The sequence below is a fragment of the Salinibacterium sp. NG253 genome, from assembly GCF_015864945.1.
Classification (GTDB): domain Bacteria; phylum Actinomycetota; class Actinomycetes; order Actinomycetales; family Microbacteriaceae; genus Rhodoglobus.
Window position 1 is genome coordinate 515320 of the sequence record NZ_JADYWF010000001.1, and the last position, 57333, is coordinate 572652.

The 57333-nt window shown below is 60.9% G+C and carries 54 protein-coding genes and 1 tRNA gene (2 of these 55 cut by a window edge); 16 read left to right on the forward strand and 39 right to left on the reverse strand.

Annotated features, from left to right (window positions below; genetic code table 11):
• On the reverse strand, positions 1-1105 hold the 5' portion of the coding sequence (locus tag I6E52_RS02465; protein WP_197154631.1) for an anthranilate synthase component I family protein. 368 nt of this gene lie to the left of the window's left edge; only the first 1105 of its 1473 coding nucleotides appear in the window; it begins with the start codon at positions 1103-1105; its stop codon lies off the left edge, out of view.
• Positions 1106-1116: 11 nt separating this feature from the next.
• On the opposite strand from I6E52_RS02465, the gene I6E52_RS02470 reads away from it, so the two are divergent.
• Both I6E52_RS02470 and I6E52_RS02475 read left to right on the forward strand, forming a co-directional pair.
• A complete protein-coding gene (locus tag I6E52_RS02470) occupies positions 1117-1881 on the forward strand; it encodes an aminotransferase class IV (RefSeq protein WP_197154633.1) in 765 nt (254 codons plus the stop codon).
• Positions 1882-1972: 91 nt separating this feature from the next.
• Positions 1973-2635 (forward strand): DedA family protein, encoded by a 663-nt coding sequence (locus I6E52_RS02475; RefSeq protein WP_307842481.1) that lies wholly within the window; start codon positions 1973-1975, stop codon positions 2633-2635.
• Positions 2636-2736: 101 nt separating this feature from the next.
• On the opposite strand, the gene I6E52_RS02480 is transcribed toward I6E52_RS02475, so the two are convergent.
• The 5 genes from I6E52_RS02480 to I6E52_RS14545 form a co-directional block, all read right to left on the reverse strand.
• Positions 2737-3648: an ABC transporter substrate-binding protein gene (locus tag I6E52_RS02480; protein WP_197154637.1), complete on the reverse strand. Its 912-nt coding sequence runs from the start codon at positions 3646-3648 to the stop codon at positions 2737-2739.
• Positions 3649-3650: 2 nt separating this feature from the next.
• Positions 3651-4403, reverse strand: coding sequence for an ABC transporter permease (locus I6E52_RS02485; protein ID WP_197154640.1), 753 nt, complete (start codon positions 4401-4403; stop codon positions 3651-3653).
• A complete protein-coding gene (locus I6E52_RS02490) occupies positions 4400-5086 on the reverse strand; it encodes an ABC transporter permease (protein ID WP_197154642.1) in 687 nt (228 codons plus the stop codon). Before I6E52_RS02490 ends, I6E52_RS02485 begins: the two co-directional genes overlap by 4 nt.
• Entirely contained in the window at positions 5083-5910 is an 828-nt protein-coding gene (locus tag I6E52_RS02495; protein WP_197154644.1) for an ABC transporter ATP-binding protein, read from the reverse strand. The genes I6E52_RS02490 and I6E52_RS02495 overlap by 4 nt, the downstream gene beginning before the upstream one ends.
• 129 nt (positions 5911-6039) lie before the next feature.
• A complete protein-coding gene (locus tag I6E52_RS14545) occupies positions 6040-6690 on the reverse strand; it encodes a TetR/AcrR family transcriptional regulator (protein ID WP_197154646.1) in 651 nt (216 codons plus the stop codon).
• A gap of 103 nt (positions 6691-6793) precedes the next feature.
• On the opposite strand from I6E52_RS14545, the gene I6E52_RS02505 reads away from it, so the two are divergent.
• The 4 genes from I6E52_RS02505 to I6E52_RS02520 all read left to right on the forward strand — a co-directional run bounded on the left by I6E52_RS02505 (position 6794) and on the right by I6E52_RS02520 (position 11505).
• Entirely contained in the window at positions 6794-7477 is a 684-nt protein-coding gene (locus I6E52_RS02505) for an SOS response-associated peptidase (protein ID WP_197154648.1), read from the forward strand.
• A 59-nt stretch (positions 7478-7536) separates the two neighbouring features.
• A complete protein-coding gene (locus tag I6E52_RS02510) occupies positions 7537-8589 on the forward strand; it encodes an App1 family protein (RefSeq protein ID WP_197154650.1) in 1053 nt (350 codons plus the stop codon).
• Between the two features lie 79 nt (positions 8590-8668).
• Positions 8669-10465 (forward strand): glycoside hydrolase family 15 protein, encoded by a 1797-nt coding sequence (locus I6E52_RS02515; protein ID WP_197154651.1) that lies wholly within the window; start codon positions 8669-8671, stop codon positions 10463-10465.
• Positions 10462-11505 (forward strand): FUSC family protein, encoded by a 1044-nt coding sequence (locus I6E52_RS02520; RefSeq protein ID WP_197154654.1) that lies wholly within the window; start codon positions 10462-10464, stop codon positions 11503-11505. Before I6E52_RS02515 ends, I6E52_RS02520 begins: the two co-directional genes overlap by 4 nt.
• A 25-nt stretch (positions 11506-11530) precedes the next feature.
• Here I6E52_RS02520 and I6E52_RS02525 read toward each other — a convergent pair whose 3' ends face one another.
• Positions 11531-12721 carry a glycoside hydrolase family 3 N-terminal domain-containing protein gene (locus I6E52_RS02525; RefSeq protein WP_197154656.1) on the reverse strand — a complete coding sequence of 397 codons (1191 nt, stop codon included), beginning with the start codon at positions 12719-12721 and terminating at the stop codon, positions 11531-11533.
• 33 nt (positions 12722-12754) lie between these two features.
• A complete protein-coding gene (locus I6E52_RS02530) occupies positions 12755-13225 on the reverse strand; it encodes a hypothetical protein (RefSeq protein ID WP_307784417.1) in 471 nt (156 codons plus the stop codon).
• 67 nt (positions 13226-13292) lie between these two features.
• On the opposite strand from I6E52_RS02530, the gene I6E52_RS02535 reads away from it, so the two are divergent.
• Positions 13293-14114 (forward strand): UbiA family prenyltransferase, encoded by an 822-nt coding sequence (locus I6E52_RS02535; protein WP_231601739.1) that lies wholly within the window; start codon positions 13293-13295, stop codon positions 14112-14114.
• A gap of 38 nt (positions 14115-14152) precedes the next feature.
• Here the strand turns inward: I6E52_RS02535 and I6E52_RS02540 are convergent, their stop codons facing one another.
• The 3 genes from I6E52_RS02540 to I6E52_RS02550 are packed head-to-tail and all read right to left on the reverse strand — an operon-like array spanning position 14153 to position 19065.
• The gene (locus tag I6E52_RS02540; RefSeq protein ID WP_197154659.1) at positions 14153-15538 is read right to left on the reverse strand and encodes an MFS transporter; all 1386 of its coding nucleotides are present in this window, start codon (positions 15536-15538) and stop codon (positions 14153-14155) included.
• 45 nt (positions 15539-15583) lie between these two features.
• Positions 15584-18133, reverse strand: a complete 2550-nt coding sequence (locus tag I6E52_RS02545) for an RNA helicase (RefSeq protein WP_197154661.1) — start codon at positions 18131-18133, stop codon at positions 15584-15586.
• A gap of 38 nt (positions 18134-18171) precedes the next feature.
• A complete protein-coding gene (locus tag I6E52_RS02550) occupies positions 18172-19065 on the reverse strand; it encodes an EamA family transporter (protein ID WP_197154663.1) in 894 nt (297 codons plus the stop codon).
• A gap of 69 nt (positions 19066-19134) precedes the next feature.
• Between I6E52_RS02550 and I6E52_RS02555 the strand changes: the two genes are divergently transcribed.
• The 4 genes from I6E52_RS02555 (at position 19135) to I6E52_RS02570 (ending at position 22623) form a co-directional block, all read left to right on the forward strand.
• Complete coding sequence (locus I6E52_RS02555; protein ID WP_197154666.1) at positions 19135-20613, forward strand: SDR family oxidoreductase; 1479 nt, start codon at positions 19135-19137, stop codon at positions 20611-20613.
• Positions 20607-20846 (forward strand): hypothetical protein, encoded by a 240-nt coding sequence (locus I6E52_RS02560; RefSeq protein ID WP_197154668.1) that lies wholly within the window; start codon positions 20607-20609, stop codon positions 20844-20846. Before I6E52_RS02555 ends, I6E52_RS02560 begins: the two co-directional genes overlap by 7 nt.
• Before the next feature lie 73 nt (positions 20847-20919).
• Positions 20920-21414 carry a cation:proton antiporter regulatory subunit gene (locus tag I6E52_RS14415; RefSeq protein ID WP_197154670.1) on the forward strand — a complete coding sequence of 165 codons (495 nt, stop codon included), beginning with the start codon at positions 20920-20922 and terminating at the stop codon, positions 21412-21414.
• Positions 21415-21423: 9 nt separating this feature from the next.
• Positions 21424-22623, forward strand: a complete 1200-nt coding sequence (locus I6E52_RS02570; RefSeq protein WP_197154673.1) for a cation:proton antiporter — start codon at positions 21424-21426, stop codon at positions 22621-22623.
• Positions 22624-22641: 18 nt separating this feature from the next.
• On the opposite strand, the gene I6E52_RS02575 is transcribed toward I6E52_RS02570, so the two are convergent.
• The 16 genes from I6E52_RS02575 to rplU form a co-directional block, all read right to left on the reverse strand.
• Positions 22642-24060 (reverse strand): DUF2130 domain-containing protein, encoded by a 1419-nt coding sequence (locus I6E52_RS02575; protein WP_255529264.1) that lies wholly within the window; start codon positions 24058-24060, stop codon positions 22642-22644.
• A gap of 186 nt (positions 24061-24246) precedes the next feature.
• Positions 24247-25320: a YHYH protein gene (locus tag I6E52_RS02580; RefSeq protein ID WP_197154674.1), complete on the reverse strand. Its 1074-nt coding sequence runs from the start codon at positions 25318-25320 to the stop codon at positions 24247-24249.
• Positions 25317-26225: a HoxN/HupN/NixA family nickel/cobalt transporter gene (locus I6E52_RS02585; RefSeq protein ID WP_197154675.1), complete on the reverse strand. Its 909-nt coding sequence runs from the start codon at positions 26223-26225 to the stop codon at positions 25317-25319. The genes I6E52_RS02580 and I6E52_RS02585 overlap by 4 nt, the downstream gene beginning before the upstream one ends.
• A gap of 308 nt (positions 26226-26533) precedes the next feature.
• Positions 26534-26610 (reverse strand) — tRNA-Ala (locus tag I6E52_RS02590).
• A gap of 197 nt (positions 26611-26807) precedes the next feature.
• Complete coding sequence (locus tag I6E52_RS02595) at positions 26808-27635, reverse strand: MetQ/NlpA family ABC transporter substrate-binding protein (protein ID WP_197154676.1); 828 nt, start codon at positions 27633-27635, stop codon at positions 26808-26810.
• Positions 27636-27707: 72 nt separating this feature from the next.
• The gene (locus I6E52_RS02600; protein WP_197154677.1) at positions 27708-28409 is read right to left on the reverse strand and encodes a methionine ABC transporter permease; all 702 of its coding nucleotides are present in this window, start codon (positions 28407-28409) and stop codon (positions 27708-27710) included.
• Positions 28406-29395 (reverse strand): methionine ABC transporter ATP-binding protein, encoded by a 990-nt coding sequence (locus I6E52_RS02605; protein WP_197105872.1) that lies wholly within the window; start codon positions 29393-29395, stop codon positions 28406-28408. Before I6E52_RS02605 ends, I6E52_RS02600 begins: the two co-directional genes overlap by 4 nt.
• Positions 29396-29514: 119 nt before the next feature.
• Complete coding sequence (gene rsfS, locus I6E52_RS02610; RefSeq protein ID WP_197154682.1) at positions 29515-29907, reverse strand: ribosome silencing factor; 393 nt, start codon at positions 29905-29907, stop codon at positions 29515-29517.
• Positions 29908-29949: 42 nt separating this feature from the next.
• Positions 29950-31806, reverse strand: coding sequence for a hypothetical protein (locus I6E52_RS02615; RefSeq protein ID WP_197154685.1), 1857 nt, complete (start codon positions 31804-31806; stop codon positions 29950-29952).
• Positions 31803-32408: a nicotinate-nucleotide adenylyltransferase gene (gene nadD, locus I6E52_RS02620; RefSeq protein WP_197124303.1), complete on the reverse strand. Its 606-nt coding sequence runs from the start codon at positions 32406-32408 to the stop codon at positions 31803-31805. The genes I6E52_RS02615 and nadD overlap by 4 nt, the downstream gene beginning before the upstream one ends.
• A 9-nt stretch (positions 32409-32417) precedes the next feature.
• On the reverse strand, positions 32418-32612 hold the full coding sequence (locus I6E52_RS02625; RefSeq protein ID WP_197154687.1) for a hypothetical protein: 195 nt from the start codon (positions 32610-32612) through the stop codon (positions 32418-32420).
• Positions 32613-32642: 30 nt separating this feature from the next.
• The gene (locus tag I6E52_RS02630) at positions 32643-33911 is read right to left on the reverse strand and encodes a glutamate-5-semialdehyde dehydrogenase (RefSeq protein WP_197154689.1); all 1269 of its coding nucleotides are present in this window, start codon (positions 33909-33911) and stop codon (positions 32643-32645) included.
• Between the two features lie 39 nt (positions 33912-33950).
• A complete protein-coding gene (gene proB, locus I6E52_RS02635; protein WP_307842332.1) occupies positions 33951-34748 on the reverse strand; it encodes a glutamate 5-kinase in 798 nt (265 codons plus the stop codon).
• Complete coding sequence (obgE, locus tag I6E52_RS02640) at positions 34741-36285, reverse strand: GTPase ObgE (protein WP_197154691.1); 1545 nt, start codon at positions 36283-36285, stop codon at positions 34741-34743. The genes proB and obgE overlap by 8 nt, the downstream gene beginning before the upstream one ends.
• Positions 36286-36416: 131 nt before the next feature.
• Positions 36417-36668 (reverse strand): 50S ribosomal protein L27, encoded by a 252-nt coding sequence (gene rpmA / locus I6E52_RS02645; protein WP_197105879.1) that lies wholly within the window; start codon positions 36666-36668, stop codon positions 36417-36419.
• Positions 36669-36699: 31 nt separating this feature from the next.
• Entirely contained in the window at positions 36700-37008 is a 309-nt protein-coding gene (gene rplU / locus I6E52_RS02650; protein ID WP_009772527.1) for a 50S ribosomal protein L21, read from the reverse strand.
• 315 nt (positions 37009-37323) lie between these two features.
• Between rplU and I6E52_RS02655 the strand changes: the two genes are divergently transcribed.
• Positions 37324-37596, forward strand: coding sequence for a DUF4031 domain-containing protein (locus tag I6E52_RS02655; RefSeq protein ID WP_197124297.1), 273 nt, complete (start codon positions 37324-37326; stop codon positions 37594-37596).
• Between the two features lie 43 nt (positions 37597-37639).
• On the opposite strand, the gene I6E52_RS02660 is transcribed toward I6E52_RS02655, so the two are convergent.
• Genes I6E52_RS02660 through I6E52_RS02680 form a run of 5 tightly spaced genes read right to left on the reverse strand, consistent with a single transcriptional unit; the run spans position 37640 to position 44101 of the window.
• Positions 37640-38041, reverse strand: a complete 402-nt coding sequence (locus tag I6E52_RS02660; protein WP_197154694.1) for an ACT domain-containing protein — start codon at positions 38039-38041, stop codon at positions 37640-37642.
• Between the two features lie 9 nt (positions 38042-38050).
• Positions 38051-39454, reverse strand: coding sequence for an Ig-like domain-containing protein (locus I6E52_RS02665; protein ID WP_307842333.1), 1404 nt, complete (start codon positions 39452-39454; stop codon positions 38051-38053).
• Positions 39435-40184 (reverse strand): TIGR03943 family protein, encoded by a 750-nt coding sequence (locus I6E52_RS02670; protein WP_197154695.1) that lies wholly within the window; start codon positions 40182-40184, stop codon positions 39435-39437. The genes I6E52_RS02665 and I6E52_RS02670 overlap by 20 nt, the downstream gene beginning before the upstream one ends.
• Positions 40174-41223, reverse strand: coding sequence for a permease (locus I6E52_RS02675; protein ID WP_307842334.1), 1050 nt, complete (start codon positions 41221-41223; stop codon positions 40174-40176). The genes I6E52_RS02670 and I6E52_RS02675 overlap by 11 nt, the downstream gene beginning before the upstream one ends.
• Before the next feature lie 49 nt (positions 41224-41272).
• Positions 41273-44101: an Rne/Rng family ribonuclease gene (locus tag I6E52_RS02680; RefSeq protein ID WP_197154696.1), complete on the reverse strand. Its 2829-nt coding sequence runs from the start codon at positions 44099-44101 to the stop codon at positions 41273-41275.
• A 329-nt stretch (positions 44102-44430) separates the two neighbouring features.
• Between I6E52_RS02680 and I6E52_RS02685 the strand changes: the two genes are divergently transcribed.
• On the forward strand, positions 44431-45030 hold the full coding sequence (locus I6E52_RS02685; RefSeq protein WP_197154697.1) for a vitamin K epoxide reductase family protein: 600 nt from the start codon (positions 44431-44433) through the stop codon (positions 45028-45030).
• A gap of 145 nt (positions 45031-45175) precedes the next feature.
• Here I6E52_RS02685 and ndk read toward each other — a convergent pair whose 3' ends face one another.
• From ndk to I6E52_RS02720, 7 genes are all read right to left on the reverse strand, one after another.
• Positions 45176-45592, reverse strand: coding sequence for a nucleoside-diphosphate kinase (ndk, locus tag I6E52_RS02690; RefSeq protein ID WP_197154698.1), 417 nt, complete (start codon positions 45590-45592; stop codon positions 45176-45178).
• Entirely contained in the window at positions 45589-45990 is a 402-nt protein-coding gene (locus I6E52_RS02695) for a DUF4233 domain-containing protein (RefSeq protein ID WP_197154699.1), read from the reverse strand. The genes ndk and I6E52_RS02695 overlap by 4 nt, the downstream gene beginning before the upstream one ends.
• Complete coding sequence (locus I6E52_RS02700) at positions 45987-47519, reverse strand: folylpolyglutamate synthase/dihydrofolate synthase family protein (RefSeq protein ID WP_197124283.1); 1533 nt, start codon at positions 47517-47519, stop codon at positions 45987-45989. The genes I6E52_RS02695 and I6E52_RS02700 overlap by 4 nt, the downstream gene beginning before the upstream one ends.
• Entirely contained in the window at positions 47512-50802 is a 3291-nt protein-coding gene (gene ileS / locus I6E52_RS02705; protein WP_197154700.1) for an isoleucine--tRNA ligase, read from the reverse strand. The genes I6E52_RS02700 and ileS overlap by 8 nt, the downstream gene beginning before the upstream one ends.
• 261 nt (positions 50803-51063) lie before the next feature.
• Positions 51064-52068 (reverse strand): DUF1648 domain-containing protein, encoded by a 1005-nt coding sequence (locus I6E52_RS02710; protein ID WP_197154702.1) that lies wholly within the window; start codon positions 52066-52068, stop codon positions 51064-51066.
• On the reverse strand, positions 52065-52415 hold the full coding sequence (locus I6E52_RS02715; RefSeq protein ID WP_197154704.1) for a GntR family transcriptional regulator: 351 nt from the start codon (positions 52413-52415) through the stop codon (positions 52065-52067). Before I6E52_RS02715 ends, I6E52_RS02710 begins: the two co-directional genes overlap by 4 nt.
• Positions 52416-52479: 64 nt before the next feature.
• Positions 52480-53733, reverse strand: coding sequence for a sodium:proton antiporter (locus I6E52_RS02720; RefSeq protein ID WP_197154706.1), 1254 nt, complete (start codon positions 53731-53733; stop codon positions 52480-52482).
• A gap of 160 nt (positions 53734-53893) precedes the next feature.
• Between I6E52_RS02720 and I6E52_RS02725 the strand changes: the two genes are divergently transcribed.
• The 3 genes from I6E52_RS02725 to I6E52_RS02735 all read left to right on the forward strand — a co-directional run.
• The gene (locus I6E52_RS02725) at positions 53894-55123 is read left to right on the forward strand and encodes a TDT family transporter (RefSeq protein ID WP_197154708.1); all 1230 of its coding nucleotides are present in this window, start codon (positions 53894-53896) and stop codon (positions 55121-55123) included.
• Between the two features lie 152 nt (positions 55124-55275).
• Positions 55276-55875 carry a biotin transporter BioY gene (locus I6E52_RS02730; protein WP_197105891.1) on the forward strand — a complete coding sequence of 200 codons (600 nt, stop codon included), beginning with the start codon at positions 55276-55278 and terminating at the stop codon, positions 55873-55875.
• A 103-nt stretch (positions 55876-55978) separates the two neighbouring features.
• Positions 55979-57333: the 5' portion of an ABC transporter substrate-binding protein gene (locus I6E52_RS02735; protein WP_231601740.1), read on the forward strand. 325 nt of this gene lie beyond the right edge of the window; only the first 1355 of its 1680 coding nucleotides appear in the window; it begins with the start codon at positions 55979-55981; the stop codon falls past the right edge of the window.

The following is a 57333-nucleotide window of genomic DNA, read 5'->3' on the forward strand; positions in this document are numbered from 1 at the left end:
CATAACTTTCTACGTCGAACAGCTTCGGCACCGTCACCGAGCCGACCTCGCAGACGCGTCCGAGGTCGTTGCGCATGAGATCAACAATCATGAGGTTTTCGGCGCGCTCTTTGTCACTCGCGAGTAGTTCGGCGGCGAGCCGGTCGTCGTCATTCTGGTCGGCGCCGCGGCCGCGCGTGCCCTTAATCGGCTTGGTCTCGATCAGTCCGCTCGGGTCGATGGAGAGAAACTGTTCGGGAGTGGAACTCAGCAGCGCGGTCTCTCCCACGCGCATGAATCCACCGTGATGGCTCGGGTTCGCGGCACGAAGTGCCAGATAGGTAGCGACAGGATCAGCGACCTCATCGACATGCACACTCGTCGTGAGGCACAACTGGTAGGCATCGCCCTCAGTTATTGCGCTCTGGCAGGCTGCGATCATGGCGAGATAGTCAGCGTCGGAATCGCGCCAGATGGCGCTCGGCGGCGGCGGTGTCGCGGAGCGTGGTGAGTGTGCCTGCGGTTGCGCTGCAGTTGCTGGCGGTGCTTGCGCTGCGGTTGCAGGCGGTGCTTGCGCGGCGGTTGCGGGCTGCGACTGCGGTTCCTGCGCCGCCGGCACCGCGGGATAGCGTGCTTCAACCGCCGCGGCAACAAGCGCCGCCATGTCATCGCGCCACTGCGCGAGCTCTGCCGTCCAGCTCTCGCCGAGAGCGAGCAGGCTGAGCGACTGAGAGGTGTGGTCGAATACCAGAGCGCGGTCTACCCACAGCCAGGCGGCATCCGGGGTCTCGGCCGGTTTAGTGATGGGAACCCCGAGCGATTCGCCCCGCAGTTCGTAGCCGAGCCAGCCAACCCAGCCGAGGCAGAAGCCCTCTGGCGCGCCGGACACATCGACGTCGGGCACGGCGAACTCGCGCCGCATCCAGTCGAAAACGGGTTCCGTGAGGTCAGTGCTGAGCACGGCGCGCTGCGAGAGCGCAAGGTAGCTGCGCCCGGTCGTCGCGCTCACTCCGCTGTCGAGCCAGATCGCGCCTGCCGCACTATCGGCACTGTTCAGGAGTTCGCTAAACACCGCCGCGGGGTCGACCCAGCGCGGCAGGTCAGCAATGAGAACGCGAGAGCGCATAACCTAAGCCTATGAGTGCGGACGCAATTTACCGGTGGCAGAACGACCAACTCCTCGAAGTTTCCCCCGACGACGTGCCCGAAACCCCCATGACAGTCGCCGATTCGTGGCTCGTCGACTCCGGCAAGGTGCTTGCCCTCAATCTTCACCAGCAACGATTCTTGGATGCCGTCCCCGCTGCCCAGCACGAAACTGCTGAAAAATTCTTCACGGCTGCGATCGCGGCCCTCCCCCGCGCTGGCGCCTGGTTTCCGCGCGTCGAGCTTCGCGGAGCCGAGTTCCTTCTGCGCTTGCGCGCCAACCCCGAGTTGCGCCGCTCAGCGAAGGTGATCAGCTTCACGGGGGAGGATCCTCGGAGCCAGCCCAGCGTCAAAGGGCCAGACATTGCCGCCCTCGGGGCTTTGCAGGTTGGCGCTCGCGCTCACGGCGCCGACGAAGCGATCATTCTCACCAACGAAGGCTTCGTCATCGAGGGCGCGTACAGTGCGATTCTGTGGTGGCGCGGCGAAATTCTCTGCGGTCCCCCGACGGAGTTCGCACGCGTTGACAGCGTGACCGCCCGCAGCGTGCTCACGCTGGCGCGGGCGCTCGGGCTCGACACCCACGAAGAAGCCGTGACCCCGGCCGAACTCGCCGAAACCGAAGTATGGGTAGTGAATGCTCTGCACGGCATCCGTATCGTCTCCGAGTGGGTTGAGGGGCCGGCTGTTGCGGAGAAACCGGGCCGTCTCACGCAGTGGCGCACCCGGCTCGGAGCACTCGCTCGCACCATATAGCCAGTCTGCTTTCGGCTTGGCTCGCTAGGCTGATTCTGTGGATCCCGCTGACCTTGCCCTCAATACCGCAGCCGCCGCTGCCGGCGTTGATATCGGCCAATGGGTCAACGATGCGCTGAGCTACATTCTTGACACCGTGCAGTCGGTTGATCCGGTACTGCGCACCATTTTGGCGGGCGTCGCGATCATGCTCGAGACCTCGATCTTGGTTGGGCTGCTCGTGCCAGGCGACACTGTGGTCTTAGTCGCCAGCTCAGCAGTGGGCAGCGTTCTCGAGGGTGGCATCCTCATCGCCGTCGTTATCGTTGGCGCCCTCATCGGTGAGAGCGTCGGGTTCGCGCTTGGGCGCTTCTTCGGCCCGAAGATCAGGCACTCGAAGCTCGGCAAGCGCATTGGCGAGCAGCACTGGGTTCAGGCCGAACGCTATCTTGGTCGCCGCGGCGGCATCGCGGTATTCATCTCCCGCTTTCTGCCCGTGCTGCACTCGTTGATTCCGGTAACGGTCGGTATGAGCACCATGCGTTACCGCACCTTCATGGCGTGGACCGTTCCCGCCACCAGCATCTGGTCAATCGGCTATGTCTCCGTCGGCGCGCTCACTGCGGGAAGCTTTCGTGAACTCCTCGATCAGTTGCATTACGCGGGCTACATCTTCGTCGCCGTAGTGGCGGCGCTTGCCATCATCGCGTTTGTTGCCAAGAAACTATTGCACCGCTCTCAGCAGCGCCATATGGAACATCACGACAGCGAATAAACGTTAACGGCTGAGGGGCGGATGCTCGTGCATCCGCCCCTCAGTGCTGGACTAGTCAGCAGTGCTGAACTACCCAGCCAGGTGTTGTTACTGAGCCAGTGTTAGCTGAGGCCGTTTTCGCTCAACCACACGCTGGCGATGTCGTCAGACGACATCTTGTCAACGGTGCTCTGAACGTTGAGGGCTACGAGGCCTTCGGGCGTGAGCTTGGCGCTCACAGCGTTGAGCACGTCAGCAACAGAGTCAGCGATATCTGCGTTTACCAGCGGAACAACGTTGGATGCCAAGAAGAGCCCCTCAGGGTCAGTCAGGCTCACGAGGTTCTCGGTCTGGATGCGCGGGTCGGCGCTGTAGACGTTCGCGATGTTGATTGTTCCCGCTACGAGAGCGTCAACGGTCGTGTCGCCGGTCGCGGTGAAGCTGACGGTTGCACCGTAAGTCTCTTCAAGACCGGCGGGGCCGTAGGGACGCTCTTCGAGTTCAGCGTTGCCGCCGAGCTTGAGGTCGCTCACGCCAGCCAGGTCCGCGAGCGTGACAAGCGAGTTCTCTGCGGCGAAGTCAGCAGTCACGTTGTAGGAGTCCTGATCGGTGGCAGATGCCTGATCGAGAACGGTGAGACCCTCAGGAAGTGCGTCAGCGAGCTCTGCATAGACCTCGTCTGAAGCGGTAGCCGTGGTGTCGGCGCTGTAGAACTGGAGAAGGTTTCCCGTGTACTCGGGCATGATGTCTACTTCGCCGCTTTCAAGAGCAGGAAGGTAGGCGTCGCGCTGACCGATCTGGAACTGACGCTCCACATCAAAGCCAGCGTTTTCGAGTGCCTGCGAGTAGATTTCCGCAATGATTTCGTTGGAGTAATAAGCCTGCGATCCTACGACGATGGTGTCGCTAGAGGCGTTGTCATCACTCGATCCAGTGTCCAGGGGATCACTAGTTGCACACCCTGACAGGGCAATTGCAACCCCGACCGCGGCGGCGCCAAGCGCGAGCCGGCCTTTGTTCTTAGCTGTGAACATTTCTATCCTCTTCTTTCTTGGGCAACTTTTGCTGCCACCGGACGTCGTCGAGGTGACGACGTTCGGACATCTTTAGCACGCCCAGCCGAAACTCCGCGGGGAACCGCGAATTGTTGCAGCAGAGCAAATATTCCATCGAGAGCGAGGGCGAGCGCCGCGATCAGCAGAGCGCTGCCGAGCATCTCGTCATAGCGCTGGAGGGGAAGGCCGCGGAAGATGTAAATTCCGAGACCACCAAGGCCGACGTAGGCCGCCAGAGTAGCGGTGGCGACGACTTGCAGCGTGGCCGCCCGCAACCCACCGATTAGCAGCGGAAGCCCCAGTGGCACTTCCACTTTCCACAGGATCTGCCACTCAGTCATACCGATTGCGCGGGCCGAATCGATTACTCGACGGTCGACAGCCTCGATGCCCGCATAGGCACCAGCCAGAATCGACGGGATGGCGAGCAACACGAACGCGGTGACGGCGGCAATCTGCAGTTGAGTCTGGGCCACTCCGAAGAGGAGAACCAGCAGCAGGATGAGGCCGAACGACGGCAGGGCGCGAGCCGCACCAGAAAGTCCGACAGCAAATTCGCGTCCCTTTCCGGTGTGCCCGATGTAGAACCCCAACGGCACTGCGATCAAGGCGGCGATCACTACCGAGAGGAAGGTGTAGAACAAGTGCTCTTCGACGCGCACGGGGATGGGATTATTACCGCCAAGACGTTCCGGCGAGAAGAGCCACTGAACTGCTTCTATGAGGAGGTTCATACAAGCTCACCTTCCCTCACGGGTTCAGCGACAGGTTTCTGCTTTTTCTTAGCAACCGTCGCCCACGGCATGAGAAAACGCCCGAGGAGGACGAGGGCTCGGTCGATAAGCAGAGCAACCACCACAGTCATGACAACGCCGGAGAAAATCTCCTCGGTGATGCGACGCTGAAAACCGTTGGTGAAGAGATAACCGAGGCTCTCTACTCCGATCAGAATCCCGACCGTCACAAGGCTGACGGTGGAGACCGCTGCCACGCGCAATCCGGCGAGCACGACGGGCCCAGCGAGCGGAAAGTCGACCGTCCAGAATCTGCGCCAGCCGCCAAAACCGACGGCGGTGGCAGATTGACGAATTGCGGGATCAACGGAGGCGAGAGCATCCGCTACTGACCGCGCCATGATGGCCACCGCGTAGAGCGTGAGCGCAATCATGATGTTGTATTCGCTCAAGAAAGGAATTCCTAGCAGCGGTGGCAAAATCACGAAGAGCGCGAGCGAGGGAATCGTGTAGAGCAGCCCGGCAAGAGTCAGCAGGATGCCCCGAGTGAGCTTGAAGCGATATGCCAGCCACCCGAGGGGGATCGAAATGAGGAACCCAAGAACGATCGGCGGAATACTCAACCGAATGTGTTCAAGCGTGAGGCCCCAGATCAGATCAAGATTATTGATGATCCAGGTCACGCTAGTTCTGACCCTCCTACAAGAACGCCGGCGCCGCGGCCTTCACTGTCGACGAGAATTGTTCCGTTAGCGGTCTTTTTGAGCGTGAGCGCTCGCTTGCCACGGTCAGTCCCGATGAAATTGGCGACGAAGTCGCTGGCCGGTGCTGCCATGATCTCGGTCGGGCTGCCGACCTGCGCGATCTTGGCACCTTTTTCGAGAATGACGACCTGATCGCCGAGCAAGAATGCTTCGTCGATGTCGTGGGTCACGAACACGATCGTCTTGTCGAGCTCATGCTGCAACCGAATGGTTTCTTGCTGCAACTCAGCGCGCACGATCGGGTCAACCGCACCGAAGGGCTCATCCATCAGCAGAATGTTGGGGTTGGCCGCAAGACCGCGCGCCACACCGACGCGTTGTTGCTGCCCGCCCGAAAGCTGGCTGGGGTAACGGTCGGCCAAAGAGCGGCTCAAACCGACAGTGTCGAGGAGCTCGAGCGCCTGCTCTCGTGCCTTCTTCTTGGGCACTCCGTTGAGCATCGGCACCGTGGTGACGTTGTCGATCACCTTGAAGTGCGGTAAGAGCCCGGAGTTCTGCATGACGTAGCCAATGCTGCGCCGGAGAGCGACCGGTTCTTTGCTCATGATGCTAACGCCATCGATTTCGATGTCGCCATCCGTGGGATCAACCATGCGGTTGATCATTCTCAACAGCGTTGTTTTGCCGCTGCCGGACGAGCCGACGAAGACCGTAATCTTGCGTGATGGAATCACGAGATTAAAGTCTTCTACGGCCACGGTCCCGTCGGGGAAACGCTTGGTTACTGCTCGAAATTCAATCATAATTTCGGCTCATTCCTCGCGCCTCTACGCGGATCGACACTTGCCAGCACTATTAGCTAAACAGTATTCGAAGCCGCTGTCATTCCCGATTGGGCATAACTAAGGCAAATTCGCATAAAGCGAACGCAACTACCAGCCGATGTTCTCCGCGATGAAGCCGCGAACATACGACGTGCTCACCGTGATGAACTCATCATCGCCCTGCGGGTTCATCAAGAATGCGCGCGCTACGAGGGCGTCGCTCATCTCGAGAGCCGCTTCAAGCGTGAAGCGCGTTGCCGCGGAGTTCTCGACGCCAAAACGAGCAGACAATGCTTCAACGATGCGCTCAGCAACCAGCGACTTGTGCGTGCGGCCGTTCGGCAGCGGGCGCAGGTCGAGCTGGTCTCCTACGCGCAATCCGCGGAAACCTGGTTCGGTGCGGTACGTGTAAATAACGGATTCGAACGCCGTGCCCAGCGCTGCACGCCAATCAGCGTGTGCCGGGTCGTTGATCGCATCCGTAATTCGAGTCATCACGCGCTCAAAGTTGCGCGATCCCAAAGCCTGCAGCAATACGATGCGGTCGGGGAAGTAGCGGTAAACAGTGCCGATCGACGCTCCCGCGCGCTCGGCAACCATAGCGGTGGTGAGTCGCTCAATGCCGACCTCGTCGACGATGGATGCTGCTGCATCAAGTAGTGCGGTTAGTCGAGCTGTGCTGCGTGCTTGCACTGGCTCGTTGCGTAGCGAGACTGCTGGTTCAGTCACGATCTCAATGGTGGTTGTTTGTGCGGACACAATGGCCCCCTTCTCGGTGTCTGATCAATCCTAACCTTTAGAACGATTGTTCTACGTGGGGTAGAAGCTCACTTTTTCTGGCAAAGAGCCGTAAAATCCATATATGTGCGGTCGATTTGCTATGGACGACACGGTGAACCAGATGATCACCGAATTTGTTTCGGCGACCGGTAGACCACCTGAAGAATGGCAGGCTGACTGGCTGGCCACCCCGATTGTGCGACCGACCGATCCGGTTCCCATCCTCCTCAAGACGGCGAGCGACCGTGACGACCCGGAGTCAGAAGTGATTGCCCGTGCAGCGCTCGCGCAGTGGTGGCTCACTCCCCCGTTCTCCCCCGTGCTGCGCGGAAAGTATCCGACCTTCAACGCTCGCAGCGAAACAGTGACCGAGAAACCCACTTTTCGCTCGGCGGTGATCAGCCAGCGTGCCGTGCTGCCGGCGATCGGATACTTCGAAACCCAGAAGAGCGGGGCGAAGCCCGTTCCCTATTACATTGCGCCCCGCGAAGGACTCCTGTTTTTCGCGGGCCTTTACTCATGGTGGAAAGATCCCGCTGCTGACCCGAGCGACCCCGCGCGCTGGCACCTGACGACCACCATGTTGACCCAGGCTGCAACCGGCGCGTTGGCCGACATCCATGATCGGATGCCGGTCATCGTCGCCAAGGACGCCATCGACGAATGGATCGACCCCCACACCCGCGGCGACCGCTTATTGGTCGACGCGGTGGTTACCGCATCCGCAACGTTGAGTGAACAATTGCACGCTGAGCCGCAGCATTAGGCACCGCGCGAGAACTCGGGTGCACTCCGGATCCTCACGAGTGACCCTAGGCTGGACTAATGGCTCGTACCAGCACGTCCAGCGCTCGCTCGAACAAGGCGGGCGAGATTCTCCATCGAGCCGCCCGCATCGAGGATGCGTTTCACCGGTGGCGTGAACGTCGTGGCCGCAAGCGCGGGCTAACCACCACGATCATCCCGTACAGCAGCTATGGTGCTCCCGGTTGGGCCCGGGTGCTTTGCCGCGTTGTATTGACTCGGGGCACGGAGACGTCGAAGAAGCGTGCCGAGAAGGTGCGTGGCTGGCGCAGTTTCTTCAGCATCCCTGTTGATGACGAAGTAGTTACTGTGACCATCGGCGGCACCAAGATAGAGGTCACGCCCAGTCGCGGCGGCGTCATCGATGTGCAAATAGAGGCAACGCTCAGCCCTGGCTGGCAGACAGCCACCCTCGATTCGTCCGGAGCGGAACAAGCAACCGCCCACATTTTTATCGTCGACCCGAAGTCGACATTCGGCGTGATCTCCGACGTTGATGACACCGTCATGGTGACTGCGCTCCCCCGACCGCTGCTTGCTGCATGGAACACTTTTGTGCTCGATGAGCATGCCCGACGCCCCGTTGCCGGGATGGCTGTGCTCTATGACCGGATTGCTCGGGCGAATCCGATTGCTCCCGTGATCTATCTGTCGACGGGCGCATGGAACGTAGCTCCAACACTGACCCGTTTCTTGCGTCGTAATCTTTACCCGCGGGGAGCAATGCTGCTCACCGACTGGGGCCCTACCCACGATCGATGGTTCCGCAGCGGCGCTGAGCACAAACGTGCCGAGCTGCGACGGCTCGCCGCTGAGTTTCCGAACGTGAAGTGGCTACTTGTAGGCGACGACGGCCAACATGACGAAGAGATCTATGGCGAATTCGCTCGCAGTCATCCCGACAACGTTTCCGCCGTCGCTATCCGCCAGCTCTCGGCCGGTGAAGCAGTTCTCGCCGGTGGACGTAGCCGGTCAGCCGAAGACGAAGAAACTTCCTCGATCCCGTGGCGTTTTGCGCCAGACGGTGCACGCCTCGCTATTGAGCTGCGCGAACTTGGTCTCATCAACGATTAGCGTCAGATTCTTTGTTAATTTTGACGCACGATGCGTGGATCTGCAGGAACAGGACGCCCTACGCTGCAATGATTGACTAATGGCGTTACCAATCGAAGACTATGCCCTCATCGGCGACTGTCAGACTGCTGCCCTTATCGGAAAAGACGGCAGCATTGACTGGCTGTGCTTTCCGCGATTCGACTCTGCGTCGATGTTTGGCGCCTTGCTCGGCAACGAAGACCATGGCCGTTGGCTCGTCGCTCCCCGAGCGAGTGTGGATGCCCCCGCCACCGTCACAACGACGCGCAGGTACCAAGACAACACCTTCATCCTCGTCACCAACTGGGTGACAGAAGACGGCGAAGTTGAGGTCACCGACTTCATGCCCCATGGCAACCGGCGGGCCGACGTGATTCGCCGTGTGCGGGGAATCAGCGGCAGCGTAGAAATGTACGCCGAACTCTTGATTCGTTTTGGCTATGCCACCGCTTTGCCGTGGTTGCATCAGGCACCCGAATCTGGCGGGCACGCCATCATCGGCGTTGCCGGCCCCGATGCCATTGTTGCTCGCGGCGTTGAGATGCACTCCGCAGACCACACTCACCGCGGTGAATTCACCGTGAGTGCTGGCGAAGTTCGCGACCTGACGATGACGTGGTACCCCGCGCACCGCAATCCACCGGCAGACGTCGACGTGGATTCTGTGCTTGAGACCACACGCCAGTGGTGGATCAACTGGTCTGCCCACTGCGAACCAACTGAGCAGTATCGCGAGATCGTCAAACGATCGCTTCTCGTTCTGCGGGTCCTCACGCACGAAGACACCGGAGGGATCGTTGCTGCGGCCACGACCAGCCTTCCCGAATGGTTCGGCGGCACTCGCAACTGGGATTACCGCTACGTCTGGCTGCGCGACGCGGCGCTCACCCTCCACGTGTTGCTTGACCACGGCTATGTTTCCGAAGCCGAGGCCTGGCGCCGGTGGTTGCTCCGCGCCATCGCGGGTGACCCCGCCGATGTTCAAATCATGTACGGCCTCTCTGGCGAGCGCTGGTTGGAGGAGCGCGAGCTCACTTCCCTGCCCGGCTACGAGGGTGCTTCCCCCGTGCGCGTCGGCAACGGCGCCTTCGACCAGTTTCAAGGCGATGTCTTTGGTGAAGTCATGGTGGCCCTCCAAGCCGCTCGACGCTCAGGCGTCCACGAGAATGACTTCTCTTGGCCCCTGCAGCGCGCGCTCATGTCGCACGTTGAAGACAACTGGCAACGCCCCGATAACGGCATCTGGGAGATCCGCGGGCCAGAGCGCCACTTCACGCACTCTCGGGTGATGCTCTGGGCGGCGATGGACTGTGCGATTACCGCTGTCGAAGAGTTTGGACTCGATGGTCCCATCGAGACGTGGAAAGAGATCCGCGAAGAGATTCACCAAGAAATCGAGCGCGAAGGGTGGGATGCCGAGCGCGGCACCTACACGCAGTATTACGGTGGCACCGGCGTCGACGCATCACTTCTGCAACTCCCCCAGGTCGGCTACCTTGCCGCCGATGACCCCCGCATGCTGGGAACAGTCGCGGCGATTGAAGACGAACTCCTCTCCGACGGACTCGTGTTGAGATACCTCACCGAAAGTGGTGTCGACGGGTTACCTGATGGCGAGAACCCGTTCCTCACCTGTTCCTTCTGGTTGGTTGAGCAGTACGCCTCCTCCGGCCGGATGGATGACGCGACGACGCTCATGGATCGTCTCGTCGGCTTTGCGAACGATGTCGGACTCATCAGCGAGGAATACGACACCGTGAACAATCGCCAGGCGGGAAACACCCCTCAAGCACTCAGCCACTTGGCACTCGTGCGCGCCGCCGATGCGATTTCGGAAGCAAAGATGCCCCGGTGAAGTTCGTAACGACGCTTGTTATTGCACGTCGTTCTCCGCTGCTGCAAGTACTCAAAACATCTGTTGCCGCCGTAATCGCGTGGCTCGTCGCGGGTTTCGTCGTGCAACAACCGCTGCCCATTTTTGCGGCGATCGCAGCACTCCTCGTGGTGCAGCCGAGCGTTACACAGTCGATCGAGAAGGGCCTTGAGCGCAGTATTGGTGTTGTCGCGGGCGTAGTGATCGCTCTCGGCGCCGGGCAACTCTTCGGAGACTCAAGCTGGGTCATTCTGATGGTGATCGTGCTCGCGGTCGTCGTCGCTTGGGCATTGAAACTCAGCGCGGGGTCTGCCAACCAGATTCCCATCAGCGCCATGCTGGTGATCGCGCTCGGTGGCCAGAATGCTGAATATGCCGTTGACCGCATCATCGAGACGATCATCGGTGCCATGATCGGCCTCATCGTGAACCTCGCGATCGTTGCCCCCGTGATCGTGAGCCCCGCCCACACCGCGGTGTCGCTGCTGACCAAGCACACCGCTGCGGCCCTCGAATCCTTAGCCTCCGCCCTCCGCGTGCCCAAAACGGAAGCCGAACTCGAGGTGTTGTTGGCAGATTCGCGCCACCTCAAGGAGCTTCGCGACGCGGCCTCCGCAGCACTTCGCAAGGGAACAGACAGCCTGACGTTGAACCCCCGCCGCAGCAAACACCACCGCATGCTGCGGCGCGACCGCGACCTCTTTGCAATGCTCACCGTGATCGTCACTCGCACGCTCGGGATGGCGCGTGCCATTCACGACCGCTACGATTCCGACCTCGCAACCGACCCCGTTGCGCTGTCGATTGCGGGCGAACTCGAACGCGCCGCCCACGACTTGCGGCTACGAGGCCGCTCACCGAGCGAGCGAGAAGCAGCGCCGCCGACGCGGGAACTTCTCACGCTCACCGCTCCGCTCACGGTGTTGACGCCGCATCCGCAGCACTGGATCTTGATCGGTTCGCTGCTGGAGGATGTGCGTCGCGTTCACGAAGAAATCGTCGGCGACAAGCCAACCGGCTAGCAGCTGAGCAGGCGAGCGTCGCTCGTTAGCCTGCGATCGAGACGCAGTCGGCTAGACAGTGCACGAAGCGACCGGTCTCGCCGGAGAGGCCGCGGCGCATTTCGAGTAGCTTCAGTGCAGCCTTGTCAATGACGGCTTCATCGAGGTCGCCCTCGTCAATAGCGTGCGACACGGCGGTCACAATACCGGAGGCGTCAACAGCTCCGACGTAGAGCAGCATCGTGTTACCCGCCTCGATCGCGCGCACCGCGTTAGTGACCTGATTCGAATATTCTGCTACTCCTGAACGCTCAAGCATGCCCATGTCGTCGGTAATCGATACCCCATCAAACCCGAGATCATCGCGCAAGATTTCGTGCCAGCGAGCCGAGAATGTCGCCGGTTCTTGGTCGACCGCGGTGAACTCAAGATGCCCGAACATGACCAAGGGAGCGCCAGCGGCGATACCGTCCTCAAACGGCACCGCATGACTTGATTTCCAGTCGTCGAACGACAGCGCAGTCGTCGGGATGCTCGAGTGTGAGTCCCCCGCTGCTGCGCCGTGACCCGGAAAGTGTTTGAGAGTGGAAAGAATGGGAGATTCGCCCTCAACTGCCTCGGCGACCCGCGCCCCCGCATCCGCACCGGTGCCGCCAAACGAACGTTCGTAGATGAAACTCGATTGGTCGCTGGCAACGTCGGCGACGATTCCGAAATTGACCGATACCCCCACCGATTCGAGCAGGGCACCACGTTGAGCGAAGGCGTCGAAGGTGGCTTGCGGGTCACGATCGCGCAGTTCGAGGGCCGATGCCGCGTCATCCGTCGGAACGCGACGCACGATTCCGCCCTCCTGGTCGGTGGCCACCAAAACAGGCAAGCCTGACTCGTCACTGAGAGCAGCGGTATCCGCGGTGAGTTGGCTGAGCGTGCTTGGGATGTTGTCACCCATGAGGATAAAGCCGCCAACATCCGCAAAATCAGAGCTGATGCGATCGGCCGGAGAAACTCCGGGAATGTGGACCATGAGCATGCTCAACACTTTTTGTCGCAGTGACATCGTGGACAGTCGATCACTCGCGTATTGCGCGACTGGATCGACCTGCACTGGGGCTACGCGTGGCGTAAAAGTGGGTGCTGGCACCACAGCAGACGGTGACGTCGCCGTGCAGCCCACGAGAGTGAACGAAACAGCCAGTACAACCGCAAACGCGGGGACTCGGCGCGCACTCGTCATGCTGCGATGGTACCCGGGATCAGAAAATCGGGGTTAAGAAAGCCACGTGAGGGAGGCAAAGTCTTCGGCAGTCAGACCAAACTCTTCTGTGGCGTGCGCGACCGTCGTGCGCACGTCAGGAACTTCAACGTCTTTGCGCGTAATGATGTCGATTCCCGAAGGCGTGAGCCTGGAACGCGAGAACCGCAAGACAACCGTGTCGAAGGCATCATCAGCCCCCACAACCTGCCAGCGGCTTGTCAGCACTTTGAGCCAGCCCTGACCGCGCCACACAAACTCGTCTCCCTGGAGGCGGTCCGTGCCCACGATGGTCTTGGTTTCGCCCGCGCGAGTGGTGTAGCTCACCGTGTCGGCAAGCGTGAGCTCATCGCCCTCTGCAGGCTCATACGTGAACTCAGGATTGTGACGGGTGCCATCGAGCCACATCGGAAAATTGGTCGCGGCAATCGCCCACGTACCTGGCAGCTTGGCGGCAAGCACCGAAGCATCAAAAACATCACTCACAGAATCAACATAGGTCACAATGTCTGTGAGTAAGCATCACGACTCTGCCAAACGCTACTCTTGCCTCATGTTGCGTGCCCTTGCTCGGTCCACCCACCCGGGACCAACCGTTGCGGTGACGCTCATCGCGTGCGCGTTGGCGTGGGGTGCCGGCCTTGACGGATGGCGCGTGGCTGTAGTGACCGTCATGATCTTGTCTAACCAGCTCTCCGTTGGCCTCTCGAACGACTGGCTTGATGCGGCACGGGATCGCCGGACGGGACGCACCGATAAGCCGATCGCGAGCGGCGAAGTATCGTCACGACTCGTGGCGACCATCGCGATCATCGCGGCCGCAACATCCGTCGGGCTGTCGTTGACACTTGGCCCCCTTGCGGCTCTGGCTCATGCGGTGTTTCTCGCGAGCGGCTGGCTCTACAACCTCGGGCTCAAATCAACCATCACCTCCGTCGTGCCGTACATCACCGGTTTTGGCGCACTGCCCGCCATCGTGACTCTCGCTGGCCAGCCGCCGCAACTCGCCGCAGCGTGGGTAATTGTCGCCGGTGCCCTTCTCGGTGTTGCCGCTCACTTCAGCAATGTGCTGCCCGATCTTGACGACGACCGAGAGACCGGGGTGCGAGGGTTGCCGCACTATCTTGGTTCCGCTGCATCCGGAGTCGTAATTGCCGTCAGCCTTGTGGCAGCGTCGCTCGCGATCGTGTTCGGTCCGGGCACCCCACCCACAGTGGTCGGCCTCCTGGGCGCCGCCGCGATACTCGCGATTGCGATGGTGAGCCTGACGCTTATCGTCCGCAACGTTATGAAGCGGATGCTGTTTCGACTCAGCATCGTCGCCGCGCTGATCAGCGTGGTGCTTTTGCTGCTCTCAGCGCCGCAACTCCGCTAACACGCGCCTCGCGCTCCGTTCGGGTAGGCGACGCCAGCTCAAGCCAGCGGCGGAGAAGCATCCGGAACGGGAGTCTCCATTGGAGCAGGATTGCGAATGCCCAAGAACGACACCAGCGCACCGGCAAACAGCAACGATGCCATCACGACGACAACCTTGTGAAAGTTTTCGGGGGCAAGCGGCCCCACGACGATCACACCGACGAGGGCAACGGTGACGAGCCCGGCGATGCGGGACACGGCGTTGTTGACGGCAGAACCGATGCCCGCCTGTTCCGCGGAGATCGCCCCCAAGATCGCTGAAGTGAGCGGCGCAACGGTCATCGACATCCCCACGGCAAAGAGAATGACGCCGGGCAAGACCTCGGTGAAGTAGTTGACCGTCTCTCCCATACCAAGGAAGGTGATGTAGCCACTGGCGCCCAAGAGCGGCCCGAGCGTCATGAACCAGCGAGGCCCATACTGGCCACTCAACCGACCAAAGTACGAAGACAGCAGGATGATTCCGATCGACGACGGCAGAAACGCGAGCGCGGCAAAGGTCGCCGAATAGTTCGCCACCTCTTGCAGGTAGATCACGACGATGAAACCGCCAAGAGCGAGGCCGCCATAAATGAACATCGTGGCGATATTGCCCCAGCTGAAGTTGCGGTAGCGAAAGAGCTCGAGCGGCAACATAGGATGCGGAGCTTTACCCTGCCAGAACAGGAAAGCGACGAGGCTCAGGACACCGACCGTGAACGGCACAAAGACCACAGGGCTGTCCCAGCCGAAATTTCCTTGCTCGATGAGGGCGAAGACGGGCCCGCCGAGACCCACGATTCCCAAAGCAGCACCGAGAAAGTCAATGCGGGTGTTCACTTTACGTTCGTCTTTGTGGCCGAGTAGCACGATCATCCACAGCGTCACAGCAATCGGAATCACATTGATGGCGAAGACGAGGCGCCAGCTCAGAAGGTCAACAAAGAGCCCACCTAGAACGGGGCCAACAAGAAAGGCGGCACTCGTCCACGCTGTCCATTGGCCAATCGCGGCGGCTTGGGCTGCACCCCGGAATGACGACATGATGAGTGCCAACGAACTCGGAACCAGCAGAGCTCCCGCGATTCCCTGGACCCCGCGGAACGCAATCAAAAATTCTGCGGTAGGCGCCACGGCAATTAACAGCGATGCGACCCCGAAGCCAATAAGTCCGACGCGCAGAATCACAATGCGACCGAACACATCGGAGAGCGAACCAGCCAACAAAATCAGGGAACCGAGCGTAATGAGATACGCATCGACAACCCACTGCTGGGTGCTCAACCCACCGCCTAAATCGTCGCTGATCGCAGGAAGGGCAACGTTAATGACGGAGCCGTCGAGAAACGCGACAAAAGACGCGAGAATCGCGACCACGAGAACGAAACGCTGAGAGCGGAGCATAGAAGAATTCAACACCGAACTGGGCGCGATTATGCCGCGCCACCGCTAATCAAGACGGGTGAATCCCGTCACGCGAACCACCGCAATACCCTCAACGGCAGATTCGGCGAGGTCAACCGTCGCGGTAATCGCCCAGTCGTGGTTACCCGCGGGGTCTTCAATGATCTGACGCACATGCCACTGGCCTGGCTCCTCGGTGATGACGATCATGGCGGGGCCGCGCGCGTCGCCCGCCACCGAGAGGGTGTCGTGCTCATCGAAGTAGCGGTCGAGCGCCTCGCCCCACGCCTCCTCATCGAAGCCGGCGGCGGCATCCAGCTCGCCAAGAGCGACCGCATCATCGCGGGCGGCCAGCTGCACTCGGCGGAACATTTCGTTGCGCACGAGCACGCGGAAGGCCCGACCATTCGTGACAACGGATGCCGGAGTCGGCGGCAGAACCGGCTCACCGCTGGTGGCGGAGTCGACCCCCGCCGTCATGGCCTCCCACTCGTCGATGAGGCTCGAGTCAACCTGGCGCACCAGTTCGCCGAGCCACTCGATGAGGTCGAGAAGTTCGTCGGTTTTGGCGTCATCCGGAATCGTTTGACGGGTTGCCCGGTAGGCATCGGACAGGTAGCGCAGCACCAGACCTTCGCTGCGCGCAAGACCGTAGAAGCCAACAAAATCGGCGAAGGTCATGGCTCGTTCGTAGAGGTCGCGCACGACAGTCTTGGGGCTGAGTTCGAAATCGCCGATCCAGGGCTGGCTCGCGCTGTACATGTCGAACGCCGCCGTGAGCAACTCCTCGAGCGGCTTGGGCCACGTGACCTCTTCGAGCAGTTCCATGCGCTGGTCGTACTCGATGCCTTCGGCCTTCATCGCCGCAACGGCCTCACCCCGTGCCATGAACTGCTGCTGCGAGAGAATCGGTCGGGGGTTATCGAGCGTTGCTTCGAGCACCGAAATCATATCCAGCGCATACGTGGGTGATTCCTTGTCGAGCAGGTCGAAGGATGCCACGGCAAACGGCGAGAGGGGTTGGTTGAGAGCGAAGTTCGCCTGCAGGTCGACGGTCAGTCGAATCTCAATACGTTCGTCGAAGCTCTCGACCTCTTCGCCATCCACAATCATGGTGTCGGAGACGCGGTGTTCTTCGACAATCTCGGCGGTGCGCAGGGTGCGGTAGATCGCCAGCGCCTGCTTCGCCAGTTCACGTTGCTTGGTGCGGGGTTCGTGGTTGTCTTCTACAAGGGTGCGCACGTTGGTGAAGACGTCTCCCCCGCGGGCGATCACGTTGAGGATCATGGCGTGGTTCATGCGCATGTTGCTCGTGAGCTGCTCTGGCTCGGCGGCGATCATGCGGTTGAAGCTTGCCTCGCTCCAGGTAACAAACCCGTCGGGGGCCTTCTTGCGCACGAGCTTGCGCAGCTTCTTGGGGTCGTCCCCCGCTTTGGCCACCATCTTGGCGTTGTCAGATTCGTGTTCGGGGGCTTGGGCAACCACCGTTCCGGCGGTGTCGAAGCCGGCACGGCCTGCGCGGCCCGCGATCTGGTGGAATTCGCGAGCGGTGAGCTGGCGCATCCGCGTTCCGTCGTACTTCGTGAGCTGGGTGAGCAGAACGGTGCGGATGGGCACGTTAATGCCGACGCCCAAAGTGTCGGTTCCGCAAATGACGCGCAGCAGCCCGCGCTGGGCCAGTTGTTCAACGAGGCGACGGTACTTGGGCAGCATGCCGGCGTGGTGCACACCGATGCCCGAGCGGATGAGGCGTGACAGCGTCTTGCCGAACACTGTCGTGAAGCGGAAGTCGCCAATGGCATCAGCGATCTCGTCGCGTTGCTCGCGCGTCACAACCTTGAGACTCGTCATCGCTTGAGCACGCTCGAGCGCTGCCGCCTGCGAGAAATGCACGATGTAGATCGGAGCTTGACCCGTGGAGAGAAGATCTTCGACCGTCTCGTGAATTGGCGTGAGCGCCCACGAGTAGTGCAGGGGAACGGGGCGTTCCACACCCGTGATGAGGCTCGTCTCGCGGCCAGTGCGACGGCTGAGGTCATCCGCCAACGGCTGCATGTCGCCGAGCGTGGCCGACATCAACACGAATTGCACGTTCGGCAGAATGAGCAGCGGCACCTGCCACGCCCAGCCGCGATCGGGGTCGGCGTAAAAGTGGAACTCATCCATCACTACTTGGTCTACCCGGGCATCCGCCCCTTCGCGGAGGGCGAGGTTGGCGAGAATCTCTGCCGTGCAGCAAATGATGGGCGCATCGGCGTTGACGGACGAGTCGCCGGTAACCATCCCGACGTTTTCGGCACCAAATACCTCGACGAGCGCGAAGAATTTCTCGCTCACCAGCGCCTTGATCGGCGCTGTATAGAACGTGCGCTGGCCTTGGGCGAGGGCAATAGCGTGAGCGGCAATAGCCACGAGGGACTTGCCGGTGCCCGTGGGGGTCGAGAGGATCACGTTCGCGCCCGAGACGAGCTCGATGACGGCTTCATCCTGCGCGGGATAGAGAGTCAACCCGCGATCGGATGCCCACCCGACAAAAGCGTCATAGGTTGCGTCTGCGTCAAAGGGCGTCGGAAGCGCATCCAGAAGTGAGGCCATTGTTCCACCGTAGCCGGGTCAGCACCCCTCTGAGCACGCTAGCTGAGCGCGAGCATCACCGAAGCGACGAGGGCGAGCAGCATTCCGAGAAGCTGAATGCGGCTGACCTTCTCGTGCAGCGTGAAGCGTGCGAGCACAATCGTGGCGAGCGGATACAGGCTCACGAGCACCGAAACAACCGCCAAGCTTCCCGCCTGAAGAGCAAAAAGAATGAACGCATTGGATGCCCCAACGAGCACACCACCGGCGGCGGCAAGAATGCGTGCCCGGCTCACACTCACGACGGGTCCGCCCTCGGGCTGGTGATCGAACTGGGCGAAGAAGTCGTGCAGCGGAGCACTCAGCCGGGTGAAAGCAAGCAGCAGGAGCATCACGGCAAGGCCAACCACAATCTCGACGACCGCGGTAGCGAGCCCCGCGGATTCCGGGGCATGGTCGAGAGCAATGAGGGCACCACCGAGGCTGACACCGGACACAATGCTGACCACGACGGTGCGGGGGCGAACCCGCGCAGCAGAATCTGATCGAGTGACCGACACCAGCAGAGCGCTAACGAGCGCGAGCACGATGGCGATCCACGCTTGCGTCGGGAGTTGTTCGCCCGCAATAACCGCAAACGCGACCGGAACCACCGCGCCCACGACCGCAATCAATGGCGCGACCAAGCTCATCGGGCCATCCGCGAGGGCAGCGTAGAAGGTGAGCAACCCCACGATGGCGGCCACGCCGGAGACGCCGCCCCAGAGCAGGGCACCCGGTTCGAAACTCGCGGGAACGAAGAGCATCGCAATCAGGAGAGACACGGTGGCGAAGACGTGGATGATCGTGGTCGCGGGCACGACCCGCAAGCGTCGAGTGCTCAAGCCTCCGAAGAAGTCTGAGACACCGTAAAACACGGAGCCGGCGAGGGCGAGCACGACGCTGAGGATCATTCCGCCAGCATACGGCTCGTACGCTCCCGTACGAGCCAAACGGGGCTGCCAGCGCGGGTAGAATCGGGTGTGCCTAATTCCAGCGATCTCCCCGAACATGACCCCGCCGTTGTGGATCCCGGTGAGCTAGAAACCACTCTCAAGGTGCTCAGCCAGATGGCCGGCATGGACGAGGAGCACCCCGACTTCGTGACGGTGCGCCGCGCTACCGCCGCCATGTTCAAGGCCGTCAAGAAAGAGCGCCGCCTCGAGAAGCGCGCCGCCATCGCCGATGCCGACCGCGAAGTGATTGCGGCAACTGCCACGGGCGCTGCCGACCGCATCGATGACGAGACTCGCGGCATCCCGATTTCAACGAACACTGAAGCTCCGACGGCGGGCGAGCTGATCAAGGCGCGCCCCTGCTACATCTGCAAACAGCCCTATACGACTGTCGATTCGTTTTACCACCAGCTCTGCCCTAGCTGTGCAGCGTTCAACCACGCCAAGCGTGACGCCCGCACCGATCTCACTGGCAAGCGTGCGCTGCTCACGGGCGGGCGCGCCAAGATCGGCATGTACATCGCTCTGCGTTTGCTGCGGGATGGCGCGCACACCACTATCACGACCCGCTTTCCGCGGGATGCCGTTCGTCGCTTCTCGAGCTTGCCGGATTCGGCAGACTGGCTGCACCGTCTCCGCGTCGTCGGAATCGACCTCCGCGATCCCGCTCAAGTGATCGGGCTGGCCGAGTCCGTTGCGGCCCAGGGCCCGCTCGACATTCTGATCAACAATGCGACTCAGACGGTGCGCCGCTCCCCCGGCGCCTACCAGCCGTTGGTCGATGGCGAGCTAGCACCGCTGCCCGATGGCCCGTTGCCCGAGCTCACGACCTTTGGCCACACCAACGACCCGCACCCGCAGGCGCTCGCCCAGTCCGTATCCGCTCACCCGATTTTGGCTGCAGCAGCAACGCGGGCGGAAGAACTTACCGAGCAAGCGATGACGGCCGGCTCAAGTTCGCTCGAACGCCTTGCTGCGGGCACGGCGATTGATGCGGGCGGGCTCGTTCCCGACCTCGACTCGATCAATTCGTGGACCCAGCATGTCGACCAAGTTGACCCGCTCGAGATGCTCGAAGTGCAGCTCGCCAACACGACCGCTCCCTTCGTGCTGATCTCAATGCTGCGCCCTTCGATGGCAGCCTCGACAGCTCGACGCAAATACATTGTCAATGTGTCGGCAATGGAGGGCGTATTCGGTCGCGGTTACAAGGGCCCAGGGCATCCGCACACCAACATGGCCAAGGCCGCCGTGAACATGCTCACCCGCACGAGCTCCCGCGAAATGTTTGAGAGCGACGGCATTCTGATGACGAGCGTCGACACCGGTTGGATTACGGATGAGCGCCCCCACCCGACAAAGGTGCGGTTGGCAGAAGAAGGCTTTCATGCCCCGCTCGACCTCGTCGATGGTGCGGCCCGGGTCTATGACCCCATCGTGCGCGGCGAGGACGGCGAAGACCTGTTCGGCATCTTCTTGAAGGACTACGACAAGAGCTCATGGTGACCCCGGCAGAGTTTCTTCAGGCGACCGCGAGCGGCACGCGGGTTGTTGTGCGTCATCTGATCGAGGACGGCCGGGCCACTGACTCCCTCGGCTACTTTCACCTCGCCGACAATACGCATTGCGTTGTTGCGACAAACCGAGGGCTCGAGACGATTGAATTGGCGAAAGTAATCGCCGCCAAAGAGATCCCGCCACCGCCGGCACCCCGCCCCCGAGTGGGGTCTCCCGAATAGTAGGGGATCAGCGCAATGAGGCGTAAGCTTCTCGCTGGACTATTGGCCACTAGCGAATTAGTAAGTTGGAACCGTGGGCGTAAGAATCGAACGAATTGACCTTCCCGGTTTTGGTGTGCGTAACGACGTCATCACCAAGTCAGGATGCCGCGTCAGCGTGGTTTCGCTGCGATCAGGAGAACGCGATCTCGCTTTCTTCAACGCGGATGACCCCGACTCGAACGCTGCATCAATCTCGTTGAGCGATGATGAAGCCTCCGCCATCGCCGAAGTTCTCGGGTCATCGCTCACGCTTAGTCGCCTATCTGCACTCGGCGAAAAGGCCGAAGGTCTCTTCAACGAAGAGATCTCGCTGCCTAACGGCTCTGGCTTCGTCGGCCACCCCATGGGCGCCATGAAAGCTCGCACCCTCACGAGTGCCTCCATCGTTGCCATCGTGCGTGGCAACGATGTTGTCGCGTCTCCCGGCCCCGAGGTTGTTTTCGAGTCTGGTGACGTCATCGTTGCTGTCGGTACTCGCAAGGGTCTCGACGCACTCGGCAAGCTCATCAATAACGGTCCAAGCTAAGAGCTGCGTATGCATGAGACGACGCAGCTACTCATCGAGGTTGGCGCTCTCCTTCTCGTGCTCAGTGTGCTCGGCAGAGTTGCCGCACGCTTTGGGTTTTCGGCGATCCCTCTTTACTTGCTCGCCGGTCTCGCTGTCGGCGAGGGTGGGCTTCTCCCACTGCAGGCCAGCGAAGAGTTTTTCGAAGTGGGATCACAAATTGGTGTGATTCTGCTGCTCGCCATGCTCGGCCTCGAGTACTCGGCTGAAGAGCTCATGTCGAACCTCAAGACATCACGACTCTCCGGGATCTTGGATGGCGTCTTCAACGCTATCCCCGGGGCCCTGTTTGCAATTCTCTTGGGGTGGGAACCAGCCGCCGTTGTTGCTCTCGCCGGAGTGACCTGGGTGTCATCATCCGGAGTCATCGCAAAAGTAGTACGCGATCTTGGGCGACTGGGTAACCGCGAGACGCCGGTAATTCTGTCGATCTTGGTGATGGAAGACCTCGCCATGGCGTTCTACCTGCCGGTGCTTTCGGCTCTTGTCATTGGTGCTGGTCTCATGCAGGGTGCCATCACGGTGGCTATCGCTGTAGCTGTCGTTGTCACGATCCTTTACGTGGCGTTGCGTCACGGACGCTTCCTGTCGCGGCTGCTCCCCAACAAGAATGCTGAAGCACTATTGCTCGGGGTTGTGGGCCTGACGATGCTCGTTGCCGGCCTCGCGGAAGCCGTGAACGTTTCAGCGGCCGTTGGAGCATTCCTTGTGGGCATCGCAATCTCCGGGCCGGTAGCGCATCAGTCCGCCCAATTGATCACTCCTCTGCGCGACCTCTTCGCCGCCGTCTTTTTCGTGTTCTTTGGAATCTCAACGTCGCCGGCAGACATCATCCCGGTGCTGCTACCTGCCTTCGCCCTCGCCGTGCTCACTATCGGCACGAAAGCGTTCTCCGGCTACATGGCCGCGAAGCGCGCCGGCATTGCGGCGCCCGGTCGCTGGCGCACCGGATTGGCTCTCACGCCGCGTGGAGAGTTCTCCATCGTGATCGCGGGGCTCGCGGTCGGTGCCGGCATCGAACCGATGCTCGCGCCACTGGCCACCGCGTACGTACTCATGACGATCATCGCCGGTCCGCTGCTTGCGCGCGTGCCAGACACAGCGTGGTTCAAGGCCCGCGTGCGCAAGCCAGCGTCAGCGCCGCCGACGACGCCCGTCGCTACACGCTAGCCGCTGAGCGCCGCTCGCTCAAGCGCCGGCGTCGCCCTTGTTCAGGTCGGAGAACTTCTCAGCCATTGTCGGGTTGCCGCGCGTGAGCTTCTTGATGGTCACATCCTGCGCCTTGTCGTTCGCGAGGCGCAGGTTGCGGTTGGTCCCGAGCAACGCATCCTTGGTCTTTTGAAGGTGATCGATCGACTTATCGATCTCGTCGATCGCCGTCTGGAATTTGCGGGATGCCAGATCAAAGTTGCGAGCGAAGCCTGACTTGAACGAGTCCAGCTCTTCCTCGAAGTTCGTCACGTCGATGCTCTGTGCCTTCACCAGCGCAAGCTCGTTCTTGTACGTGAGTGAATTGAGCGCCGCGTTGCGAAGCACTGTGATGATCGGAATAAAGAATTGAGGCCGAACAACGTACATCTTGGGGTAGCGGTGCGAGACATCCACGATTCCGGAGTTGTAGAGCTCGCTCTCGGGCTCAAGCAACGAGACCAATACAGCGTATTCGCAGCCCTTTTCGTTGCGATCTTTGTCGAGCTCTTTCAAAAAGTCTTCGTTGCGCTTCTTGGTCGCCGTCGTGTCGGCTTCGTTCTTCATTTCGAACATGATCGACACGATTTCGGTGCCCGATTCATCCGCTTCTTTGAAGATGTAGTCGCCCTTGCTGCCGCTGCGCGCGTCGTTGTCTTTCTCGAAGTACGCGCGCGGAAAAGCGGTAGCCCGAATCTGGTTGAACGTCGTTTCACAGTGGATCTCGAGCGTCTCGCCGATCATCTTCGTCGAGAGCCGCGCTTTCATGTCGCGCAGGCGTTCGATCGCATCGTCGCGATCCTTGATCTGCGTCTCGTACTTGTCTTTCAGCGACGTCTCGGCGAGCTTCTTCTCCAACTCCACGCGCTCGAGAGTGCTCTTGAGTCCATCCCGCTCCTTCTCGACGGCGCCTACTGCCGCCGAGAGCGCCAATTGCTGCTCGGAACCTGCCGCTTGGAGCTTCGACTTCAGAGCCTGGATCTCAGCTTCTTTATCCGCCGTGGCCTTCTGCAATTCGTTGACCCGCTTGGCCTCGGCAAGATCGGCTGCTGCTTGACGCTCACGCTGAGTCTTCTCCAGCTCATTCGCCAGAGCGTCACGCTCGGCCTGCACGGCGCTCAGCGCCTCAGCCACCGCGAGCTTCTGGGAGACAGCGCCCGCATCCAGCTGCGCCTTCAGCTCTTGAATCGCGGCATCCTTCTTCGACGCCTCCGCCTGTAACTCACGCGCGACCTTCGCCTCGGCGAGCTCAATCTCGGCCTTCTTCGTTGCCTCGGCCGACTCGAGCCGTTCGTGCAGCTCACTCTCAAACTCGCGGTCACGGATCTGCTTCACGATGTCGGCATAGCCTGCTTCATCGATAGTGAACGCTTTGCCACAGTGCGGGCAGGTAACTTCGTGCATCGGCGCGTAATCCATTCGTCTCAACGTTCAGATGGATGCGCGCCGGCTGCGGTTACTTCACGCGACGCTCTCCAGATCGTTCTCGCTCAGGCTAACGGCTGCGCGGATGCCGTGGGAGTTGCCGCACGAGAAGCCTCCGAATAATCGGGGGCGTTCCTGTAACTGACGATCGACGCAAAGCCCGACGCAAACAACGAGAAGCTAGCGAGAGAAGGTTTCCGTACCGGAGTTCCCGATCGTCTCCGAGTAGTCGAAGGTGACCGTCGTGTCGGTGACCGTGTACGCGATAACGCTGGCCTCCCCATCCAACTCGAAAGTAAGCCTGTAGCTACCCGGTTCGACAGTTTCGAAATCGGTAATGACCGCCCCGCGAAGCGGTTCACCGGCAGGGCGCACCGGGGTTGTGTGCGGCTGTGGGTCCACGGCGTCATTCGTGACGGTCACCTCTCCCACCAGCCCGCCGTTAATATACGGATACGTATCGGTGCCGTGATAGTGATAACCCGCGCTCTCATCAGGATGTCCGTTGTAATCGTCGAGCGGTTGAAGAGCGGAACCGTCGGGCTCTAACGAGCCGTAGATCGCATAGCCGTCAAGCGCGTAGGCGATCGGCTTGGCGTACCCGACAGTGGCCTCAAGGTGGAGCGGAGCCACGTGGTAGTGGTAGTCGTCAGCCTTTCCACAGTGACCACCCCACTCGTCGAGCTCGCCGGCCAACAGCGCGTCATCCCCGCGGTTATTCAGTGCATTGAAGATAGGCACTCCATTGACCGCAAGCGCAATGGCCCCACTAAAGAGGCCTGTTCTTGCCGACACCGGTGTCTGCGCGAGCGACGGAGACACCGGGAGCCGAAACGCATTGTCACCGCTAAACGGCTGGGGAAAGGGGAATTGCTGTTGCCAACTCGTGATGCCCTCCATCATGTTGTGAGCGGGGAGGCCGTTGCTTTCGACCATCCAATAGTCACCGCTCACAAAGGTGTTCACCGTCGACGCAAACTCGTCGAATCCGGGCAAGCTAGCTCCGGCGCTTGTGGATGGCAGGGGCGTAGCACTAGCCTCTGCCGTTACCGCGATCTCCGCTGGTTGAGCAGCGCACGCGGCCAGAAGCAGTGCGCCGATGCTCAGTCCACCCGCGCCCAAGAGTGTTCGCCGAGAGAGCCCGGTGGTTCGGGGCTCGTGGGGGTGGACGTGTTCGTGCGGATGCGGATGCTCATGGGGATGAGCGTGTTCGTGCGGGTGAACGTGCTCATGGGGATGGACGTGATCGTTCATGGCGTTGCAGCTCCTGATCGTTCGTAGGTAACCGTGGGAGTCGATTCAGCTAGTTGCTGCCGACGATAGATTTCAGTCCGCTTGCCCCGACCTCGTGACGCCAGGAGTGCAACGGAGCCTGCGGCCGCGACGATTCCCAGCGCAACCATACCGATCACGCCCGCAGTGGCCAGGATGAGGCCGCCGACAACGAGCGCGGCGGCAGCAGACACTCCGGTGAGCAACAGGTCAACGACTTCGCGACGCCGCGTGTCGCTACTGGCCCAACGATAAGCCCGTGTCGCGAGATCTCCGCTTAAGGTATCCCCCAGGCTCATGCCTGCCAAGAAAAGAATGGGAAGGCACACGCTCAGCCCGACTACCCCGTAAAAGGTCGACGAGTAGCTCGCCACGATAAGCAGCGTCACCGATGCCGCTGTATCCAGACCGAGTCCGAACAATAGGCCCACCACATACATGCGACCGGGCCGAGGCGCCGTACCTACTAGGCGCGCGAGCACCGGCCAGAGTACGCCCTGTGCTCTCGGGCGTGGAGCGGGTCCGCGTGCGGATACGTGTCGCACGCGACGCCGGGAGCGGATGATCCTCACACAGATCGCCGCGTTCATGACGCCCACGAGCACGAGAAAAGAACCTGAAATCGTGCCAGCGATTCCGGTGCCGTCCGGCAACACGGCAAAGCTCGCCGACTCTGCTGACGTCGTCCCGGTGGCGCCAGAAAGAACGAGAACAACAATGGCGATAGCCGAAGCAACCAACACGATAGTGCCGTGTCCTAGCGAGAAAAAGAATCCCAGCATTGCGCTCGGCTTGCCGTGACCGACCGCAATACGCGCCGAGTTGTCGATGGCCAAGATGTGATCCGGGTCGAACGCATGTCGAAGTCCGAGAAGATACGCTGCCACGCCAATACCGACAGCTGCCGCACCCCCACTGCCCAGTCCCACCGGGACCAGAAGAGCGACTCCCAGAAAATGGAAGAGGGCTATCAGCGCCCACACCCGCTGGCGATGCGTGTGAACCCGGCCCGTTTGATGACCGAACGGGCGCCCCACCGATTCCGTGGCGGTGGCGCACAGCTCCCCCGTTGTATTCACCTGCTCCACGCTAGGAAGCGATTCTTGGAATCGCCAATGGGGAGGCCCAGAGTCTCCCTAGCGGCGATGCCTGAATAACGAAAAAGCCCCGCAATCTTTACGATTGCGGGGCTAGATGGTGGATCCAAGGGGATTCGAACCCCTGACCCCCTGCATGCCATGCAGGTGCGCTACCGGGCTGCGCCATGGACCCATCTGTTTTGTTTTCTTTCGAAAACGCAACTTGTCAAGATTACTACACGCTTGGCGCATCCAGAACCATCTGAGCGATTCCCAGCCAATTGTCTCCGAAAATTATGGGGAAAAGTAAAGGGCGGCCGACATCCCAATGGATGACGACCGCCCTTTCACAGCGACGTGCAGTTCAGGCGGAGCGCGACAGCTTCGCGACTAGGAAACGGGGATAACGAGTCCGTTGTAGAAGTCGTTGATGTACGCCTTCGTTTCGTCCGAGGTCAGCAGCTCGTAGAGCGTGGTGACGCGAGGGTCGCTCTTGAGCTCATCGCGGGTGGCGAGCACGTTGTAGTACACGCTCGAGGTGCCCTCGGTGACCAGCTGCAGGTCACCTGAGAGGCCAGCAGCGCCGGCGTAGTTGAAGTTCACGATCGCCGCGTCCTGGTCATCGAGAGCCGACGGCAGGCTCGCTGCGTCAATCTCGATGAAGTTGTAGTCGTTGGGGTTGGCGGTGATGTCCGACACGGTCGACGGGGCATCCGTGGTTTCGATGAGTCCGGCATCCGCAAGCAACAGAAGCGCACGGCCCTCGTTGCTGGCATCGTTCGGCAGGGCGATCTTGGCGCCATCCGGCAGATCAGCGAGCTCGTCAACGGTCTTCGAGTACAGCGCCAGCGGCGGGAGGTACACCTGGCCGACAACGGCGAGGGTGTCACCCGTGTTTTCGTTGTACAGGTCGAGGAACGGTGCGTGCTGGAACAGGTTGACGTCGAGGCTGCCCTCGCTGAGCGCGGGGTTAGGCGTCGTGTAGTCGGTGAACTCAACGATGTCGAGTTCAAGGCCAGCAGCTTCAGCCTGTCCGCTGTCGATAACGAACTGAACGATTTCGCCAGCTGGCGTTGCCGTGGCGCCGACGGTCAACGAACCGAGAGTGCCATCAGTCGGAGCGGCCTCTTCGGCGGGAGCCGAGCATCCGGCCAAGGTGAGAGCGAGCACGCCAGCGGCGGCAACGGTCGAGAGTGAGAAGAATTTGGAGCGTGACATTACTAATCCTTTGGTGAAGGGTGAAACAGATGGGATAAAAGAGAACTACGTGGGGGTAAGCCGCCGACCGCGTCAGCGGTGAGACATTCGGTTGGCCAGGCGCGCGCCGACCACTTGAACGATCTGCACAATCGCCACCAACACGATAATGACCGCCACGATGTGGATGACGCTGTAGCGCTGGTGACCGTAGCGAATAGCAACATCACCCAGACCTCCACCACCAATCGCGCCCACAATGGCGGAGTAGTTCACAATCGACACCACTGTCGTTGTAAAGCCCCGGATGAGGCCAGGAACAGCCTCGGGAATGATGACTTTCGACACGAGTTGCCAGCGAGTGGCACCAAGCGAATGACCGGCTTCAACGAGTCCTTCGTTTACTTCGCGCAACGAGATCTCGACGATGCGGGCGTAGAACGGGATCGCCGCCACCGTCAGCGGCACAATCGCGGCCGTGACACCAAACGCCGAGCCGAGAAGAAGCCGGGTGAAAGGAATGAGCGCGATCATCAAAATGATGAACGGGATCGAGCGGCCTAGGTTCACCACAGTTTGCGTAACCGCATTGATGATCCGGCCGGCAACAATGCTGCCGAACGGACGCTCGAGGATGCCGCCGCGGTCAGTGACGACCAGAAGCGTTCCGAGCGCCAGCCCGATCACGAGTGTGATGAGCATTGTGACGCCCACTTGGTACAGGGTCTCCCCCGTTGCTTTCAGGAGCGTTTCGAACAGCTGTGGCCAGAAGCCGGGAGCAGTGGAATCAATCATCGTCCGCTCCTCACAATCTCAACAACGAGGCCCTGAGCGCGCAGGTCATCAATCGCAGCAGTGTGCTGCTCGATGGTTCCTGGTAGTTCAAGGCGCGTACGACCAGACTGTGCGCCTCCGATAGTTTCCATCGCAGCGCCGAGCAGACCAACATCGAGGTGATGAGTTCTAGCCAGCTGGGCCACGACAGGGCGCTCAGAAGAAAGGCCCACGAACGTGACGTCGATAACGGTGGAGGTTCCTTCGGGCAATTCGCCAAGCGGAAAAAGCCCACGAGCCAGCTGCGAGCCCGGTTGGCTCAGCAAATCGACCAAACGGCCGTGTTCGAGAATGCGGCCACCGCTCATGAGTGCTGCAGAATCGCAGATGCTTTTGACAACATCCATCTCATGCGTGATGAGCAAAATGGTGAGCCCGAGCTCTTTGTTGAGGCTGCGCAGCAACTGCAGGATCGAGTCGGTGGTTTCGGGGTCGAGTGCGCTGGTCGCTTCATCGCTGAGCAACACCCGGGGGCGGGATGCCAACGCCCGGGCAATACCGACGCGCTGCTTCTGACCGCCCGAGAGCTGAGCCGGGTACTGCTGAGCTTTGTGCTCAAGGCCAACAAGTTCGAGGATCTCATTCGTGCGTGCGGTGCGCTGGCGACGCTCCACGCCCACAATTTCGAGAGCGAGCTCAACGTTTCCGCGAACGGTGCGGCTATCGAGCAGGTTGAACTGCTGGAAGACCATGCCGATCTCGCGACGGGCCTGAAGCAGTTCGCGGTCGCTGAGCGCGGTGAGTTCACGGTCAGCAACGGTGACCGTTCCCGAGTCGGGACGCTCAAGAAGATTGACCGTGCGGATGAGCGTGCTCTTGCCCGCACCGCTCTGGCCGATAACTCCGAAAATCTCGCCGCTGGCGACGGAGAGACTCACGTCATCGAGGGCGCGAACTGGATTCGCGGCATCACCAAAGGTCTTGGTGACGGAAGAAAGCGTAATCATGAAACCCCAGTGGGAGAAGGTGACTGGTGAGAGTCGCCCCGGGGTCGAACTGCCCGGCTAAAACAAGCAAACCAGCACGGCGCAACCCACACAAATTGGGTTACGAAGTGTGAAGTTTGTTACTCCGAATCAGACTCAACGTCTGTTGCCACAGGCGCGATGGTAATCGGGATGACGGGGCAGTCGCTCCAGAGACGCTCGAGCGAGTAGTAGAGGCGGTCTTCTTCGTGGAAGATGTGCGCAACGACGTGGCCGAAGTCGAGCAGGATCCAGCGACCCTCAGCACGACCTTCGCGACGCAATGGCTTAGCGCCAGCGGCAATCATCTTCTCTTCGATCTCGGAGGCGATCGACTGAACGTTACGTTCGTTGCGACCGGTCGCCAGGAAGAAGATATCGGCGTAAGGCATGGGACCGGTGACGTCGAGCGCAACCATGTCGGTCGCCTGCTTGGCGTCGGCGGCATTCGCGACGATGGAAAGTAGCTCGTTGGCACGAGGAGAAGCAGTCACAGGATCCTTAATCGGAAAAAAGCTGAAGGCAAAGAGTTAAACCTACAACATGTTGAAGGCGAAGGCTGCCACGAGCAGCCCAGCCACGACAACAGCCATCGACGCTGCTGAGATGAGCAGTACCGTCAAAGCACGCGTGCCCTTGGGTTTCTGCGTCTGCGTAACGGACTGGTTGGAGAAGGTGCTGACGGCCTTGACCGCGCGCACGGGCGCCGAATCAGTCGACACCATGTCGCTGTCGTTGAGATCCAGGAGAGAGTCAATGTCGCCCTTGTCGAAGCGGTCAGAAACACCGCTTGCCGAGAGAGTGCTCGGGAGGTCGATTGAACCGGTAAGCATCGCTTCGCCACTCGAGGTCAGCGGACCACGGATGTCGGTAGCAAACGGAATCGCTGGCAAGACAAGAGCGTTGGTTGCGGTGCTTCCGCTGCCAATGGTGCGCGTGACGATCGCGTTGTTCGTCTCGTCGTCAGTCTTTGTCTGGCTGGACCAGTGCCCGATCGAGATACCGGATGCCGCAACAACTGGTGTCGCAGCGGGAGCCGGCGACGCACTCGGTGCAGCGGGAGCCGGCGACGCACTCGGTGCAGCGGGAGCCTGCGCAGTGGGAGCCGGAGCAACGGGTGCCTGCGCAGTGGGTGCATTCGCAGGCTTCGCGACGGAAGCGGCAGCGACTTCGCCATCAAGGCGTTTGCGCGCGAGCTCATCAAACTCTGCTCGCGCATTGCTCAATGTGGTCTGAGTCGAAGCGGTGGGCGTCGACGACGCTTGCGGCTTCGTAGCCGCTGGCGCCGGGTCGAACCCGAGAAGGCCTTCAACGGTGGGGCGCGTCGACTGTTCAGGCTTTGTAGGCGCGGCAGTCGTATCAGACTTCGCACCTTGTTCGGGCTTGGCCGCTGGCATCACCTTGGTGACAGGGTCAGCCGTAGTGCGCGCGCTCGGCACGGCAGCAACGTTAGGTGCAGGCAGATCTGCGAGCGGTGACCGCGGAGCTGCCGGAGCAGGCGCACCCGTGACAGAACCGTCGGGGTTGGCCAACAGTGATTCAAAAGCGCTGAGGGCATCCGTGGGAGCGGCCGCAGTAGCGGCAGCTTCGGGAACGACAGCCAGAGGGTCGACTAGGGCTGGCGGCTCGATGTAGGCCTGGGCTGCTGGCGTGAACGACAGTTCTTCGGCCGTTCTCGCAGGCTTCACCTGAGCAGCAGCGGATGCCGCCGCAGCAAGGTCAGCCAAGCTCGGACGAGCGGCAGGCGCTGAAGCCGGTGCCTGTGCAGGCGCAGATGCTGGAGCCGGCGCCGAAGCAGCCGGAGCTACAGGAGCAGTGGATGCTGCAGGCTGAGCAGAAGCAGCTGGCGCGGATGCGGCTTGGGGCGGCGCAACTGGCGCGGGCGCCGCCGGAGCGGGCTGAGCAGGCGCTGGGTGAACGGGAGCGGCCTGAGCAGGCGCGGCCGGAGCGGGCGTGGCCGGAGCAGCAGTTGTTTGACTGGCTGCTTCTTCGCGAGCACGCAGTTCGCGCAGCTCACGGCGCGTCAACTGGCTCACGTCAGTGCCCGCATCCGATGCCGGAACGGCGGAAGCAGCAGGAACGACGGGTGCCGGCGGCGCAACAGCGGAATTGCTCTGACCGTTGACGTTGGGTGGCGGCGCAGTGAGATAGGCAGCGGCTGCGGTGGGCTGCGAAGCGGCAGGCGGCGCGACAGGAGCCTGAGCCGGGGTTGCCGGAGGCGTGGCGGGCGCACTGCGAGGTGCTTGGTTAACGTCAGAAGTGTGCGTGTCGTCGCTTTGCGACGGGAAGGTGGTGAATCCTTCTACTGTGGGCTGCTCGTCGGACGAGTGTGTGCGCTCACTCTGACGCGCCGCGCGTCGCGACTGCGGCGGCGGATCGTGAAAAGTGGTCATGAAATACTCCGATATAGGTGGTGCTTGGCGATGTACTGAACGACACCATCCGGAACCAGATACCAGACCGGGTAACCCCGACTGACCCTGTTTCGGCAATCGGTAGATGAGATCGCAAGCGCCGGCACTTCCAACGAGCTTACGCCTTGCTCAGGCAATCCACTAATGGTTAAGGCGTGTCCTGGCCGTGAAACTGCTATGAAATGGGCGAGTGTCCAGACCTCGTCAACGTCCTTCCATTCCATGATTTGAGCCACGGCATCCGCGCCCGTGATGAAGAAAAGGTCGGCGTCAGGATAGGTCTTGCGCATGTCGCGCAGGGTGTCGATTGTGTAGGTCGCCCCTTCACGCTCAAGGTCAGCTCTGCTGACATCGAACCCGGGGTTGGCCGCGGTCGCAATGACCGTCATGAGGTAGCGGTGCTCCCCCGATGTTGCGGTGTCTTTCATCCACGGCTTGCCGGTGGGAACAAACACGACCTGATCGAGGTCGAACTGAAGCTGAGCTTCACTGGCCGCAACAAGGTGGCCATTGTGGATGGGATCGAAAGTTCCACCCATGATGCCGATGCGGGCGCGGCGCGGCGCCGTCTCGGCGGTCACAAAAAAGCCTTAGTGGCCTGCGCCGTGAGCGTCGCCAGCCTTCGCCGGCTTAGCTACGTGACGGTTCGACACATCACGGAAGCTCCACGTGACAAAACCGAGGGTGGTCAACACGACCGCCGCAATGAGCGGGAAAGCAAGCGCGGGCAACACGAGAGGCGCAAGCTCTTCACTCGACGCAAGAACGTTCAGAAAAATCGACATCAGATCTCCATTCACAAAACCGATAACAGTCTAGCCGCGGACTTGACCGCTACCGCGCACAACCCACTTGGTACTCGTAAGTTCCGGCAACCCCATGGGGCCTCGAGCGTGCAGTTTTTGGGTCGAGATGCCCACCTCAGCACCAAAACCGAACTCAGCACCATCGGTGAAGCGAGTGGAGGCGTTGACCATGACCACCGCGGAATCCACTTCTGCGAGGAAGCGATCCGCATTCGCGAGATCGTTCGTGATGATCGATTCCGTGTGCTTCGTGGAGTAGGTGTCGATGTGTTCGATCGCAGCGTCGAGGTCGGCTACCACCCGCACCGCGACATCCAAACTCAAATGCTCTACAGACCAGGCGTCGGCGTCAGCGATCTCCGCTGCGGGAAAGAGCTGCCGCGTGCGCTCATCCGCATGAATGGTGACGCCTGCCTCGGCCAACCGCGCCAGCACCGCAGGAATCAGTCGTTCAGCGGCGGCCTCGTGCACAAGGAGCGTCTCAAGCGCATTGCAGACGCTCGGTCGCTGTACCTTCGCGTTGTGCACGATTTCAACGGCGGTGGTTTCGTCGGCGGATTCATCTAAGAAGATGTGAACGATTCCTGCGCCAGTTTCAATGACGGGAACAGTCGACTCTGTGACGACGGTCTGGATGAGCTGAGCACTGCCACGAGGAATGAGCACATCAACAAAGCCACGGGCTTGCATGAGCGCCTTCGCCCCTTCGCGACCAAACTCGTCGACCGTTTGCACGGACGCCGGATCGATCCCGACGCTCGACAACGCTGACTGAATTACGTCAACGAGCACGCGGTTGGAGTCTTCAGCAGCTGAGCCTCCACGAAGGAGCACCGCGTTGCCACTCTTGAGCGCGAGGGCAGCGATATCAATCGTGACATTGGGCCGAGCTTCGTAGATCGCCCCGATGACGCCAAATGGAACTCGGGTCTGCGCTACAGAAAGGCCATTGGGCAAGACAGAGCCGCGCACTACGGTACCGACAGGATCAGCAAGCTCAACAATTTCGAGCACCGCGGCGGAAAGCTGGGCGATTCGTTCCGGAGTAAGCCGGAGGCGGTCTTGAAGCCCAACCGTCATCCCGGTGCTGCGACCACGCTCGAGGTCACGGCCGTTCGCTTCCACGATGCGGTCGGCGTGAGCAACCACACCGGCGGCAATAGCTTCGAGCGCGGCATTCTTCTGCACCGTTGTCACGGTGGCAAGAGTGCGCGATGCTGCGCGTGCGGCGCGAAGTTTGTCGTCAATAGAGAGCGCGGTTGCGGCTGAATCACCCATGATCAGAGTGTAGCGGCGCTCGGCAACTCCAATCGAACGTTACACAGCGGCGGGATCGGCCTCGAACCAGGTTCCGATCGACTCCCCCGCCAGAGCGGCAGCAACACTGCCTGTCTCGGCGAGCAATACCGGGATGCCAGCGGCCGCAGCATGCTTGGCAGCAGCGACCTTCGTTCCCGCGCCTCCGGTTCCGACCCCAGCCGCACCGATGTCGCCAAACGTGACATCGCTGAGGTCATTCGCAAAGGAGACAACATCTATGCGCTCAGCCCCTGGCTCAGACGGCGGCTTGGTATAGAGCGCGTCGATATCGGAAAGCAACACGAGCACGTCAGCACGCACCAAAACAGAGACGAGGGCCGCAAGACGGTCGTTGTCACCGAAGCGGATCTCGTGGGTGGCGACAGTGTCGTTCTCGTTCACGATGGGCAAGATTTTCAGCCCCAGCAATCGTTCGAGCGCGCGCTGAGCATTGCTGTGGTGGGTGGGGTTTTCCATGTCCCCCGCCGTCAACAAGATTTGCGCAGCGACGACGCCGTAGCGGTCGAAGCTCTCTTGGTACCGGTAGATGAGAACGTTTTGGCCCACGGCAGCCGCGGCTTGCTGAGTCGCGAGGTCGGTGGGGCGAGCATCCAATTTCAAGAAAGGGATGCCGGTCGCGATCGCACCGGACGATACAAGAATGACTTCAGAACCAGTGGCATGAGCTGACACGAGAGCATCAACTAGAGCACCGATCTGGCCCACGTTGGCACCGCTCACCGACGAAGAGCCGACTTTGACAACGATGCGGCGCGCACGAGGAATCTCGGCGCGCACGGTGGGCTTGTTAGTCACGATCCTCCGGCTCATCGTCACGCTGAATAGCGAAACCTTCATCGTCTTGCCACACGCCAGCTTCGCGCTCACCCTCAAGCTCTGCACGGGCAGCAGCCTTGGCATCCATACGCTCAAGATAGTTGCGGCGACGGCTGCGGTTGGTCTCGCGAGGGTTGTCGTCGAGTCGCGGGTCAGTACCACGCGGCGCAACAATCAATTCTGCGGCAGACGACAATGTCGGCTCCCAGTCGAAGACAACGCCTCCGCCTGCACCGATAATGACGGTAGAACCGGGAACGGCGCCAGCCTTGAAGAGGTCGTCTTCGACGCCGAGGCGTGCGAGGCGGTCGGCGAGGTAGCCCACCGCTTCTTCGTTAGCGAAGTCGGTCTGAGCAACCCAACGCTCAGGCTTCTCGCCCACCACGCGGTAGATGTTGCCGTAGGTGCCACCCTCGACCTTGACCGCGAAGTCTTTCGCGTTCACGGCGCGAGGACGCAAGACAATGCGTTCCTTGACGGGCTCAGAAATGCGGGCTTCGCGGTCAGCGAGCACGAGTGCTGCCAGCGCGAAGGAAAGTTCACGGAGCCCGTGACGCGAGACTGCCGAAACTTCAAAGACGCGGTAGCCACGCCCCTCAAGCTCAGTCTTGACCATGTCAGCGAGCTCATTGCCCTCAGGAACATCGACCTTGTTGAGAGCGATGATTTGTTCGCGCTCAAGGAGAGGCTTCTGCCCCTCGGGAACGGGATACGCCGCAAGCTCACCGAGAATGACATCGAGGTCAGTGATCGGGTCGCGGCCGGGCTCCAACGTTGCACAGTCGAGAACGTGCAGCAGAGCAGTACAGCGCTCAACGTGGCGCAGGAACTCGAGGCCGAGCCCCTTGCCCTCGCTGGCACCTTCGATGAGACCGGGAACGTCAGCGATCGTGTACCGAACCTCACCAGACTCCACCACACCGAGGTTGGGGTGCAGAGTAGTGAAGGGGTAGTCAGCAATCTTGGGCTTTGCGGCGCTCATAGCGGCGATCAAGCTCGATTTGCCCGCAGAGGGGTAGCCCACGAGGGCAACATCAGCGACGGTCTTGAGTTCGAGGAAAATATCCCCCTCGGAACCGGGCGTGCCGAGAAGTGCAAAACCGGGAGCCTTGCGCTTAGTGGAAGACAGCGCGGCGTTGCCGAGTCCACCTTGACCACCGGGAGCAACGATCAGTCGCATTCCCGGGGCATCCATGTCGATGAGTACTTCGCCTGAAGCATCACGGACGACGGTGCCAACCGGAACAGGAAGCAGCAGCTCTGCACCAGCGGTGCCAGCCTTGTGGTCACCCTGACCGGGCTGACCGTGCTGAGACTTGCGGTGAGGTGAGCGGTGGTAGTTGAGAAGTGTCGTTACCTGCGGGTCACTGACGAGAACGATGTCCCCACCGTCACCGCCCTTGCCACCATCGGGGCCGGCGAGAGGCTTGAACTTCTCGCGCTTGACCGAAACACAACCATTGCCACCATGGCCTGCTACGAGATGAAGGGTTACCTGGTCGACGAACGATGCCACAATGGTTCCTCCTGTTCTCGTGAGCTAATGACTGGCCTGTAGTGCCATCTTAAATGGCGAGAGCGAGCCGAAGCTCGCTCTTCGCTGTAACGCGTGCCTGCAAGCAGGCTGCGTGGAAATGCCGCGGAAAGTTACGCGGAAACGATGTTGACGACCTTGCGGCCGCCCTTTGCGCCGAACTGAACTGCGCCCGGTGCGAGAGCGAACAGTGTGTCGTCGCCGCCACGGCCGACGTTAACGCCGGGGTGGAAGTGAGTGCCACGCTGGCGAACGATGATTTCGCCGGCGAGAACCTCTTGGCCACCGAAGCGCTTTACGCCGAGGCGCTGAGCGTTGGAATCGCGGCCGTTACGGGTGGAGCTTGCGCCCTTTTTATGTGCCATCTGTCTAGAAGTCCTTTACGTCCGTCAGCAGTTACTTGATGCTGGTGATCTTGATACGGGTCAGTTCTTGACGGTGACCCTGGCGAACCTTGTAGCCGGTCTTGTTCTTGAACTTCTGGATAACGATCTTGGGACCGCGCTCATCGTTCAATACCTCGGCAACGACCTTGATCTTCTCAAGCGCCTTGGCGTCGTGAGTGATCTTGTCGCCGTCAACGAACAGAACTGGAGCGAGCTCAACATTGCCGTTCTTGTCGGCTGCGATGCGGTCGAGAACGACAATCGTGCCGACCTCTACCTTCTCCTGCCGCCCACCGGCGCGCACAACTGCGTAAACCACTTTTGACCCTTACTTAACGATTGAATAGCTAGAACTACTGAAGCTTGTGGCGAATTCTGCGGGCTTTGCCCAGCACACGCCAAGGATCAACAATACTCGACGTGGGCACTCCCGGTCAAACGACACGCTGCAGTAGCTTTCGACTGAATCAATCATGATCTTGACCCGACGAAAACGAGAACGTGTACACCAACATTGGTCACGATCTCAACGATCGGAACCACAACTCGGGTGCAGCAGAGTCCATAGTACGTTGCGAACGGGCATTGGGTCAAAACCTCCCCCCAGCGATTCGCCGTCAATTAGGCTCGCAGCATGACCGTGTTGATCGACCAGCCAATTTGGCCAGCCCATGACACGGTGTGGGCGCACATCGTCAGCGATGTGTCTCTCGAGGAATTACACGAGTTTGCGAGCAGGGCAGGCATCCCCCGCCGCGGATTTGACCTCGACCACTACGACGTCCCCGCCCGCATGTGGACTGAACTTGTCAGCCTCGGAGCGGAACCCGTTGGCGTGCGCGAGTTCGTGCGCAGACTCGAAGCGAGCGGGCTGCGCGTCGCTCAACGCGACCGCCCAGCGAAGTAACCAACGCACGCCTGAGGCGCACGTTAGGCGATGTGCAGCCTGACTAACGAGCGGACGCCTGCAGGCCGCGTAGCGCCGCCAGAGCGGCATCCGTGGACTCGACAGAGACGAAGATGTGGTCATGGTGATGGCCAGCGATCACATTGCAGCTGATCTGAACATCACCGAGCGCCTGCGCGAACGCCGCCGTGAGGCCAACGGCCTCTAGGGCAGACGTGACAGTGAGAGTGATCCACGACGAGCGGAACTCGTGGGCGATGCCCTGGCGCAGAGCATCCGACTCGGTCATCACCACGGAAAGTCCCTCAGGCTCCTGCATCAATGCCACGATCGACGACGCATCAACCTCCGCAAGCGAATCCACCGTCGCGAAGACGAACACGCCCTCATTGAGATGGGGCTCCATCGAAGCAAGCAACTCGTTGAGGTCAGAAATCGCTGTCATAAAGCGAACCTAGCGCCACACGAGGCCGAAGCCCTCAACACTGCGCGTCACCGCTCCGGTCGCAATCTCCACCAGATAGGTCGTAACGCTCTGCGGCCGTGGATTCATCACATACTCATCAGAGTCAAAGTTCGACACGTTGGGCTGCACTTCCACCGCTACAAACTGATTGTTCGGCGATACGTGGAAATCCAGAATCGCGCCCTTGTCATCGACCGTTTGGTACAGGATGCGCGAAACTTCGCCATCGTCGTAAGCGAGCACACTGCTAAATGAACCACCGTCGGAGCTAACCAACACCATCTTGGCCACAAGGTTTCCCGCCGCATCCGCATCCGTTTGACCCAAGAAAGGCTGCTCGCCATCGATGGGCGAGGGATTCAGGCGCAACTCTTCGCCGTCAACCAACGCGACTGACGCGCTGCCCCGCGCGTCAACGACCACCACGGTCGAACCGTCGGCAGACACTCGGTCAAACTCAAAGTAGCCGCCAAGAGGAACGACCAAACCAGATGTCGTATCAACCCGCACCAGTGTGCTCTCCGTCGTGAGCGCCACAATCGTGGTGGTGCCAGGCACGAACTGCCAGCCCACAACGCGCATGGGCTCGCCGTCCAAGCCAGTGACGGCAACGACATCTCGCCCCCGATTAACGTCCAGCGTGTACAACGTGTGCGAAACCGTGGGGATAGGACCAGGGTCGAGACTCGAAATGGTGAATCCGAGGAGTGAACTAGAGCGAGCGGCATCCAGATCGGCGACCTCGCCAACTTCGGGAAGCAACACCTGTTCGGTAACGCCCGTGTCAGGGTTCACCAGCGTGAGCGTACCCGTGCGGTCAGCGGCGGCCGTACTAACAGCGAACACATCGCCCACTGGAACGAATTCTTCGATGCCTTCGCCCGAGTACACAACAGTGCGCTCTTGCGAGCTCATCCCGGTCTCAACAATCTCGTCGTTCGGCTCGCCGCGGTCGAGATAGTAGAGCGTCGGCTCAGCAGTGGTGAACGAATAAGTCAGAGTCGACTCAGAGCCACCAGATGGGCTCACGACGCCCTCAACCGACACCGTGTATTCAGTGTTGTAGTCCAGCGCCTCCGAAAATTGCACAGAAATCAGATCGCCATCGCTCGACACCGTGGCAGCGACCGCCGGATCCACCGAGACTGCGCCGGCATCCACCGCTGCGAGAGTCTGGTTCGCAAAAAGACGCAACGTTTGATCTGACGACGACACCACCGCATCCGCATCGACTTGCGCGCTCGACAATTTGGGCCCCTGCAGGTAACCGAGTGCCAAGAACACGCCGCAGAGGACAAGCAGAACGCCTACCGTCAGCGCGAACGTGCGCCGGAACGAGCGGATGCTGTGCTCCCCCTCCGGAGGACGCGGACTAATAGAGATAGGGCTCACTCGGCCGCTCAACTCCCGTCATGGTCTCCGGAACGAGCACGAGCGGCAGATCGCTGCGCGAACTCGGGTTGACCTCAAACGAACCGGTGATCTCTACCCACGCATCAACCTCAAAGTCGTTCGCCCAGTCCGGGGCGTAGACGGCGAGACCTGTGGGCTGCGCGTCGACCGCGCAGCACGTGACTGTGAAGCGCGACAGATAGAAAATATTGGCGGGATCGTCTTCGCTGGCCGTGATGAAGCCCACGACATCCGCCGTCTTATTGGAGTAGAAGCTCGGGTCGCTGGTCTGACGCAACAGCGAGGACCAATCGACGACCGTGAAACTTGCGATCAATTCGTCGTCGGCGTTCTCGACCTCATCGACGTTCTGGCTATCACTGCCCACCGTTGAGCCCACAATATCGCGCTGACTTGCCGTGGCACTCGACAGCGTTGTGGGGGGCACGAGAACTAGAGAGAGTGCGACAGCACCAGAAAGAAGCAGAGCTACTCCCCCGACAACCCGCGACCACCCGCGCGGAGCCACCGCCTCTTCGGTGTTCGCCGGACGGATCGCAAGGCTCAGCACGCCCATCACGAGCGCGAGAGCCGCCATCACGACCGTGAACACCACATAGCGGGGGTGAATGTAAAGAACGAGCTGCTGGGTCGCCCCGAGCCAGACCGTGGCGCTCACAGCGACGAGAATCAGGATGACGCCCCACCAGCGTTGGAGGCTAGACCACATAGTTGATCACCAATCCGATAAAGGCACTCATCAGGGCGACGACCAGCGATAGCTGCAGCAGCACCTTGGCCGTAAAGGTAGTGCGCATAATGGCCAGCATCTTGATGTCGATGATCGGACCGAACACCAGGAACGTCACGATCGAACCCGGCATGAACGTGCTCGCAAAGGGCAAGATAAAGAATGCGTCGACGCTGGAGCAGACCGAGATCACGAATGCCAGCGCCATCATTGCGAGAATCGACCAGAGCGGATTGCTGCCCAGTGTGACCAGCACATCTCGCGGAACCGCCACTTGGATTGCGCCAGCGATAAGGGAGCCGATAAACACAGCGGGCATGAGCACGCTGGATTCGCGCATGAAGATGTCGAGGCTCTTCTCGGTACGCGACTGCCGAGGACCGTGAGAACCCACTGCACACTGCTGAGCGAAACGACCAGTGAGAATGGCGTTGGGCTGCGGGTGCAAGCTGAACAGCCAACCCACGATGTTGGCGATTGCAAGGCCACCAAGAATTCGCCCCACGAGGATGCCGTCATCAAAGCCAAACGCCTGATGGGTCGTCACAATCGTGATCGGGTTGATAATCGGAGCCGCTAACAGGAACGTCATCGACTCGGGCACCGAGAAGCCCTTGAGAATTAGCCCGCGAGCCAAGGGCACGTTGCCGCATTCACACACGGGCAGCGCAATACCGAATAGCGAGATTGCGGCCCGACGCAACACCGGACTCTGCGGCAAATACCGCATCAGCAGGTCATCCGGAAGCCACGCCTGCACCACGATTGACAACAGGATGCCGAGCACAACGAACGGCAGCGACTCGATGATGACACTGGTCGCCAACGTCAGAAGGTCTGCGGTGAGACCGGGAACTCCGACGGACTCTAGCTCGCCCGTGTACGCCCGAAGCGCGAAGATTGCCGCGACACCAATCGTGCCGAATGCCAACCACAACCAACGGTTTCGTGACCGGCGAGGTCGATGATCATGCTGATGATGGTGATCATCGACACTCGCTGGCACGGTTGTGGTCACAAGTAAACCTTACAAAGTTGAAACTCGAAAAGTACCGAGTGCCGCAGTGTTAGTTGTCGTCGGCAGGCGTTGCGTTAACAGTCTTTCCCTGGCTGCTGGCACGTCGTGAACCACGAGCCTTGCCGTGACCAGGCTGCTTGGGCTCAGGAAGAGCCTCGAGAACCGAACCCAGAATCTGCTCCGCATCCTGCGTGCTGATCTTGGGAGTCGAGCTCTCGGCCTTGGTGATGGGAATGTCGAAAATGGCCACAGAAGCTTCAGCGGCCGGCTCGACAGCATCACTCGAGCGCTGAGCGGGCTGAGCTGACTTGTTTCCGCTCTTGCTGCGTCGTGACTTCTTGGGCTCGGGAGCCGCCACTGTCTCGGTCGCTGCAGGAGCGGCTGCCGTGGCATCCACTGCTGGCGCTTCACTAGCGGGGTTTTCGACGGTAGGGACCACGGTGCTCGCGGCAACACGAGCAAGCGCGTTGCGCACGTCTTCAGTGATCGCGTGAGTGCCATTGCTCGGAGCCGAAGCCGGAGCAGTATTCTTCGCGGAGTTGTTGGACTGCTGTGTTTGCGATCCACCACCGTTGCCGTTGTTGCCGCCGTTGTTGCCGTTCGAGTTGCCCGAGTTGTTGTTCGAACCGCCGGAGTTGTTGTTGCCGCCACGGTTGCGCCCACGGCGTCCACCGCCAGCCTGCTCGTTCTGTGTCGGCTGCGAGCGGTGCTTGGTGACGGGGTCGTGATGAACGACTACACCGCGGCCGGCACATACTTCACAGTTCTCACTAAACGTCTCAAGCAGGCCAAGGCCAAGCTTCTTCCGCGTCATTTGCACGAGACCGAGTGACGTCACTTCAGCAACCTGGTGCTTGGTGCGGTCACGACTCAAGCACTCGACGAGGCGACGCAGCACGAGGTCGCGGTTGGACTCAAGAACCATGTCGATGAAGTCGACGACGATGATTCCACCGATGTCACGCAAGCGCAGTTGGCGAACGATTTCTTCCGCTGCTTCGACGTTGTTCTTGGTGACGGTCTCTTCGAGGTTTCCGCCAGAACCGACAAACTTGCCGGTGTTGACGTCGACGACAGTCATCGCTTCGGTGCGGTCGATCACAAGCGAACCGCCCGAGGGCAGCCATACCTTGCGGTCGAGAGCCTTTTCGATCTGCTCAGAAATGCGGTACTCCTCGAAGGAGTCAACGGTTCCCTCGTGAGCCTGCAGACGATCGAGCAGGTCAGGTGCGACCGAACGCACGTATCCCTCGATGGTCTTACGGGCGTCGTCACCCTCGATGACAAGCTTGTGGAAGTCTTCGTTGAAGACATCCCGAATGATCTTGATCAAAAGATCAGGTTCCGAGTGCAGCAATGCTGGGCCCTGGTTTTGAGCGTTATCAACCTGCGCGCTGATGTCAGCCCACTGGTTAGTCAGACGGTTCACGTCGAGCGTGAGCTGCTCTTCAGTCGCGCCCTCGGCTGCGGTGCGCACGATGACACCGACGTTCTCCGGAAGAACGCCCTTGAGGATCTTCTTGAGACGCGAACGTTCCGTGTCGGGCAGCTTGCGGCTAATGCCGCTCATCGAACCGTTAGGAACATAAACGAGGTAACGACCGGGCAAGGAAACCTGACTCGTGAGTCGGGCACCCTTGTGGCCTACCGGATCCTTCGTGACCTGCACAAGCACACGGTCGCCTGGCTTGAGCGCGAGCTCAATGCGACGAGCCTGCGGCTTGCCATCAGCAGAGTTCTCAGCAGCGGCATCCCAGTCAACTTCACCGGAATAAAGCACGGCGTTGCGGCCGCGCCCGATGTCAACGAATGCTGCTTCCATGCTGGGCAAAACGTTCTGAACGCGACCGAGGTAAACGTTGCCGATGAGGCTAGCGTCTTGAGCCTTCGCTACGTAGTGCTCAACCAAGACGCCGTCTTCGAGAACACCAATCTGGATGCGATCAAACTTCGAGCGGACCACCATGACGCGGTCAACACTTTCGCGGCGCGCGAGGAACTCGCTCTCCGTTACGACGGGGCGACGACGACCAGCATCGCGGCCATCGCGGCGGCGCTGCTTCTTGGCTTCAAGACGAGTCGAGCCCTTGACGCGTGTGGGTTCATTGCTGGGCTCTGCCTGCTTGCGCGGCTGGCGAACCCGAACAACCGTGTTCGGTGATTCGTCGCCGGGGCGAGCGTCCTCACCGGAACGACGGCGTGAACGACGGCGAACGTTGCCCGCTTCGTCTTGGCTATCGTTATCGTTTTTGCGACCGTCATTGTTGCGGTTGTCTCGACCATCGCGGTTGTCGCCATTGCGGTTGTCGCCATTGCGGTTATCGCCGTTGCGGTTATCCGAACCAGCGCCGTTGTCGTTACGCGAACGCGACGAACGAGCCGGCAGTGCGGGCAGGTCGGGAAGATCAGGTGCCTGAAAAAGCAGCGACGTCGTCGACGGCGGGGTCACCGGAGCGGCTTTGGCTGTGGCGGCCTTCTCGGTCGTCTTCTTGGCGGCAGGGCTCTTGCGTGAGCGCGAACGAGTGGATGCCGTTGAAGTCGACTTGGCGTCTGATTTTGCGTCTGTCTGTGCGGCATCCGGTGCGGTCGCAGCGGAGCTCGCGGCCTTGGACTCGGTCGCTGCCTTGTCTTTCATGCCGGTAACGGCATCCGGAACTTCGAGCCCGAGGTGTTCGCTTGCGGTCTTGGCGGCCGGACGCTGAGCAGCCTTCGCTGCGCGGGGTGCGCTCTCTGCAACCGGAGCCTCAACGGCGGGTTGTTCGACCGGCGGCTTCTGTGCCACTGGCTTCTCTACCGCTGCCTTTGAAGAAGGAAGAATGCGACCAAAAAGGCCCTTCTTCTTCGGAACATCTTTCGAATTATTGCTTTCATTCACCATTGCTGGTGTACTCCTTGCCCTGTGTAGGCGACCGCGCCACCTACCGGGTACTCTCTCGTGCGCTATTCCCCCACCAAACCTATGGTTCAGGAACCGCTACTAATTCTTCAGGTCCTGCAACGGGCCCGTGGCTCGCGTTGCAGTTGTGCTCTCTCACAGCACTCCGGAACTGGCTATCCGACGCACGCAACTAGCGTTGCGCAACTGGTCCGGTCGCTATGCCCGGGAAGACTTCTTGGTGTTGTTCCGAGCGCGGCTCGGAATAACTACGCTTCATTATCGCATGCATTCTCAGAAAGTGAGCCTGACGCGCGTGCGATAATCCCAGCATGACTGCTTCCGGGGTTCGCAACAGGCCCATCGCCCTCGCTATTTTTCTGATCTTTGCTGGGGTAGTGGGGCTCTGGGCCTCATTCCAGCTCACACTAGAGAAACTCCACGTGCTCGAAAACCCGGATGCCACGTTGAGCTGCGACTTCAGCATCGTCGTGCAATGCGCGGCCAATCTCGAGTCAGCGCAGGGCGCGTTGTTCGGCTTTCCTAACCCCATCATTGGCCTAGTGGCGTTCATGGCGCCGGTCGTTGTTGGCGCCGCGATACTCGCCGGAGCGCGCTTCAATAGCTGGTTCTGGGTCACGTTCAACCTCGGCGTAGCTGGCGCTTTCACGTTCATTCTGTGGCTCGCCTATCAGAGCATTTTCAACATCGGCACGCTGTGCCCGTGGTGCATGGTTGTGTGGTCCGTCACGATCCCCATGTTCTGGGCAGTGACGCTTCGCAACCTCAAAGTCGGCGCGATCCCAGCTCCCCGTGCGCTTCGCAAAGCTGCCGGCGCCGCCTACAGCTGGGTGCCGGTGATCACGATCGTCGGGTACATCATCATCGCCATCGTCGCTCAGTATCGACTCGACGTTCTGGCTTACCTCTAAACATATTCCCCACCGGGAACACGACAATGGCGAGAGCCTGACGATAGTCAGGCTCTCGCCATTGTGTCGTGACCTGAGACGCACTGCGGGTGAGGCTACGCAGCCGATCAGTCACCTACCCGTGAGGGTATAAAAGGGGTGCGATTTAAGAGAACCACAGAGCGAGCTCACGCGCTGCCGACTCGGGCGAATCGCTGCCGTGCACAAGGTTCTGCTGAACAGCGAGGCCCCAATCACGACCGAGATCTCCACGGATCGTTCCGGGAGCTGCCGTCGTGGGGTCAGTGGTGCCGGCGAGCGAACGGAAGCCCTCGATTGCACGGTTGCCCGTGATGCGAAGCGCGACCGTCGGGCCGGACTGCATGAAGTCGAGCAGCGGCTCGTAAAACGGCTTGCCTTCGTGCTCGGCGTAGTGCTGTGACAGAAGGTCGACATCCGCCTGCACAAGACGCACGTCTACCAGCTGGTAGCCCTTCGCTTCGATGCGGCGAAGGATTTCGCCCGTCAGATTGCGAGCAACGCCGTCAGGCTTGATCAGTACAAGGGTCTCTTCGATGTTCATTGTGTCTCCTCAGAGGGGGTGGTCATGGACTGGGTGTTAAGTATTTCGGCCTTGGCGCGGTCGAGTTGCTGGCCCTTGATGAAGCAATAGATCCAGATGCCAGCAAAACCTGCTCCCACGAAAAACATCGGCGTGAGGATGAAACCAAGAGCAACGAGACCGACCTGCAGCGCCCAACCAACCCAGAGGGCACCCGGGCGGTGCAGCATCCGGGCAAGAGCGACGAACACGAGGATCAGAACTGCTCCCCCAATGAACGCTGGTGCCGGAGCAAGAGCTTTGAGCCCGAACGCCGTCAGCGCGACGAAGAAGATCAGCGTGGCGTCGAGCACCAAGACGATGCTCAGTAGCAGTTCAGTGACGGAGCGCTTTCTGCGGACCGCGGGTGCGGCGGTCACGGTTTCCAGCCTTCCGCCTCGGCAAGAGCGAGTGCCTCACCGACGAGAGTGATGGAACCCGTTACGACGACAGCACGGCGTTCGTTCTCTGCGGCCCAGCTGCGCGCCAACTCCATCGCTTCGGCAAAGGAATCGAAATCGGTGGTCTCATCGGTAAACGCGCGAACCGTCTCAACGAGTTCCTCTGGAGGAACGGCACGGTCAGACTGTGATGCCGTCACGTAGAAGCGATTAGCAACGGGGGCGAGAGCCTCCACGATGCCAGCAGCGTCCTTGTCGTCAACGACCGCGATCACAAAAGCGATGTCTTCGAAGGTGAAGTATTCCTTGAGCGCTGCGGCGAGAGCCGCTGCCCCATGAGGGTTGTGAGCGGCATCCACAATCACGGTGGGTTCTGCACCAATAACCTGCAGTCGCCCCGGCGACGCGACGGTAGCGAGCCCTTCAGCGAGCACATCGTGAACGAGCGCCTGGCTGCCAGCGCCCAAGAACGACTCAACGGCAGCGATAGCGAGCGCGGCGTTGTGCCCCTGGAACTCCCCAAACAGCGGCATAAACAGGTCAGAGTAGGTGCCGGCGAGTCCGCGCACCGAAATAAGTTGGCCGCCCACGGCAACATTGCTGCTGAGGAGCTCGAACGCATCGCCCTCGACACCAATCGTTGACTCGGTAAGGTCTGCTGCGCGCTCCAACTCGATCTGAGCATCCGACGACTGAATAGCCGACACGATCGCTGCAGCCGGCTTGATAATGCCCGCCTTGGTGCGCGCAATCTGCGCAATTGTCGTACCCAAACGATGCGTGTGATCGAGCGCAATCGGCGTGAACACGGCAACTTGACCGTCAGCGACATTCGTGGAATCCCACTCGCCACCCATGCCGACCTCAAGGATGGCGACGTCGATAGGGGCATCCGCAAAGCTCGCAAATGCCAGCACCGTCAGCGCCTCAAAGTAGGTGAGCGCTTCTTCGCCCTTGGCCATCAGCTCGGCATCGACCATGAGCAGGAACGGACGGATGTCAGCCCAGTTCTCGGCCAGTGCCCGGTTCGAAATCGCCCGGCCATCAATCACGATGCGCTCGTTGACGCGCACCAGATGCGGACTCGTCATGAGCCCCGTGCGCAGCCCATAGGCGCGCAGAATGCTTTCGATGATGCGACTCGTGGAGGTCTTGCCGTTGGTGCCCGTGACGTGGATAACGGGGTACGTGCGCTGCGGGTCGCCGATCAACTCGACGGCGCGACGAGTTGCTTCGAGCCGCGGTTGAGGCGCCTGCTCCCCCACTCGAGCGAGCAGCTCTTCGAACACATTGTTGGCATCCGAGAGGTATTCAGTGTCTTCAAGTTCGAAGTCTGAATCCTCATCGATGTTCGTGCCTTCAAAACCATCCGCGAAGGGACTCAGGTCGGCAAGGGGATGCTCCGGGCCAAGCTCGGCGCGTTCTTCGTCGGTCAACGACGCCTCAATGGGGTCGCCGTTTTCGTCGAATTGGCCGTCGTTACCGAGTTCATCATCGCGGTCAGACATTGGTCGTTCCCATCTTGGTGATGTCGATCACCAGCGCGCCGTTATTGGCGTATTTTCCTGCCGCGAGTTGCGTGCGGTGCACCTCTAGTGTGCCCTCTTCGAGATCATTCGCGAAGGCCTGAACGGTGGTTTGCGCTGCAAGCGTTTCTGAGGAAATCATGGCGCTGTGGAATCCGATGGCCTCGTGGTCGGCGGGGTCTGGCGCCCCAATCGTCAGAGAGATGCGGTCGCTCACGTCGAAGCCTGCCGCCTTGCGGGCATCCTGAATCGCACGGATGACATCGCGAGCGAGGCCCTCCGCCGAGAGTTCTGGAGTGAGTTGGGTGTCAATGATCACAAAGCCACCCTCAGAGAGGAACGCGATTGCGCTGGCCTCGTCGGCGGCTTCCATCTGGAGCTCGTACTCGCCGGCTTCCAGCGGCATCCCGTCGACGGAAACACCCTCGGCCGTGGTTTCCCAGTTGCCGGCCTTGGCTTCCTTGATGACCTGCTGCACTTGCTTGCCGACACGCGGGCCGAGAGCACGAGCGTTGACGGTGAGCTTCTTGGTGATGCCGAAGCTCTCCAACGAACCTTCTTCGAGAGCGTCAAATTTCACAGCCTTGACGTTGAGCTCATCGCGAAGGATGTCGCTAAACGGCGCGAGAGCCGCGGGGGTCTCGCTTACGACGGTCAGCGAAGCCAGAGGCAGTCGCACGCGCAGGCTGCGAGCCTTGCGCAGAGCAAGTCCGCTTGAGGCGATCTCACGCACGCGGTCCATCGAAGCAACCAGATCGTGGTCAGCCGGGAAAGCTGCGGCGTCAGGCCAATCCGTGAGGTGCACGCTGCGGCCGTTGGTGAGGCCGCGCCACATCTCTTCCGAGATGAGCGGGAGCAACGGTGCCGCAACTCGCGCCACGGTCTCCAAGACCGTGTAGAGAGTGTCGAAGGCATCCTTGTCGTCGCCGCTCCAGAAGCGGTCACGGCTGCGACGCACGTACCAGTTGGTGAGCACATCGGCGAAGTCGCGGAGCTTGGCCGCCGCCATCGGGCTGTCGAGGGCATCGAGTTCGGTAGTGACATCCTCAATCAGCTCTCGCGTCTTAGCGAGCAAGTAGCGGTCGAGAACGTTCGTAGAATCGGTGCGCCAACTCGCCTCATAGTTATCGGCAGCGTTGGCGTAGAGAGTGAAGAAGTAGTACGTGCTCCACAGCGGCAGCAGCATCTGGCGAACACCATCACGGATGCCCTCTTCGGTAACCATGAGGTTTCCGCCGCGTATCACCGAGCTCGACATCAGGAACCAGCGCATAGCGTCAGCACCGTCACGCTCGAACACTTCGGAGACATCCGGGTAGTTACGCAGGCTCTTCGACATCTTTTGGCCGTCATTGCCGAGCACGATGCCGTGGCTGATGACGTTAGAGAAGGCCGGGCGGTCGAACAACGCCGTCGAGAGCGTGTGGAGGGTGTAGAACCATCCGCGAGTCTGACCGATGTACTCCACGATGAAGTCGGCAGGGCTGTGGGTGTCGAACCACTCCTGGTTCTCGAACGGGTAGTGAACCTGAGCGAAGGGCATCGAACCCGAATCGAACCACACGTCGAGCACGTCTTCGATACGACGCATCGTCGACTGACCACTCGGATCGTCGGGGTTCGGTCGCGTCAACTCATCGATAAACGGGCGGTGCAGGTCGGGCTCGCCCTCGTGGTTGAGAGGCAAGCGGCCGAAGTCGGCTTGGATCTCAGCCAGCGAACCGTAGACATCCACGCGCGGGAAGTCAGGGTTGTCGCTCTTCCAGATCGGGATCGGCGAACCCCAATAGCGGTTGCGGCTGATCGACCAGTCGCGGGCATTGCTCACCCACTTGCCGAACTGGCCCTCCTTGACGTTCTCGGGAACCCAGTTGATCTCCTGGTTGAGCTCGCCCATGCGGTCGCGGAACTCCGGAACCTTCACGAACCAGCTCGACACCGCCTTGTAGATCAGCGGGTTGCGGCAGCGCCAGCAGTGCGGGTAGGAGTGCTCGTAGCTGGCGACCTTGAGCAGGCGGCCCTCTTCGCGCAGCAACTTCGTGAGCGGCTTGTTGGCATCGAACACCTGCATGCCTTCAACGGGCGGCACCGACGGCAAGAACTTGCCACCATCGTCAACCGAGATAACAACGGGGATGCCGGCAGCGGCACACACATTTTGGTCATCTTCACCGTAGGCGGGCGCCTGGTGCACGATGCCGGTACCTTCACCGGTGGCAACGTAGTCGGCGACCAAGAACTGCCACGCGTTTTCGGTGCCGTAGGTTTCGACATCCGCATAGAAATCCCAGAGGCGGTCATAGCGAACGCCCGCGAGTTCGGCACCCTTGATGGTGCGCGTGACTGCAGCAAGAGCTTCCTCAGCAGTCTCGTAGCCAAGTTCTTTCGCGTAGGCCGCGATGGTGTCGCCCGCAAGCATGAACTGGGCGGAGCCCTGCTCCGAACCGTCGCCAGCACCGAGCGGGCCAGCAGGCAGCACCGCGTAGTCGATGTCAGGACCGACAGCGAGAGCAAGGTTGGTGGGGAGCGTCCACGGGGTGGTCGTCCAGGCAAGAGCCTTCACGCCGGTGAGACCCAGCGCCTCTGCCTTCACGCCATCGAGAGGGAACGTGACCGTGACGGTCTGGTCTTGACGCATCTTGTAGACGTCGTCATCCATGCGCAGTTCGTGGTTGGAAAGCGGGGTTTCGTCATTCCAGCAGTACGGCAGCACTCGGAAACCCTCGTAGGCGAGGTTCTTCGTGTGCAACTGCTTGAACGCCCAGATGACGCTCTCCATGAAGTTGACATCGAGCGTCTTGTAGTCGTTCTCGAAGTCGACCCAACGCGCCATGCGCGTCACATACTCTTGCCATTCGCCGGTGTACTTGAGCACCGATTCGCGAGCGGCGGCATTGAACTTGTCGATGCCCATCTCTTCGATCTGGCTCTTCTCGGTGATGCCAAGCTGGCGCATCGCTTCGAGTTCAGCGGGGAGTCCGTGGGTGTCCCAGCCGAAGCGACGGTGCACTTGCTTGCCGCGCATGGTCTGGTAGCGCGGAAAGAGGTCTTTGGCGTAGCCGGTCAGCAGGTGACCGTAGTGCGGGAGGCCATTGGCAAAAGGAGGACCGTCGTAGAAGACCCACTCATCGGCGCCTTCACGCTGATCAATGGATGCCTGAAAAGTGCCGTCTGCCTTCCAGTACGAGAGCACTTGCTCTTCGATCGCCGGAAACTTCGGGGACGGCGCGACGGAATCATCTGAGCTGTGGCGGGGATACGACATGAGGCTCCAGTGGTACGTAGGTGCGAATAGTCTGCACGAGGACGACCTTTCAGCCGCGGTACCACCCCGCTTATGCACCCAGAGGCACACCACTCATATTGCTGTGACGGGCTTACCCGTTCGGTTCTACCGCCGCCCGCTCCCCCGCCGAAGCTGAAGTTGAGATGGTTTCTTCCGAACGCTCCCCGGTGATAGCCGGTTCATAGCGTGTGGCAGCAATGATACGCGAGTTAGCTGACCGTTGAGCGCTATTTCTGAGCGCTATTTCTTGGCGACCGTAGCGAGCGTTTCGGCACCCAGCTGGGCATCGTGCATCGTGACGATGAACTTTTTGCCGTTCATCCGCGTCACTTCGATGGCATCACCTTTGGAGAGCACGATGCCGCTGCGGCCATCGGGAGCCCAACGCCAGCCGTAGCCACCGAACTCGCCCATCGGGTTGACGTCGACGACGGCGACGGACTCGATCTGGTCGGGCGCAATGGTGATGCGAGGAAAACCGAGAGCGGAGCGAACTTTGAGCCCGCGCTGATCGATCGTCACACGCCAGGAAAGCGTGCTGACGGCCAGCGCAATCACGAAGAGTCCGATGACGGCGGGTAAGAGAAGTTGCTCGGGATTGCTGACGGCCTGCACTGCGAGCGCGATTGCTAATGCTGCGAGGGCAGCGCCGACGATGATCACGACGCCTGGACCAACCCGCGTCGTGGTGGAGAAGTGCACGCGCTGCGTAGCAGCACCCGCGATGGGCTTCGCGGTAACAGGGGTCGACGTGATGTACTCCGCGGGTGGAAGCATGAGCCACGCAAAGAGAGCCATGACGAGCGCGATGGGGAATGCGGCAATGGCAATTCCTCCGATCGCAGGAGCATTCTCAGCGTTCTCAAGTCCTCGCTGAACAGCAAGTGAGCCCGCCGCTGTGACGCTGAGCGTGATCGACAGGAACATGGATGCGGCCACCATGATCTTGTGTCCCCAGAGCATTCCGCCGTTAGGGCCACCCTTCCAGCTGGCGAAGGCGGCAAGCGCCGCGAAGATTAGCGTCATCAGTAGCGGCAACACAATCACGCTGCCCACGGTGGAGTATCCGTCTGGACCCGTGGTTCCCCAGTGCGAGGCAACCGGGCTCGGAAGCTCGGGAATCCACAACGCCATGATGAAGGCAGCGGCCAGCGCGATTACGAGCGGGATCACCACGCCGATCACAATGATCAGACGGCGGTTTCGCGTGAGTTGGGGCGAAACATTCTCGGCGGGAAGGGTCATTGGTATTCCTCTCGGATGAGGGCGGTAAGAGTAGCGAGTGAAACCTTGTGGGCGCGCGCTTCAGCAACAACAGCGGTGATGCCGTCGGCGAGCGAATCGTAGCTGTGGGCGGTGGTGGCAACGATGGCCCCACGGCCGCGGCGGAGTTCGATGAATCCCTCGTCGCGCAATTCTTGGTAGGCGCGTAAGACGGTGTGCATGTTGACGCCGAGAGAGCTGGCTAGTTCTCGTGCGCTGGGGAGCCTATCCCCCGCCGTGACAGTTTTGTCGATGACGGATTGGCGGATGCTCGCCGCGAGCTGCTCGAAGAGCGGCGTCTCTGACGCGGGATCCACTCGAACTAGCATGACGTCATCATAGTTGTTCTAGTTGGACTAGCACAAGCGCGCTCTAGGTGGATCACCGTGCGCCTCAGAACCGACGACGTGCCGGCATCTCCTGCACATGCTTCAATTCAGCCGCGGATGCCGGCGCCGAGCTCAGGTGGCGCGCGAGTTGAGCAGTCCACGGGCTAGCAGTCGCGCCGTGCGCAAAGACGCTGACGAGAATTGTCCAGACCGCTACGGAGAACACGGTGTCGGCGACGGAGCCACTGAGTTCATCGAATACCAACAGCGCGAACAGAATGGAGGCAAGCCCCCGCGGCCCAAACCATCCGATGAAGAGCCGGGTCTCGAAGCGGGTGCCCGACCACGCCATCGAGATGAGCACGGGAACCATGCGCACCACCGTCAATGACAACACGACGTACAGTGCAATTTGCCACGTGAGGGATGTCAGAATCGGGGCCGCAAGCACCGCACCGAATACCAAGAACGTGATCGAGCTCAGGAGCTCGCCCTCGTCTTCGGTGAAATCCTGAACGTCTTTGCAATGGTCACGCGCGATCGCGCTGAAGGCGAGTCCAGCCACAAACGCGGCAATGAACCCGTTCCCTCCGACAACACCGGCGCTCGCATAGGCCGCCACGGCGATGGCAATGGTCGCGAGTTGGCGATAGATGCCGTCCACCTGCCCGGCGCTCGACGCGCGGCTCAGCAGCCACCCACCGATAGCCCCAACGCCACCACCCACGAGGATCCCGAAACCGATCTGCTGGGCGGCAAAAACGCCCCAGCTTTCGCTTGAGGCCACCCCGGTCTCTGCAGCCGCAACGGCGAGAAAAACGGTGACAACCGGAACCATGATTCCGTCGTTGAGCCCACTCTCCACGTTGAGGGCTTGCCGAATCCGAACCGGCAACCGTTTATCGCTGACGACCGCCTGACCAAGGGCGGCATCCGTCGGGGCAAGAATCGCAGCGACAAGCGCGGCTTCGATAAAAGTGAGTTGGTCGAAGAGTGCCGCTGCCGCTACTGCACCGAGCACAATCGTGAGCGGAAGCCCTATGCCCAGCAAGCGCAGCGGAAGCAAGACTTGCTTGCGCAACGCCCGAAGATCGATGCGCACCGCATCCGTGAAGAGAACCAGCACCAGCGTGGCTTCAACCAGAATCGACACAACGTCGCTCTTGAGATCAAGGTGAAACCATTGCGCGCCCGCCGTGCCGAGCAGGATACCCACGGCGGTGAAGACCATCGGTGCGGTAACGGGAGACAAAGCCAGCCGTTGCGAGACCATTGCGAAGGCGAACACCACAACGGCAATGATCACGAGCTCTGTCATGGTTCCTCCAGTGCGGGGCTAGGCGCAGAATGCCCCGCAGCCGAAGCAACAACACTGTGCGGCACCGAGGTGGCTCAAGGCTACGGGAATGTTGCGCGAACGCACGCGGTTGCACCGGTGGACCGACACCCGTTGCCCCTTCGATACTCAGAAACGACGCATGAGCCGCCACACCCCTCGCCTTCACCCCGCGAGCCCCGACACCGGCACCGCCAACGACGCCCCCGCCGTGCGCGTGCGCCGCCGACTGCTCTTGCGCGACCTCAGCAGCCCGCGCCTCGTGATCTCGAACATCAGCCCCAACTGGTTCGCCTCTGTCATGGGCACCGGCATCGTCGCGAATGCTGCGGCAACGCTTCCCTTGATCACCCCACAACTCCACGTGTTTGCGAGCACCGTCTGGGTGATCGCGACCGTCTTACTCCTCGGGCTGATCGCTGCCAGCGCAGCGCACTGGATCGCCCACCGGGAGGTCGCGCTTTCGCACCACCGGCATCCGGCAATGGTTCACTTCTACGGGGCTCCGCCGCTGGCAATTCTGACGATCGGGGCTGGTGCATTGCTGTTCGGCCCCGACATTATGGGGGCGGATGCTGCGCTCACCGTCGCACTGATCTTGTGGTCAACCGGCACCGTCCTTGGCCTCGCCACCGCCGTAATTGTGCCGTTCTTGACCTTCACGTCGTCATCCGGCACAGATCAATCGCCGTTCGGGGGCTGGATCATGCCCGTGGTTCCCCCACTGGTCTCGGCAGCAGCCGGAGCACCGCTCATCCCGTACCTGCCTGAGGGCGAGGCACGGTTGACGATGCTGATCGCCTGCTACGCAATGTTCGGGCTCAGCATGATCGCTACCGCGGTGATCCTCCCGCTGATCTGGGGTCGGCTAGCACGACACAACATCGGCAACTCCGCAGCGGTTCCGACTCTCTGGATTGTGCTTGGCCCACTCGGCCAGTCCATCACGGCCGCGATTGTTCTTGGAGCGGTTGCCCCCTCCGCGGTGTCTGCTGAGCTCGCCGAGGCCCTCAGTTTCTTCGGGTTCATCTACGGCGTCCCCACACTAGGTTTTGCACTCCTCTGGACGGCGCTAGCAATCGCCATGACCGTGCACACCGCCCGCCGCGGCTTGCCATTCAGCCTCACGTGGTGGTCGTTCACCTTCCCCGTGGGCAACATGGTGGTTGCGCTGAGCGTGCTCGCCGTGGCTACCGGTTCCGCGGTGCTCGAGGTGATGGCACTCGTGAGCTTCGTAGCTCTTGTGGGAGCCTGGGTGCTCGTAGCGCTTCGCACCTTTGCGGGAAGCGTCATTCGGGGCACTTTATTCTTGGCGCCCCCGGTAGTGGGCGATGCGACAGCCATTTCAGCGCCTGCCACTCCGGCGGCGTGAGAATCGCAATTGTTACGCACCTCACAAATCTGAGCAGGTTTGTTAGTACGAGGCGCACACCGATGCCCGCAATCTATGACTAGGGTTATTCAGGCACCCGCCTATTCAGGCAGGGCTCTTCACAGTTCGCAGACAAAGGAAAGGAGCGTCGCGTGTCGACTCTCACTTTGACCCTCGGCCGGCCCACGCTCGCCGACACCGTCTTTTCTCGTAGCCTCGCCACTGACATCACGCTCGTTGCCGCCGGCGCCGCCCTGACTGCTGTGATGGCCCAAGTTGTTGTGCCGCTGTACCCCGTACCGATCACGGGCCAGACACTCGCGGTACTGCTTGTTGGTGCTTCGCTTGGTGCGACGCGTGGTGCGATCTCGATGACGCTGTACGCGCTGCTCGGTCTGGTGGGACTCCCCGTCTTTAGCGAAGCTTCTTCCGGAGTCAGCGTTCTTGCTGGCACCACCGGCGGCTACATTATCGGCTTCATCTTTGCTGCCGGCTTCACCGGCTGGCTCGCCCAGCGCGACTGGGACAAAAAGTTCCTCGGTGCTGCGCTCTCGTTCCTCGGTGGCACGGTTGTCACCTTCGCCTTTGGTCTCACGTGGCTCGCCATTGTGACCGGCGGAACGCTCGAGCAGGTTCTCGCGTGGGGCCTCTACCCCTTCATCATCGGTGGCCTCATCAAGGCCGGTATCGCCGCAGCCGTGATCCCCACCACATGGAAGATCGCTACCAAGTTCTCGCGCAAGCAGGACTAACGCTCGCTCTTTTAGCTTCACCAACCGGGTCGGTTGTGCTTCCGCACACCGGCCCGGTTTTTTGTCCAGTTGGACTTAATGTACTGAGTTCAACAATAATTGAATGTCTCGCACCCGAGCAGCATTCCTCCCCCACAAAAGGACTCCCGTGAACGCGCCCCGCATCCTGCTACTCCCCCTCTCGATTGCGGCCAGCGCCGCGTTGCTTGCCGGCTGCACGGCGACAACCGAACCTGCTGCGGAGCCCGTAGATGGCGGCACGCTCGTCTATGCAACGGGTGACGCTGAGCCCGGCTGCCTCGACCCCCACGTCGGCGGCAACTACCCGCAGGGACTCATCAGTACCCAATACCTCGAGTCACTGGTCTCCAAGGACAGCGACGGCGAAATCATCCCGTGGCTCGCCACCGACTGGACCGAGAGCGAAGACGGCCTCACGTGGGACTTCACGCTACGCGACGACGTGAACTTCACCGACGGCACCCCGTTTGATGCTGAAGCCGTCAAGGCGAACATCGAGCACCTGAAAGACCCCGACACCGCGTCGTCGACCGGCTACCTCGCCGTGGGCAAGATCGACGGCATCGAGGCCGTCGCCGCCGATCAGGTGCGCTTCAGCCTGTCAGCACCCGATAGCGCGCTACTCGAATCGTTCTCGCAGCCCTGGGTGAGCATCCAATCCCCCACCGCGCTCGAACGCGACCAGGCCACCAACTGCGAAAGCCCGGTCGGCACCGGCCCCTTCATCGTGACCGACTGGGTCAAGCAGCAGTCGGTCACCCTCGAACGCAACGAGGACTACAACTCGGCTCCTGCTGACGCCGAGCACACTGGTGCGGCCCGTCTCGACGCTATTGAGTGGCGCTTCATTCCGGATGCCGCCACGCGCTATGCCGCCCTCCAGTCGGGCGACGTTGACGTGATCGACAACGCGCAGCCCAACAACATCTCGTCCGCCGCCGATGTGGCCACCATTGAGGAGCTCGATGCGCCGCGCCCCGGCGCTGCCAATCGCATCGAACTGAACTCGGGCAAGGCACCGTTCGACGACATCCGCGTACGCGAAGCCTTCATCCGGTCTGTGGATGTGAACCCCGGCATCGAGAGCTTGTTCTTTGGCACGGCCGAACGTTCCTACTCGGTGCTCTCGAGCGTTGAGCCTGCGGGCATCTCGACCCCTGACGTGTTCACCACCGACCCGGAGGCCGCTAAGACCCTGCTCGACGAGGCAGGCTGGGACACGATTGACTCCGACGGGTACCGCACGAAAGACGGCGAGCGCCTGAGCCTGACGTTCCCGATCAGCACGAACCAGTCGATCCCCGCTGAGCAGTCCCTGTTTGAGCAGATTCAGGCCTCAGCGAAGGACGTCGGTTTTGAGGTCATCCTGCAGCCGACAGATTTGTCGTCCTGGTACGGCACTCTTTTCACGAACGAGTACAACCTCGTGAGCGCTCC

What these genes read in the sequence shown, in the direction of transcription:
- I6E52_RS02470 (WP_197154633.1), top strand. Translation starts at nt 1,117, where the DNA reads ATGAGTGCGGACGCAATTTACCGGTGGCAGAACGACCAACTCCTCGAA.
- I6E52_RS02480 (WP_197154637.1), bottom strand. Translation starts at nt 3,648, where the DNA reads ATGTTCACAGCTAAGAACAAAGGCCGGCTCGCGCTTGGCGCCGCCGCG.
- I6E52_RS02485 (WP_197154640.1), bottom strand. Translation starts at nt 4,403, where the DNA reads ATGAACCTCCTCATAGAAGCAGTTCAGTGGCTCTTCTCGCCGGAACGT.
- I6E52_RS02495 (WP_197154644.1), bottom strand. Translation starts at nt 5,910, where the DNA reads ATGATTGAATTTCGAGCAGTAACCAAGCGTTTCCCCGACGGGACCGTG.
- I6E52_RS02505 (WP_197154648.1), top strand. Translation starts at nt 6,794, where the DNA reads ATGTGCGGTCGATTTGCTATGGACGACACGGTGAACCAGATGATCACC.
- I6E52_RS02510 (WP_197154650.1), top strand. Translation starts at nt 7,537, where the DNA reads ATGGCTCGTACCAGCACGTCCAGCGCTCGCTCGAACAAGGCGGGCGAG.
- I6E52_RS02515 (WP_197154651.1), top strand. Translation starts at nt 8,669, where the DNA reads ATGGCGTTACCAATCGAAGACTATGCCCTCATCGGCGACTGTCAGACT.
- I6E52_RS02525 (WP_197154656.1), bottom strand. Translation starts at nt 12,721, where the DNA reads ATGACGAGTGCGCGCCGAGTCCCCGCGTTTGCGGTTGTACTGGCTGTT.
- I6E52_RS02535 (WP_231601739.1), top strand. Translation starts at nt 13,293, where the DNA reads ATGTTGCGTGCCCTTGCTCGGTCCACCCACCCGGGACCAACCGTTGCG.
- I6E52_RS02540 (WP_197154659.1), bottom strand. Translation starts at nt 15,538, where the DNA reads ATGCTCCGCTCTCAGCGTTTCGTTCTCGTGGTCGCGATTCTCGCGTCT.
- I6E52_RS02545 (WP_197154661.1), bottom strand. Translation starts at nt 18,133, where the DNA reads ATGGCCTCACTTCTGGATGCGCTTCCGACGCCCTTTGACGCAGACGCA.
- I6E52_RS02550 (WP_197154663.1), bottom strand. Translation starts at nt 19,065, where the DNA reads ATGATCCTCAGCGTCGTGCTCGCCCTCGCCGGCTCCGTGTTTTACGGT.
- I6E52_RS02560 (WP_197154668.1), top strand. Translation starts at nt 20,607, where the DNA reads ATGGTGACCCCGGCAGAGTTTCTTCAGGCGACCGCGAGCGGCACGCGG.
- I6E52_RS02570 (WP_197154673.1), top strand. Translation starts at nt 21,424, where the DNA reads ATGCATGAGACGACGCAGCTACTCATCGAGGTTGGCGCTCTCCTTCTC.
- I6E52_RS02575 (WP_255529264.1), bottom strand. Translation starts at nt 24,060, where the DNA reads ATGGATTACGCGCCGATGCACGAAGTTACCTGCCCGCACTGTGGCAAA.
- I6E52_RS02580 (WP_197154674.1), bottom strand. Translation starts at nt 25,320, where the DNA reads ATGAACGATCACGTCCATCCCCATGAGCACGTTCACCCGCACGAACAC.
- I6E52_RS02595 (WP_197154676.1), bottom strand. Translation starts at nt 27,635, where the DNA reads ATGTCACGCTCCAAATTCTTCTCACTCTCGACCGTTGCCGCCGCTGGC.
- I6E52_RS02600 (WP_197154677.1), bottom strand. Translation starts at nt 28,409, where the DNA reads ATGATTGATTCCACTGCTCCCGGCTTCTGGCCACAGCTGTTCGAAACG.
- I6E52_RS02605 (WP_197105872.1), bottom strand. Translation starts at nt 29,395, where the DNA reads ATGATTACGCTTTCTTCCGTCACCAAGACCTTTGGTGATGCCGCGAAT.
- I6E52_RS02615 (WP_197154685.1), bottom strand. Translation starts at nt 31,806, where the DNA reads ATGACCACTTTTCACGATCCGCCGCCGCAGTCGCGACGCGCGGCGCGT.
- I6E52_RS02625 (WP_197154687.1), bottom strand. Translation starts at nt 32,612, where the DNA reads ATGTCGATTTTTCTGAACGTTCTTGCGTCGAGTGAAGAGCTTGCGCCT.
- I6E52_RS02630 (WP_197154689.1), bottom strand. Translation starts at nt 33,911, where the DNA reads ATGGGTGATTCAGCCGCAACCGCGCTCTCTATTGACGACAAACTTCGC.
- rpmA (WP_197105879.1), bottom strand. Translation starts at nt 36,668, where the DNA reads ATGGCACATAAAAAGGGCGCAAGCTCCACCCGTAACGGCCGCGATTCC.
- I6E52_RS02655 (WP_197124297.1), top strand. Translation starts at nt 37,324, where the DNA reads ATGACCGTGTTGATCGACCAGCCAATTTGGCCAGCCCATGACACGGTG.
- I6E52_RS02660 (WP_197154694.1), bottom strand. Translation starts at nt 38,041, where the DNA reads ATGACAGCGATTTCTGACCTCAACGAGTTGCTTGCTTCGATGGAGCCC.
- I6E52_RS02670 (WP_197154695.1), bottom strand. Translation starts at nt 40,184, where the DNA reads ATGTGGTCTAGCCTCCAACGCTGGTGGGGCGTCATCCTGATTCTCGTC.
- I6E52_RS02680 (WP_197154696.1), bottom strand. Translation starts at nt 44,101, where the DNA reads ATGGTGAATGAAAGCAATAATTCGAAAGATGTTCCGAAGAAGAAGGGC.
- I6E52_RS02685 (WP_197154697.1), top strand. Translation starts at nt 44,431, where the DNA reads ATGACTGCTTCCGGGGTTCGCAACAGGCCCATCGCCCTCGCTATTTTT.
- ndk (WP_197154698.1), bottom strand. Translation starts at nt 45,592, where the DNA reads ATGAACATCGAAGAGACCCTTGTACTGATCAAGCCTGACGGCGTTGCT.
- I6E52_RS02700 (WP_197124283.1), bottom strand. Translation starts at nt 47,519, where the DNA reads ATGTCTGACCGCGATGATGAACTCGGTAACGACGGCCAATTCGACGAA.
- ileS (WP_197154700.1), bottom strand. Translation starts at nt 50,802, where the DNA reads ATGTCGTATCCCCGCCACAGCTCAGATGATTCCGTCGCGCCGTCCCCG.
- I6E52_RS02710 (WP_197154702.1), bottom strand. Translation starts at nt 52,068, where the DNA reads ATGACCCTTCCCGCCGAGAATGTTTCGCCCCAACTCACGCGAAACCGC.
- I6E52_RS02715 (WP_197154704.1), bottom strand. Translation starts at nt 52,415, where the DNA reads ATGCTAGTTCGAGTGGATCCCGCGTCAGAGACGCCGCTCTTCGAGCAG.
- I6E52_RS02720 (WP_197154706.1), bottom strand. Translation starts at nt 53,733, where the DNA reads ATGACAGAGCTCGTGATCATTGCCGTTGTGGTGTTCGCCTTCGCAATG.
- I6E52_RS02725 (WP_197154708.1), top strand. Translation starts at nt 53,894, where the DNA reads ATGAGCCGCCACACCCCTCGCCTTCACCCCGCGAGCCCCGACACCGGC.